Origin of the sequence: Myroides odoratus, from assembly GCF_965118575.1 — a bacterium.
In the GTDB taxonomy this organism is placed as follows: Bacteria; Bacteroidota; Bacteroidia; order Flavobacteriales; family Flavobacteriaceae; genus Flavobacterium; species Flavobacterium odoratum_B.
Genome location: NZ_CBCPHW010000006.1, coordinates 57,672 through 115,342 on the forward strand (window position 1 = coordinate 57,672; position 57,671 = coordinate 115,342).

The 57,671-nt window shown below is 34.1% G+C and carries 57 protein-coding genes, 1 tRNA gene and 2 pseudogenes (2 of these 60 cut by a window edge); 41 read left to right on the forward strand and 19 right to left on the reverse strand.

Translation table 11 applies throughout. The features are described from left to right. Both ACMHJ2_RS06620 and ACMHJ2_RS06625 read left to right on the forward strand, forming a co-directional pair. A protein-coding gene (locus ACMHJ2_RS06620; RefSeq protein ID WP_413512163.1) for an FG-GAP-like repeat-containing protein crosses the window boundary here: on the forward strand, positions 1-2,606 show its 3' portion. Its footprint begins 3,637 nt before the window's first position; the window shows 2,606 of its 6,243 coding nt (coding positions 3,638-6,243); its start codon lies beyond the left edge, outside the window; it ends in the stop codon at positions 2,604-2,606. A 1-nt stretch (position 2,607) separates the two neighbouring features. Continuing rightward, complete coding sequence (locus ACMHJ2_RS06625) at positions 2,608-3,432, forward strand: hypothetical protein (RefSeq protein WP_413512164.1); 825 nt, start codon at positions 2,608-2,610, stop codon at positions 3,430-3,432. 180 nt (positions 3,433-3,612) lie between these two features. Here the strand turns inward: ACMHJ2_RS06625 and ACMHJ2_RS06630 are convergent, their stop codons facing one another. Continuing rightward, a complete protein-coding gene (locus ACMHJ2_RS06630; protein ID WP_413512165.1) occupies positions 3,613-4,050 on the reverse strand; it encodes a carboxymuconolactone decarboxylase family protein in 438 nt (145 codons plus the stop codon). Positions 4,051-4,110: 60 nt separating this feature from the next. Further along, a complete protein-coding gene (locus ACMHJ2_RS06635) occupies positions 4,111-4,695 on the reverse strand; it encodes a Crp/Fnr family transcriptional regulator (protein WP_413512166.1) in 585 nt (194 codons plus the stop codon). Positions 4,696-5,168: 473 nt separating this feature from the next. Here ACMHJ2_RS06635 and ACMHJ2_RS06640 point away from each other — a divergent pair, with 473 nt between their 5' ends. The 12 genes and pseudogenes from ACMHJ2_RS06640 (at position 5,169) to ACMHJ2_RS06695 (ending at position 23,791) form a co-directional block, all read left to right on the forward strand. Next, a complete protein-coding gene (locus tag ACMHJ2_RS06640) occupies positions 5,169-5,741 on the forward strand; it encodes a hypothetical protein (protein ID WP_413512167.1) in 573 nt (190 codons plus the stop codon). A gap of 117 nt (positions 5,742-5,858) precedes the next feature. Beyond that, on the forward strand, positions 5,859-6,959 hold the full coding sequence (locus tag ACMHJ2_RS06645) for a helix-turn-helix domain-containing protein (protein ID WP_413512168.1): 1,101 nt from the start codon (positions 5,859-5,861) through the stop codon (positions 6,957-6,959). A 363-nt stretch (positions 6,960-7,322) separates the two neighbouring features. Beyond that, a pseudogene (locus ACMHJ2_RS06650) lies at positions 7,323-7,988 on the forward strand (type IX secretion system membrane protein PorP/SprF); the annotation flags it as partial. An 11-nt stretch (positions 7,989-7,999) separates the two neighbouring features. Then, positions 8,000-9,052 (forward strand): OmpA family protein, encoded by a 1,053-nt coding sequence (locus ACMHJ2_RS06655; RefSeq protein WP_413512169.1) that lies wholly within the window; start codon positions 8,000-8,002, stop codon positions 9,050-9,052. 704 nt (positions 9,053-9,756) lie between these two features. Then, a complete protein-coding gene (locus ACMHJ2_RS06660; protein ID WP_413512170.1) occupies positions 9,757-12,780 on the forward strand; it encodes a hypothetical protein in 3,024 nt (1,007 codons plus the stop codon). Between the two features lie 6 nt (positions 12,781-12,786). After that, entirely contained in the window at positions 12,787-14,061 is a 1,275-nt protein-coding gene (locus ACMHJ2_RS06665) for a gliding motility-associated C-terminal domain-containing protein (RefSeq protein ID WP_413512171.1), read from the forward strand. Positions 14,062-14,087: 26 nt separating this feature from the next. Beyond that, positions 14,088-15,002: a type IX secretion system membrane protein PorP/SprF gene (locus ACMHJ2_RS06670; RefSeq protein WP_413512281.1), complete on the forward strand. Its 915-nt coding sequence runs from the start codon at positions 14,088-14,090 to the stop codon at positions 15,000-15,002. An 11-nt stretch (positions 15,003-15,013) separates the two neighbouring features. Further along, positions 15,014-16,975 (forward strand): OmpA family protein, encoded by a 1,962-nt coding sequence (locus ACMHJ2_RS06675; RefSeq protein WP_413512172.1) that lies wholly within the window; start codon positions 15,014-15,016, stop codon positions 16,973-16,975. Between the two features lie 425 nt (positions 16,976-17,400). Next, the gene (locus ACMHJ2_RS06680) at positions 17,401-18,522 is read left to right on the forward strand and encodes a helix-turn-helix domain-containing protein (RefSeq protein ID WP_413512173.1); all 1,122 of its coding nucleotides are present in this window, start codon (positions 17,401-17,403) and stop codon (positions 18,520-18,522) included. Between the two features lie 901 nt (positions 18,523-19,423). Beyond that, positions 19,424-20,353, forward strand: a complete 930-nt coding sequence (locus ACMHJ2_RS06685; RefSeq protein WP_413512174.1) for a type IX secretion system membrane protein PorP/SprF — start codon at positions 19,424-19,426, stop codon at positions 20,351-20,353. A 280-nt stretch (positions 20,354-20,633) separates the two neighbouring features. Beyond that, a complete protein-coding gene (locus ACMHJ2_RS06690) occupies positions 20,634-21,281 on the forward strand; it encodes a helix-turn-helix domain-containing protein (protein ID WP_413512175.1) in 648 nt (215 codons plus the stop codon). A 248-nt stretch (positions 21,282-21,529) separates the two neighbouring features. Next, positions 21,530-23,791, forward strand: coding sequence for an aconitate hydratase (locus ACMHJ2_RS06695; protein ID WP_413512176.1), 2,262 nt, complete (start codon positions 21,530-21,532; stop codon positions 23,789-23,791). Positions 23,792-23,838: 47 nt separating this feature from the next. On the opposite strand, the gene ACMHJ2_RS06700 is transcribed toward ACMHJ2_RS06695, so the two are convergent. Continuing rightward, the gene (locus ACMHJ2_RS06700) at positions 23,839-24,495 is read right to left on the reverse strand and encodes a hypothetical protein (protein WP_413512177.1); all 657 of its coding nucleotides are present in this window, start codon (positions 24,493-24,495) and stop codon (positions 23,839-23,841) included. 91 nt (positions 24,496-24,586) lie between these two features. Continuing rightward, positions 24,587-25,480, reverse strand: coding sequence for a LysR substrate-binding domain-containing protein (locus tag ACMHJ2_RS06705; protein ID WP_413512178.1), 894 nt, complete (start codon positions 25,478-25,480; stop codon positions 24,587-24,589). A 94-nt stretch (positions 25,481-25,574) separates the two neighbouring features. Between ACMHJ2_RS06705 and ACMHJ2_RS06710 the strand changes: the two genes are divergently transcribed. From ACMHJ2_RS06710 to ACMHJ2_RS06725, 4 genes are all read left to right on the forward strand, one after another. Then, positions 25,575-26,795, forward strand: a complete 1,221-nt coding sequence (locus tag ACMHJ2_RS06710; RefSeq protein WP_413512179.1) for an MFS transporter — start codon at positions 25,575-25,577, stop codon at positions 26,793-26,795. Between the two features lie 74 nt (positions 26,796-26,869). After that, the gene (locus ACMHJ2_RS06715) at positions 26,870-28,186 is read left to right on the forward strand and encodes a solute carrier family 23 protein (RefSeq protein ID WP_413512180.1); all 1,317 of its coding nucleotides are present in this window, start codon (positions 26,870-26,872) and stop codon (positions 28,184-28,186) included. Between the two features lie 113 nt (positions 28,187-28,299). Continuing rightward, positions 28,300-28,878, forward strand: a complete 579-nt coding sequence (locus ACMHJ2_RS06720; protein WP_413512181.1) for a TlpA family protein disulfide reductase — start codon at positions 28,300-28,302, stop codon at positions 28,876-28,878. A 101-nt stretch (positions 28,879-28,979) separates the two neighbouring features. Further along, positions 28,980-29,918 (forward strand): AraC family transcriptional regulator, encoded by a 939-nt coding sequence (locus ACMHJ2_RS06725; protein ID WP_413512182.1) that lies wholly within the window; start codon positions 28,980-28,982, stop codon positions 29,916-29,918. 72 nt (positions 29,919-29,990) lie between these two features. Here ACMHJ2_RS06725 and ACMHJ2_RS06730 read toward each other — a convergent pair whose 3' ends face one another. Beyond that, on the reverse strand, positions 29,991-30,629 hold the full coding sequence (locus tag ACMHJ2_RS06730; RefSeq protein ID WP_413512183.1) for a hypothetical protein: 639 nt from the start codon (positions 30,627-30,629) through the stop codon (positions 29,991-29,993). A 681-nt stretch (positions 30,630-31,310) separates the two neighbouring features. Between ACMHJ2_RS06730 and ACMHJ2_RS06735 the strand changes: the two genes are divergently transcribed. Further along, complete coding sequence (locus tag ACMHJ2_RS06735; RefSeq protein ID WP_413512184.1) at positions 31,311-31,889, forward strand: TetR/AcrR family transcriptional regulator; 579 nt, start codon at positions 31,311-31,313, stop codon at positions 31,887-31,889. Positions 31,890-31,940: 51 nt separating this feature from the next. Next, a complete protein-coding gene (locus ACMHJ2_RS06740) occupies positions 31,941-32,351 on the forward strand; it encodes a nuclear transport factor 2 family protein (RefSeq protein WP_413512185.1) in 411 nt (136 codons plus the stop codon). Between the two features lie 385 nt (positions 32,352-32,736). On the opposite strand, the gene ACMHJ2_RS06745 is transcribed toward ACMHJ2_RS06740, so the two are convergent. Next, a complete protein-coding gene (locus ACMHJ2_RS06745; RefSeq protein WP_413512186.1) occupies positions 32,737-33,093 on the reverse strand; it encodes a hypothetical protein in 357 nt (118 codons plus the stop codon). A 281-nt stretch (positions 33,094-33,374) separates the two neighbouring features. Between ACMHJ2_RS06745 and ACMHJ2_RS06750 the strand changes: the two genes are divergently transcribed. The 3 genes from ACMHJ2_RS06750 to ACMHJ2_RS06760 all read left to right on the forward strand — a co-directional run bounded on the left by ACMHJ2_RS06750 (position 33,375) and on the right by ACMHJ2_RS06760 (position 35,842). Further along, a complete protein-coding gene (locus tag ACMHJ2_RS06750) occupies positions 33,375-34,223 on the forward strand; it encodes a helix-turn-helix domain-containing protein (RefSeq protein ID WP_413512187.1) in 849 nt (282 codons plus the stop codon). A gap of 63 nt (positions 34,224-34,286) precedes the next feature. Next, positions 34,287-35,471, forward strand: a complete 1,185-nt coding sequence (locus ACMHJ2_RS06755; protein WP_413512188.1) for a multidrug effflux MFS transporter — start codon at positions 34,287-34,289, stop codon at positions 35,469-35,471. Positions 35,472-35,602: 131 nt separating this feature from the next. Next, positions 35,603-35,842, forward strand: coding sequence for a hypothetical protein (locus ACMHJ2_RS06760; protein ID WP_413512189.1), 240 nt, complete (start codon positions 35,603-35,605; stop codon positions 35,840-35,842). Between the two features lie 180 nt (positions 35,843-36,022). On the opposite strand, the gene ACMHJ2_RS06765 is transcribed toward ACMHJ2_RS06760, so the two are convergent. Beyond that, positions 36,023-36,880 carry an alpha/beta hydrolase gene (locus ACMHJ2_RS06765; protein ID WP_413512190.1) on the reverse strand — a complete coding sequence of 286 codons (858 nt, stop codon included), beginning with the start codon at positions 36,878-36,880 and terminating at the stop codon, positions 36,023-36,025. Positions 36,881-36,952: 72 nt separating this feature from the next. After that, positions 36,953-37,540: a Crp/Fnr family transcriptional regulator gene (locus tag ACMHJ2_RS06770; protein ID WP_413512191.1), complete on the reverse strand. Its 588-nt coding sequence runs from the start codon at positions 37,538-37,540 to the stop codon at positions 36,953-36,955. Positions 37,541-37,852: 312 nt separating this feature from the next. Here ACMHJ2_RS06770 and ACMHJ2_RS06775 point away from each other — a divergent pair, with 312 nt between their 5' ends. Continuing rightward, positions 37,853-38,188 carry a hypothetical protein gene (locus ACMHJ2_RS06775; RefSeq protein WP_413512192.1) on the forward strand — a complete coding sequence of 112 codons (336 nt, stop codon included), beginning with the start codon at positions 37,853-37,855 and terminating at the stop codon, positions 38,186-38,188. An 81-nt stretch (positions 38,189-38,269) separates the two neighbouring features. Here the strand turns inward: ACMHJ2_RS06775 and ACMHJ2_RS06780 are convergent. Next, positions 38,270-38,504: pseudogene (locus ACMHJ2_RS06780) on the reverse strand (nucleoid-associated protein); the annotation flags it as partial. 125 nt (positions 38,505-38,629) lie between these two features. Here ACMHJ2_RS06780 and ACMHJ2_RS06785 point away from each other — a divergent pair. Beyond that, the gene (locus tag ACMHJ2_RS06785; protein ID WP_413512193.1) at positions 38,630-38,854 is read left to right on the forward strand and encodes a CDGSH iron-sulfur domain-containing protein; all 225 of its coding nucleotides are present in this window, start codon (positions 38,630-38,632) and stop codon (positions 38,852-38,854) included. A gap of 493 nt (positions 38,855-39,347) precedes the next feature. After that, entirely contained in the window at positions 39,348-40,286 is a 939-nt protein-coding gene (locus tag ACMHJ2_RS06790; protein ID WP_413512194.1) for a hypothetical protein, read from the forward strand. A gap of 628 nt (positions 40,287-40,914) precedes the next feature. Here the strand turns inward: ACMHJ2_RS06790 and ACMHJ2_RS06795 are convergent. The 9 genes from ACMHJ2_RS06795 to ACMHJ2_RS06835 all read right to left on the reverse strand — a co-directional run bounded on the left by ACMHJ2_RS06795 (position 40,915) and on the right by ACMHJ2_RS06835 (position 44,181). Beyond that, the gene (locus ACMHJ2_RS06795) at positions 40,915-41,127 is read right to left on the reverse strand and encodes a helix-turn-helix domain-containing protein (RefSeq protein WP_413512195.1); all 213 of its coding nucleotides are present in this window, start codon (positions 41,125-41,127) and stop codon (positions 40,915-40,917) included. A 106-nt stretch (positions 41,128-41,233) separates the two neighbouring features. Further along, positions 41,234-41,593, reverse strand: a complete 360-nt coding sequence (locus ACMHJ2_RS06800; RefSeq protein ID WP_413512196.1) for a hypothetical protein — start codon at positions 41,591-41,593, stop codon at positions 41,234-41,236. Positions 41,594-41,597: 4 nt separating this feature from the next. Then, positions 41,598-41,807: a hypothetical protein gene (locus ACMHJ2_RS06805; RefSeq protein WP_413512197.1), complete on the reverse strand. Its 210-nt coding sequence runs from the start codon at positions 41,805-41,807 to the stop codon at positions 41,598-41,600. Positions 41,808-41,811: 4 nt separating this feature from the next. Then, the gene (locus tag ACMHJ2_RS06810) at positions 41,812-42,186 is read right to left on the reverse strand and encodes a hypothetical protein (RefSeq protein WP_413512198.1); all 375 of its coding nucleotides are present in this window, start codon (positions 42,184-42,186) and stop codon (positions 41,812-41,814) included. Between the two features lie 40 nt (positions 42,187-42,226). Further along, positions 42,227-42,868 (reverse strand): DUF3560 domain-containing protein, encoded by a 642-nt coding sequence (locus ACMHJ2_RS06815; RefSeq protein WP_413512199.1) that lies wholly within the window; start codon positions 42,866-42,868, stop codon positions 42,227-42,229. Positions 42,869-42,879: 11 nt separating this feature from the next. Beyond that, the gene (locus ACMHJ2_RS06820; RefSeq protein ID WP_413512200.1) at positions 42,880-43,080 is read right to left on the reverse strand and encodes a hypothetical protein; all 201 of its coding nucleotides are present in this window, start codon (positions 43,078-43,080) and stop codon (positions 42,880-42,882) included. 94 nt (positions 43,081-43,174) lie between these two features. After that, complete coding sequence (locus ACMHJ2_RS06825) at positions 43,175-43,402, reverse strand: hypothetical protein (protein WP_413512201.1); 228 nt, start codon at positions 43,400-43,402, stop codon at positions 43,175-43,177. Positions 43,403-43,468: 66 nt separating this feature from the next. Then, positions 43,469-43,672, reverse strand: a complete 204-nt coding sequence (locus ACMHJ2_RS06830; RefSeq protein WP_413512202.1) for a hypothetical protein — start codon at positions 43,670-43,672, stop codon at positions 43,469-43,471. Then, positions 43,672-44,181, reverse strand: coding sequence for a hypothetical protein (locus tag ACMHJ2_RS06835; RefSeq protein ID WP_413512203.1), 510 nt, complete (start codon positions 44,179-44,181; stop codon positions 43,672-43,674). The genes ACMHJ2_RS06830 and ACMHJ2_RS06835 overlap by 1 nt, the downstream gene beginning before the upstream one ends. A gap of 1,261 nt (positions 44,182-45,442) precedes the next feature. Here ACMHJ2_RS06835 and ACMHJ2_RS06840 point away from each other — a divergent pair. From ACMHJ2_RS06840 to ACMHJ2_RS06885, 10 genes are all read left to right on the forward strand, one after another. Further along, the gene (locus tag ACMHJ2_RS06840) at positions 45,443-45,748 is read left to right on the forward strand and encodes a hypothetical protein (protein ID WP_413512204.1); all 306 of its coding nucleotides are present in this window, start codon (positions 45,443-45,445) and stop codon (positions 45,746-45,748) included. A gap of 179 nt (positions 45,749-45,927) precedes the next feature. Beyond that, positions 45,928-46,003 (forward strand) — tRNA-Leu (locus ACMHJ2_RS06845). 538 nt (positions 46,004-46,541) lie between these two features. Further along, positions 46,542-46,724 carry a hypothetical protein gene (locus tag ACMHJ2_RS06850; RefSeq protein WP_413512205.1) on the forward strand — a complete coding sequence of 61 codons (183 nt, stop codon included), beginning with the start codon at positions 46,542-46,544 and terminating at the stop codon, positions 46,722-46,724. After that, positions 46,724-47,044, forward strand: coding sequence for a hypothetical protein (locus ACMHJ2_RS06855; RefSeq protein WP_413512206.1), 321 nt, complete (start codon positions 46,724-46,726; stop codon positions 47,042-47,044). The genes ACMHJ2_RS06850 and ACMHJ2_RS06855 overlap by 1 nt, the downstream gene beginning before the upstream one ends. Before the next feature lie 2 nt (positions 47,045-47,046). Beyond that, positions 47,047-47,790 (forward strand): hypothetical protein, encoded by a 744-nt coding sequence (locus ACMHJ2_RS06860; protein ID WP_413512207.1) that lies wholly within the window; start codon positions 47,047-47,049, stop codon positions 47,788-47,790. Between the two features lie 7 nt (positions 47,791-47,797). Beyond that, positions 47,798-48,031, forward strand: coding sequence for a hypothetical protein (locus ACMHJ2_RS06865; RefSeq protein ID WP_413512208.1), 234 nt, complete (start codon positions 47,798-47,800; stop codon positions 48,029-48,031). A gap of 64 nt (positions 48,032-48,095) precedes the next feature. Further along, positions 48,096-48,293, forward strand: coding sequence for a hypothetical protein (locus ACMHJ2_RS06870; RefSeq protein ID WP_413512209.1), 198 nt, complete (start codon positions 48,096-48,098; stop codon positions 48,291-48,293). 20 nt (positions 48,294-48,313) lie between these two features. Then, complete coding sequence (locus ACMHJ2_RS06875) at positions 48,314-48,580, forward strand: chaperonin (protein WP_413512210.1); 267 nt, start codon at positions 48,314-48,316, stop codon at positions 48,578-48,580. 91 nt (positions 48,581-48,671) lie between these two features. Further along, positions 48,672-49,967 carry a hypothetical protein gene (locus ACMHJ2_RS06880; RefSeq protein WP_413512211.1) on the forward strand — a complete coding sequence of 432 codons (1,296 nt, stop codon included), beginning with the start codon at positions 48,672-48,674 and terminating at the stop codon, positions 49,965-49,967. 259 nt (positions 49,968-50,226) lie between these two features. Beyond that, the gene (locus ACMHJ2_RS06885; protein ID WP_413512212.1) at positions 50,227-50,688 is read left to right on the forward strand and encodes a hypothetical protein; all 462 of its coding nucleotides are present in this window, start codon (positions 50,227-50,229) and stop codon (positions 50,686-50,688) included. A 59-nt stretch (positions 50,689-50,747) separates the two neighbouring features. Here ACMHJ2_RS06885 and ACMHJ2_RS06890 read toward each other — a convergent pair whose 3' ends face one another. Further along, on the reverse strand, positions 50,748-51,305 hold the full coding sequence (locus ACMHJ2_RS06890) for a hypothetical protein (RefSeq protein WP_413512213.1): 558 nt from the start codon (positions 51,303-51,305) through the stop codon (positions 50,748-50,750). Positions 51,306-51,426: 121 nt separating this feature from the next. On the opposite strand from ACMHJ2_RS06890, the gene ACMHJ2_RS06895 reads away from it, so the two are divergent. The 5 genes in view from ACMHJ2_RS06895 to ACMHJ2_RS06915 are tightly spaced (at most 12 nt apart) and all read left to right on the forward strand, a layout consistent with a single transcriptional unit that may run on beyond the window. Beyond that, the gene (locus ACMHJ2_RS06895; RefSeq protein ID WP_413512214.1) at positions 51,427-51,858 is read left to right on the forward strand and encodes a hypothetical protein; all 432 of its coding nucleotides are present in this window, start codon (positions 51,427-51,429) and stop codon (positions 51,856-51,858) included. A gap of 2 nt (positions 51,859-51,860) precedes the next feature. After that, entirely contained in the window at positions 51,861-53,063 is a 1,203-nt protein-coding gene (locus ACMHJ2_RS06900) for a hypothetical protein (protein WP_413512215.1), read from the forward strand. A gap of 2 nt (positions 53,064-53,065) precedes the next feature. Further along, the gene (locus tag ACMHJ2_RS06905) at positions 53,066-56,455 is read left to right on the forward strand and encodes a hypothetical protein (RefSeq protein ID WP_413512216.1); all 3,390 of its coding nucleotides are present in this window, start codon (positions 53,066-53,068) and stop codon (positions 56,453-56,455) included. A 12-nt stretch (positions 56,456-56,467) separates the two neighbouring features. Beyond that, positions 56,468-57,262 (forward strand): hypothetical protein, encoded by a 795-nt coding sequence (locus ACMHJ2_RS06910; protein WP_413512217.1) that lies wholly within the window; start codon positions 56,468-56,470, stop codon positions 57,260-57,262. Continuing rightward, a protein-coding gene (locus tag ACMHJ2_RS06915) for a hypothetical protein (RefSeq protein WP_413512218.1) crosses the window boundary here: on the forward strand, positions 57,231-57,671 show its 5' portion. The gene runs 480 nt beyond the window's last position; the window shows 441 of its 921 coding nt (coding positions 1-441); its start codon is at positions 57,231-57,233; its stop codon lies off the right edge, out of view. The genes ACMHJ2_RS06910 and ACMHJ2_RS06915 overlap by 32 nt, the downstream gene beginning before the upstream one ends.

The window sequence follows — 57,671 nt, forward strand, 5'->3', positions numbered from 1 at the left end:
AGCAAGTGCGCTTTACTTTACGAGTAAACCCAGCACCACTTACTCTTTTTGTATCGGATAAAACAAAAGTATATGACGGAAGAAGTGAGGAGAACTGGCTTATCTCTTATGATGGATTTGTATATGGAGAAAATGAAACCATTCTTTCTGGGAATTTACAGAAAGAAGGTACAGCAGTAGGAGCAAGGGACGTTGGAACCTATACCATGACGATCCATGGATATACCGCACTAAATTATGCGATTGCTTATAGAGAGGGAACGTTAACTATTGCAAAAGCAACGTTACCAACAATTGAATTTGAAGAACAAACGTTTGTATATGATGGCTCACCTAAATCAATTGTAATCACGCAAGAATTGCCTCAAGGCGTAGTTGTAACCTATGTAGGGAACGAACAAACTGAAGTTGGGAATTATCTAGTAAAGGCAATTGTAAATGGCGGAATAAATTATAAAAATATTGAAATAGAAGCCAGAATGCTAATTCGCAAGCAACTACCAAATCTTATTTTTGATGCTGCTACTTATACGTACGATAGTACAAGCAAGCGCATTGACATACAAAATATACCCGAAGGTATAACAGTTACCTATACCAATAATGAACAAACTGAAGTAGGTTCTTATACAGTAACCGCGTCAATTGATGGGGGGAATAGCTATGAGAGTGTTGTACTTACAGCTCTTTTAAAAATCGAAAAAGCAACGTTAAATCAGCTTGTAAGATTAGTAAATCAGAGTTTTGTTTATGACAGCCAAGTTAAATCACTGCATATTCAAGGTGAAATTCCAGCGGGTGTTCAGATAACCTATACGGGGAATGATCAGATAGAAGTAGGAAATTACGAGGTAAAAGCGCATTTAGTAGGAGGAAATAACTATGAAGATGCAGAACTTTCAGCCCTACTTTCTATTACAAAAGGAAGATTGACAGAACTTGCATTTGAAAATCAAACGCTATCCTACAATGGAACAGCTCAATCGATCGCTATTACAGGAACGTTACCGCAAGGAGTTCAGGTGGTTTATACGAATAATAGTCAAACTGAAATTGGCGTTTATCAAGTAATCGCTACACTAGATGGAGGAAGAAATTACGAAAATTTAGTTCTTACAGCTACTATGAAAATTGAAGTAGGAGTGATTAGCGGTATTACATTAGCATCAACCACTTTTGTGTATGATGGAACCGTGAAAAGCTTGTTAGTTTCAGGAGGACTTCCAGAAGGATTTACCGTAACCTATACCAATAATGCACACACCAATGCAGGAACTTATCCAGTAACAGCAACAATATCAGGTGGAGCACACTATGAAGATTTGGTAGTAAGTGCTACCTTAGTAATTACAAAAGCTACTCTAACAGGTATTCGTTTTGACAATCAAACTTTTGTTTACGATGGAACAAGTAAATCCATCTTCATTTCAGGATCCCTTCCTAATGGAGTGACGGTTGTACATGCAAATAACGGAAAAACAAATGTTGGGATTTATGAAGTAGAAGCTAAGGTTCAAGGCGGAACTAACTACCTAGATCAACGCCTGACAGCAACGATGACAATAGAAAAAGCTACGGCACAAATTATTTTTGATGAAATAGCTCCTTTACTGTTAGATGAAAGTGTAGATTTTCAACTTCAGGCAACCAGTACTTCTGGTTTACCTTTAACTTATTCATATACTTATGTAGGAGCTAATCCTGCAGCAGAAGTAAGTAGAACAGGTTGGGTAACGCTTAAAAAAGTAGGAGAAATTACAATCAAAGTATCCCAAGAGGGCAATCAAAACTACCATCAAGAAGCAGCGGTTAGCCGTGTATTGCGTATTGTAAATAACGATGCTACGATTCACGAAATTTCAATTGAAAATGAATCGTATACCACTCCTCAAAAAGAAATCTATCACTTGGTAAGTTGTGGTGATTTGAATACAGCAGTAAGCGTTACAATTTCGGTTGCTGAAGGTGCCAAAGTGACGCCAAGTAACACTTTTGTTATACAGGTGCCAAAACCAGGAATCTACAAGCAAAAAGTAACGGTTACTTCACAAAATGGAAAAGTAACGGAAGACTATGTAATTACAGTAGAAAAAGCTTTTGCTTTTAAAGAAATTGCGGAAGTTAAATTTAACAATACGCTGTTGATTAATAAGAATCCAAAAACCAATGGGGGGTATAATTTTGTTGCCTTTCAGTGGTTTAAAAATGGAAATCTAGTATCAGAACAACAAGTTTATTCTGTTGGCAATACTACCTTACTTGATAAAAAGGATGTCTACCATGCGATTGTTACAACAGCAGAGGGTGAAGAAATACACGTATGCCCAATGGAGCGTATTGAAAATGTGATTCGCGACATTCAGCTTTATCCAAATCCAGTTATTTTAGGGCAAAAAACAACGCTTTTAGTGAAAGTAGCAGGAATTAACCTTAAAGGCATACCCGTTCAGATTTACAATTTAAACGGGCAGCTGTTGCACACAATTAGTATGGAAGGGGAAAGTACAGCAATATATTTGCCACAAACTATGCCAAGTGGAATGTACCTTGCCGTTTTTGAATTAAACGGTCAAAGAGAGTCAATTAAATTTGCAGTAAAAAAATAAGATGAAAACAATAAAAATAACCGGATTGGTTTTCTGTATGCTCTTCGGATTTAATACAGCCAAGATGATGGGACAAGAAATAGAACTTTCAGTTTTGGGTGGGTTAACAGCAATGAAGCAACCTAGTACAAAATTGACAGAAGGACATACATTAGGCTTTTCAGCCTTATATAAATATCCGATAAAAGAAAACCTATCTTTCGGAATAGGAGTTGAACTTGGACAATATAGCCTTACCAAAGAGTTAACCAACTTTAAAGGGGAAAATTCAGCTATAGATCGGCAAGGAGATGCTTTTGAATTTCGCTATAACCTAGCGAAATTCTCCGAAGATTTGAAAGGGAATTATTTTGCAATTCCTTTAAAAGTAGAATATTTAGGTCCTACTTTGGGAAATGAAAAAATTCGTTTATACGCTTCAGCCGGTATCAAGTACCAAGTATATTCCAAAGTAAAATCGAATCAGTCTTTCGAGGGAATAAAAACCAGTGCATATTATGAACGATGGGATGCAGAACTCCATGGACCTCCTTTTGAAGGATTTGGAAATCTGGGAAATCGCCAAGAAAAAAACAAACTAAAGTTAGATAATGGCTTTTTTGTCGTAGGTGAAATTGGTGTGCAATACACCCTTCCTACAGCGCAAGCTCTTTATTTTGGAATTTATGGGGATTGTGATTTAGGTTCCTCAGGTCAAAGTAATCAAGGCGTGTTAACCTATAACAACAGAGAACAAACAAACAGTGTATTAAACGGTGAAAATCAGCGATACAAAATGCGGATGTTTTCTTTAGGAATAAAAGTGAAATACAGTTTTGGCCTTTAATAGGGGGGAAAATGAGATTTGTACGTCCCTGAATACGGTTGATTGTTTTTTAATATTCATTTTTCATGATTAGTTATAATTGGTTTGGAAAAAACACTTTTTCCAAACCAATTTTTTTATATTTCGTTGAGGTTTTAAAAAAGGTTTGCTTATTTTTTTACCCATTACCTTCACTCCATTTTACTTCGCCTTTAAATGAGTAGCCACGCCAATTCTATTCCAAGCATTAATGGTTACCATACACATAAGAAGTTGAGCTAAATAGGTTGCATCAAATAGTTGTTCCGCTTTTGCATAAAGCGCATCACTTATACCTCCCGAATGAATAAAAGTAACAGCTTCAGTCATTTCTAAAATAACCTGCTCTTCTACGGTAAATAAATCGGTTTCTCTCCAACCGGCTAAAACAAATAATCTTCGAGCAGATTCGCCATACTGTAAAGCATCTTTGCTATGCATATCTAAACAATAGCCACAGCCATTTAACTGAGAAGTTCTGATTTTAATTAATTCCTTGTGGGTTACGGTTAATTGGGATTCGTTGAGGTATTTTTCAAGTAAGAACATCCCTTCATACGCTTTAGGATCAACGTCATAAATTAATTTTCTGTTTGACATATTTCTTTATTTTTATAGGTCAAAACTACAATTTGAGCGAAAGAAAAAACTTCAACTGGTTTAAGAAAAGCGCTTCTTCTTGATTTCACTTAAATACTGGGGACTAAAACCAAGATAAGACGCCAATAAATATTGAGGAATACGCTGTATAAAGTCAGGAAAATTTTTCTCAAAATGAAAGTATAATTCTTCCCTACTAAATTCATATAGGAACTTTACTCTATATTGAGCAGCGGCATAGGCCCTTTGAAAAACACATCTAAAGTACTTTTCCATTCGAGGATGTTGGGTCAGGAGCAATTGGAAATCCAGTTTAGAAATACGTAAAAGCTGTGTTGTTTCAACGGCTTGGATGTAAAAATTGCTCACGCTTTCATATTCAAAAGCCATAAAATCAGTTAACCACCATTTTTCTATAGCAAAATCCAACGTTTGCTCTGTGCCTTTATCCTTGATATAATAGCTCCTTAAACAACCTTGAAGCACAAAAAATAGGCTGTCACAAGGTGTCCCCACTTCTAAAACACAAGTTTTTTTAGCGTTAGTCTGAACGTGAAAACAAGACAGAATGGTAGAGGTTTCTTCGCTGGATATAGGACCTGTAAATCGCTCTATATGCTGTATAAAAGAAGCTGTAGTAGTCATAAAGAAATAGTTTATAGCTTGGTATTGAAAGTAAAAATAAAAAACTTAATTCTTTTACTCCTGATTAAGTTGTGCGTGGATTGTTTTCATGTGTAAGGTGAGGTATTAGGGGTTCCCCTTTTTTTCTTAGGCAAAAAATAACTAAAATAGACTGAGGTTGATTTCTGTTAAAGTTGAATTAGATTCATTGTTTTTTTTACTTCTTAGAAGTTAAACGAGCTTTGTTTTTTTACATCCTGATGTGGTTTTGTAAGTTGTTTATTTATTTGTTTTTAATATTTTTATTTAATAAAGTATTGTTTTTTACATTTTTAAAAATGTATTTATTTGATTTTAACTTTATTGTTTAGATTTTTTAATGTGACTTTTTTTATGTTACAAGTCTTAATTCAAGAATGTGGTGACTAAATAAAGATACAGTTAAGTATTGTTTTTTTGTAGCATAAAAGAATAAATAATCGAAATAAAGTAAAATGAATAGTAAAGTAGAAAGTAGAATAGAAAATATTTTTTTTTCCCTTCTTTTCTTGCAAATTATCGCGTATGTGTTTTTCTTTAAAGCAATCGTTCTAACGGCGAATTTTAATTTCATCGTTATCTTAATCAATAGTATTCTCCTTGCAATTGTTCCAGAATTACCTAATAGAATCATGAAAAATGAAGTGTATAAGCTGATTATTATTGGGTTTAATTTTTTGTTTTTCGACATTTTATTTGATGAAAATAAATGGGTGGAAATTTTATTGTTTAATTTTTATAGCCTCATGTATAGCTTGTTATTTTATATCCATATCAGGCGGCTGGATTTTTTGAAAGGTATTTTATTAGGCTATTTTTATGTCATAAATAGTTTTTTGGTGTGCTATTTTTTAGTTTTAAATGCAGAGTTGATTGTTGAAACTTTTTTTTCAAATCACTACTTAGTTCAAATTCAATATATGAATATTGGAATAAAAGTAATTATCCTATTTATTTCCCTACTTACTTTCTTTCATTTTGTTATTGCACGTGTTAAGTGGATGCAGACCTCCAAAATAAAGGATTGAGAAAAAGTAAAAGAGGAAAAGGCCTTTTGATTGAGTTTCTTTATTTCTAAACTATTTTGAGATTATAATTGTGTAATGTGCTAAAACAAGATGTGTTTAAGCAAAATAAATTTTAGTATGCTAGTGCCTTTATGTATTATGTTGAGTTTTATAGGCTATGTAACACTCTATTATTCACAGCAAAGTAAAACCGTTGTGAGATCTACTGTTTTTTGGATGTGTAGCTTGTTAACCCTATGTGCTTTACTTGTTTTCGGAAGCTCACAAGTAGAAACGTTTAGTCCTATACCTATAGGAATGATTTGCAGTATCCTAATAGGTCCATTATTCTTGTTTTTATTAACTCCTGAGAAATTTAATACAACTACCTTTTTATATTTCGTTTTCGGTATTGGACTAATGGGGACTGGTCTTTGTGTGATTAGTTCATATCTCCCTACTCATTTAGAAGTACTTGAGCAAATTGTAATCGCAAGCCTTTTTGTAAATTGTATTGGTTTTGGCAGTTATGGTTATTTGAAATATATCAAGTATCCCAAGGATTTTATGAATCAGAAAACAATTGTATTATTCTATATTATACTATTGTTCTGTTGTGCTTTTTTGTTTAGTATGTTACTAATTGAAAAAGAAGCAAATATATTTGATGCTAACAGAATTTTCGGTTTATATAGCCTTGTTTTTATTTTATATGCTTTTTTAAATGAAGGGTTTGTTTTTTGTTTAGCAACAGATTTCAACTGGAGGGCAACTAAACTTTTAGAGAAAAATAAATGGAATGAAAAAGCTGCGGATAGCTATTTTTATTCTCTAACAACACAAGAAACCACGAAGAGCCTGAAGAAGAAGGAGCAGGAAAAAAGAGCGCATGAAAAGCAAATCAAAGATAGAATTGCTTTGAGCCACTTGTTGTATAAAGAAGTCATAGATACAAAGCTTTTTCTCCAATCAAATCTTACTTTAACGGATTTGTCTAATAAAATTAGGACAGATAAAGCTAAATTAATCCATTATTTTAAGCAATCAGCTTCTTTAAATTTCAAACAATACATCAATCGACTGAAAATTGAGTATGCTATCACGATTATTGGAGAAAGGGAAAAGGATATTACGGTAGAAGAATTAACCGTTATTTGTGGTTTTAATACAAGACTATCCTTTTATCGTGCTTTTGTTTATTTCTATGGATTTGCTCCTTCTGCCCTTTTAGAAGATTAAATAGGGAGGTTTATTTTGTTATTGGACGTGTTTATTTCAGTGTATGTAAAATTATAGTCTAAACCATAGCCTAATCAAGTACGTTAACCTTTAGTCGTTTTTATATTTTCATAAGGGTTGATTAAGGAATACCTATAAACCTAGAAGTGGGTGTCCCAAAGGGCACTTTCTTTTTATTTAAGCGATTTTATACTAGTACAAGTTGCTGAGAAGCAGAGGGAATCCTTAGAGAAAAAAATGAAATTCAATCGAATATAGTTTCCGTTTTATCTATCACTTGACAAGAACCCTTCTATTGTTTTATGAATATTCATATACGATGTGGTATTCAATTCGTAGGAACTTATCCTTTTTTAGTATAAAAATTTCACCAATGATCGCTTGGGCGCAATGGATGAAAATACGCTATCTGTGGATTTATCGTATGGGATTGATTTGAGTTACAACTACAAGTTGGCTTTTGGTTTGAAAGGATCTGGGAGTTTATTGGATGTGAATTACAGCAAATTGACTATCTACGACGGCACCGATCCTGTTGTTTCGGAGAATGTCAGCAATCAATTCACGCCGAATTTAGGTGCAGGTTTGTTTTTGTATTCGGATAAAGCGTATGTCGGAGTTTCCTTTCCCCATTTGTTTACGCGCTCGCGTTATGATGACAATGAATTTGCTACGCTTGAACAAACGCTACATTTGTATGTAACGGGAGGCTATGTTTTTGACTTGAATCAGAATTTACAATTCAAACCCGCCGCAATGGTCAAGATGGTAGAAGGTTCTCCGCTACAGGTGGATGTAAGTGCTAATTTTATGTTTATGGAAAAGTTCACTCTTGGAGTGGCTTACTGCTGGGATGCCTCAGTGAGTGGCTTAGTAGGTTTTCAAGTGACTAAGAATGTGCTTATTGGCTATAGTTACGATGCAGATACCAGTAAGTTGTCCCATTATAATTCGGGCTCCTACGAGGTTTTTCTTCGCTTTAATTTGTTTAACGGCTTTAAGCGCGTTGTAGCGCCGAGGTTCTTTTAAAAGAGAGAGAGATGATACATAAAATAGTACATATAGGATTGTTGAGCTTATTTATAAGTTTTGGCATCAGCAGTTATAGCCAGGTAAAGAAGGAGAAATTGGCCGCTCTCAATTTTGATCGCTTGGCGTATTCCGATGCGATAGATATCTATGAAACCTTAGCCACTAAAGGATATGTGAATACCTCGATATTGCAAAACTTAGCGGATGCTTATTATTTCAAAGGAGAATTTTCCGAAGCCAATCAGTGGTATAGTCGGCTCTTTGAAGGAGATTACAAAGACAAAGCCGTTCAAAAGTTAAGCTCCGAGTATTATTACTGGTATAGCCAGACGCTTAAATCGGATGATTTTAATACCGCACATCCTGCTTTAACTCCGGATGAGAATTGGTTGTACTTTTCCTCAGATCGCCAAGGCTCGGTAGGACAATCGGATTTATACCGAGTTGCTTTATACGAGAATGGGGGTTATGGCTCGGTGGAGAATCTGGGCAGGGAGATCAATACCGAAGGTAGGGAGAGTTTTGCTTTTATCTCTGTGGATCATCAGTTATATTTTAGTTCCGATGGTCATCCTGGTTTGGGTGGTTTCGATGTTTTTGTGTCTAAGATTTACCCCGATGGCCGTTTTGGTCCTGTGGTGAATCTGGGCAAACCGATAAACAGCAACGGCGATGACTTTGGTTTTTATATAGATTTCCAAGAAAACAAAGGCTTTGTTAGTTCAAATCGCGAGGGAGGCAAGGGCTCTGATGATATTTACTTTTTTGCAGAGAAACCGTGTGAGCAAACCCTTGAGGGTAAGATGTATGACAAGCGCACCAACGATGTTCGCTCCCATACGGATAGCAAAGGAAAAGATGCTTATAACTTGAGTTTATCTGATCGCAGAGCAAAATCGACGATTCAGTGGATAATTGGTCAAGGTATAGCCCCGAGTCGTTTAACGGGACGAGGGTATGGAGAGACTCAACTCTTGAATCTGTGTAGCAATGGCGTGCGTTGCAGTGAGGAACAACACCAGGAGAATAGACGCAGTGCGTTTATCATCTTAGAAAAATAAAACTATTTTTTGAATCATCGGGCTGTAGAAATGTAAAAATTACAGATAGAGTTTAGTTGTGAAAAAACTTGAGAAGTTTGAAAAGGTAAAGGGTGCCCCAAAAGGTACCCTTTACTGTTTAAGCACAACTCAAATGATAGAATTTCCTTTTGTTATTTAGTGAAAATAGATGTGTTTATAGAACTTTTTACTGATAGAAGTAAAAAAGACAAAAATAAACACAGATACTGTTACTAAAAATGCGAATTCTTGTCAGGAAAAGCTTGAAGTAAATGTTAAAAGCAAAATTAAATATTCGCCAAGAGCTAAATATGGAATTTTCTCTTTTAAAATGGCGAGGGTTTCAAATGCTACTTTAAAAGTAGGTTCTTGGTAGGATGAAACAATACAAAGTAGTTGACAAATAATAGCTTAAGGAGCTTACTTTTAAAAGTGTTGAATTGTTATCAGCGAACTTTTTAGAGCATCTAGTTGTCACTTTTTTTTAAAAAAAAGTTAAATGATGTTTCATTAGGGTTGTTTGATTTTTTAATGTTTTTAGTGATACTTTTTTTAACTTTTTAGCTTATTAACTTTGGTTTTATTAAATATTATCAAAAATAAGTGATTTAAATATAAGCTTTAGATTTTTGGGTTTATGATCTGATTAATAGAATATAAAATAAGAAGTTGATAAAATTAAGTAAAAAATTAAATTAATACATATGAAAAGAAAACTACTGTCAATCGCCACATTGCTTTTGGCTTCAGCTGTTAACGCTCAGGTAGGTATCGGAACAACGATACCTAATAAATCCGCAGAATTGACTGTACTGTCTAAAGATAAAGGATTGTTGATTCCCAACATCTCTTTAAAGAGTACTACAGATACAACAACCATAAGTAATGGAAATGTTGAAAGCTTATTGGTTTATGCGAATGTTAAACAAGGAGATATCGTCCCTGGATTTTACTACTGGAACAAAACAAGATGGGTACGTCTGGTACCTGATGTTGATATAGCAAGTGAAGTGATTAATAATTTTACTACAATTGTAAATAATGAAAATGTAATTCAGGAGCTAGAACAAATTTTTAATACAATTGGTGGAAATGTATATTACGATGGAACGAAGTTTGAATACACCGATGCGAGTGGAACTAAGCAGGAAATCAACATTGAGCAAATCGTCAAAGGCAATGAGACGCTCACTACTTTAGTTGACAACCACAACGGTACCTATACCTATACTTCAGAGAATGGTGCACAAACGACAATCAATGTTCCTCAATCGGTAATTGAAAATTTCGAGACAATCATCAATAATGAGACCGTTAAAAATGAGATTTTAGAGTTAATCACACAAGTAGGTGGCGGTAATGTGTATTACGATGGAACGAAGTTTGAGTATGTGGATGCGAGTGGAACTAAGCAGGAAATCAACATTGAGCAAATCGTCAAAGGCAATGAAACGCTCACTACTTTAGTTGACAACAACAACGGTACCTATACCTATACTTCAGAGAATGGTACAGAAACAATCATCAATGTACCTCAATCGGTAATTGAAAATTTCGAGACAATCATCAATAATGAGACCGTTAAAAATGAGATTTTAGAGTTAATCACACAAGTAGGTGGAGGTAATGTATATTACGATGGAACAACGTTTAAATATACGGATGCAAATGGTGCGACACAAGTCATCAATTTAGCTACCCTTGTCAAAGCCAATGAGACCATCACTACTTTAGTGAAAGACGCTTCTGGCAATGGAAAATACAGCTACAAGAATGAAGCCGGTGTAGTAGTCGTGATTGATGTTCCTGCGGATGTGATCAATAACTTTGAAGAAATTATCAACCAAACGGACGTACAAGAAATCTTAAATCAGTACATCACGGAAAATGGCGGTAATGTAAACTACGATGGAACTTCCTTTACCTACATCAATGAAAGTGGAGCTACTGTTCCGATCAACCTGTCTACCCTTATCAAAGCCAATGAGACCATTACTACGTTAGTAAACAACAACAATGGCACGTATACGTATACTTCAGAGAATGGGACACAAACGGTTATCAATGTACCCCAATCCGTAATTGAAAACTTTGAGACCATCATCAACAATGAGACGGTAAAAAATGAAATTTTAGAGTTAATTACTACTGTAGGTGGCGGGAATGTGTATTACGATGGAATAACGTTTAAATATACGGATTCAAATGGTGCGACACAAGTCATCAACTTAGCGACCCTTGTCAAAGCCAATGAAACGCTAACTACGTTAGTAAATAACAACAATGGCACGTATACTTATACTTCAGAGAATGGAACACAAACGGTTATCAATGTACCCCAATCCGTAATTGAAAACTTTGAGACCATCATCAACAATGAGACGGTAAAAAATGAAATCCTAGAGTTAATTACTACTGTAGGTGGAGGTAATGTATATTACGATGGAACAACGTTTAAATATACGGATGCAAATGGTGCGACTCAAGTCATTAACTTAGCTACCCTTGTCAAAGCCAATGAGACTATCACTACTTTAGTGAAAGACGCTTCTGGTAATGGGAAATACAGTTATACGAATGAAGCAGGAGTAGTAGTCGTGATTGATGTTCCTGCGGATGTGATCAATAATTTTGAAGAAATTATCAATCAAACGGATGTACAAGAAATCTTAAATCAGTACATCACGGAAAATGGCGGTAATGTAAACTACGATGGAACTTCGTTTACCTACATCAATGAAAGTGGAGCTATCGTTCCGATCAACCTGTCTACACTTATCAAAGCCAATGAAACGCTAACTACGTTAGTTGATAATGACTATGGCAGTTATACTTATACTTCTGAGAATGGTACAGAAGTAACTATTAATATTCCTGCAGCAGTTGTAGAAAATTTCGAAACGATTATCAACAATGAAACCGTGAAATATCAACTGGAACAATTAATCAATATCACAGGTGGTAATGTGTATTACGATGGAACAACCTTGGAATACATTGATGGTGATGGAAATAGACATGAAGTAAACTTAACTAATGTTGTTCGAAATAGAGAGACTGTTACCAAATTGGTAGATAATAACAATGGAACTTTTACATATTATAACGAAAGAGGAATTGATGTAGCAGGTATGCCTATTCCCAATACAGGAGTTACATTTAATATACCCAAAATAGATGTATATGATTTAACTCAAGTACTTGTAACGGGCACAAGAAGTACGCAATTCTGGTCTTATGATGCGATGGTTTATCGCGGATCATCAAGTACTTTTTATTATACAGATGCAGTGTATAGAACGGCTTTTACAGGCTATTTTAATGCAAATGATAAACCTGTCGCAAGTAAATATTTAAATATAGATTTAGTAGTAAATAGTTACATAAATACTAATGGGAATTTTGTTGGAAATGTCGCAGTTGACGCCTTGGTCGATGTAGCTGTTTATGTAAATAATGTTTTGGTAAAACAATTTATTTCTAAATATTATTCATTAGGAGGGTATACAAGGGGGGCTAATAGTTTTTCTCAAGATTATTCAGGAATAGCAAGTTTTCCAGCTAATTTAGTTTTAACGCCTACTAATAATAAATTAGAAATTAGAGTAAAACCTTTTAGTAGTGATTTTCAGAGAAATTTTGGATCTGCAGATGGGTCTTTCAGAAGAGGTGCAAATGCATTTAATCTTTCTGTAGAAACAATTTATGTACAACTTTTCGAAAAATAACAAGCTATGAAAAAGTACGTTCAAGTATTAGTGTTTTTTTTGGTAGGAGTCATGCCCATTCTTGGGCAGGCTCCGTATCAAAACAGCTTTGTAAATCAAGGCTCACTTACTATAAGTAAAGATGCTTTGGTAAGTACGAGCTATGATTTTGACAATCAAGTAGAAGGTGTGGTTCAGAGTGATGGCACTACCTATTACTACGGCAATTTCAACAACGATAATTTGTATTACCCCAGCGCCAATGCCAAGAGTGGCAAGGCAATATTTACTCTTTTAGAAGAGAGTCAAAGAGTTCAACATTTAACGGGTAGTCGACCTTCAGAGTTTTATGATGTCGTATTGAATAATCCTACGGGAGTCCTGGCTTTTGACTTGCAGCATGAGCTGAATGTCAAGGGGAGTTTGGATTTTCAAGACGGAATAATGGAAGTAGATTCACTTTCGGGTATGCTTAGTTTTCACACAGGCGCCAAAGCCTTGAATCCCAGTGATGAGAGTCACGCGCAAGGGTATGTCGAAAAGCTAGGCAAGGAATCGTTTACTTATCCCATTGGAGATAAAGGCTTTTATCGGTATGCGGGCATCTCAGCCCCAGCCAATGAAAAAGACGCTTATCAGAGTAAATACATCTTAGGAGATCACCAATTTTTCGCAACTCATCAAAAGACGAGTCCAGAATTGCGTTTACTCAATGACTTGGAATATTGGAAAGTAGAGAAGTCTACGTCCAGTAAAGGGGATATTTTGTTGACTTTAAGCTGGGATTCTCGCACGACCTTATCCAGTGTGTTGCTTGATCCGGAGACTAATTTACACATTGTACGCTGGGATGAAAATCAAGAATTGTGGGTTGATCAAGGAGGAGTTGTGGCGATGGATTTGCGGGAGATCACCACAGCAGTTCCCATCACGGGCTATGGATATTTTACCTTGGCTACGTTTGATATTACTGCTCAAGAAGTCGGTGAATTGAAGATATACAATTTAGTTACGGTTAATGGGGATAGCAAAAACGATTATTTTTTGATAGAAAATATCACGCAATACCCTAGTAATACGGTAGAGATTTACAACCGTTGGGGAGTGAAAGTCTATGAAACTAGGGGCTATGATAGTTCCGGAAATGTTTTCCGCGGATATTCCGAAGGTCGCAGCACCCTTAAAAAAGGGGACCCCCTACCTACGGGTACGTACTACTACATTGTCACGTATGATAAATCGGATAAAAATGGTTCGCGAACGATTAAGAAATCGGGCTATCTCCATTTAGAAACTAATTAATAGATACATCAGTGAAAAATAGAAAAATATATTTAGGGATAGGTCTAGTCTTACTAGGCTTTTTTCCCGGAGCGATTCATGCCCAACAAGATCCTCAGTATACGCATTATATGTACAATCACTCGAATATCAATCCGGCTTATGCCGGAAGTCGCGAGGGATTAAATATTTTTGGTTTGTATCGCACCCAGTGGGTTGGCCTTGATGGCGCTCCCCAAACTGGTAGCTTGTCATTGGACACGCCTTTGGGAAGTTCTGGCTTGGGCTTAGGGGTAAATTTTACCAATGATCGGTTGGGAGCCATGGATGAGAATACGCTCTCGGTAGATTTATCGTATGCGATTGATTTGAGTTACACCTATAAACTGGCTTTTGGCTTGAAAGGATCTGGGAGTTTATTGGATGTCAATTACAGTAAATTGACCATTTACGATGGCACGGATCCGATTGTGGCAGAGAATGTCAGCAATCAATTCACTCCGAATTTAGGCGCGGGTTTGTTTTTGTATTCCGATAAAGCGTATGTCGGGGTTTCTGCGCCTCATTTATTTACGCGCTCTCGCTATGATGACAATGAATTTACCACGCTTCGACAAAAGCTTCATTTGTATGTAACTGGAGGCTATGTTTTTGACTTGAATCCGAATTTACAATTTAAACCAGCGGCTATGGTCAAGATGGTTGAAGGTGCTCCGCTGCAGGTCGATGTAAGTGCTAATTTTATGTTTATGGAAAAGTTTACCCTTGGAGCGGCTTACCGCTGGGATGCCTCAGTGAGTGGGTTAGTAGGTTTTCAAGTGACTAAGAACATGCTTATTGGGTATAGTTACGATGCAGATACCAGCAAGTTATCTCATTATAATTCGGGCTCCCATGAGGTTTTTCTTCGCTTTAATTTGTTTAACGCCTTTAAGCGCGTCGAAGCGCCTAGGTTCTTTTAAAAGAGAGGGATATGAGACGAAAGACAGTACACCTAGTTTTCCTGAGCTTAATTTTAAGTGTGGGAATCAGCAGTTATAGCCAAGTAAAGAAGGAGAAATTGGCGGCTCAAAGTTTTGATCGCTTGGCGTATTCCAATGCGATAGATATCTATGAAACCTTAGCCACTAAGGGGTATGTGAATACCTCGATATTGCAAAACTTAGCGGATGCTTATTATTTCAATGGCCAATTGCCCGAAGCCAATCAGTGGTATAGTGAGCTTTTTGAAGGGGATTACAAAGACAAGGCGGTTCAAAAGTTAAGCTCGGAGTATTATTACCGGTATTCCCAGACGTTGAAATCGGTTGATGATTACAAGAAATCCCAAGAATTTATGGATCGTTTTGTGTCTTTAGAACAAGGGGATTCCCGGGGAGATTTATACCGCAAGAACCGCGACTATCTGAGCCATATTGAGAATCATTCAGATCAATATGAGATACGATCGTTGCCTTTGAATTCGGTTTATTCAGATTATGGAGGCCGTATGTTGGGACTGGATTTGGTTTTTACCTCTGCACGAGCTACGCAAAGCGAGAGTGGAGATCAGCTACACGGTTGGACCCATGAGAGTTATACGAGTTTATACCTATCTAGGTTGCAGGGAGGTAGTTTTGGCGAACCCGAGCGTTTAGCCTTAACGGTTGATACGAGTGTCAATGATGCGAGCGCGGTATTTAGCAAGGATGGCAAGACGATGTATTTTACGCGCAATAATTCCAAGAGCAATGGCAAGAGCAAGCAAAACAAGACACATAGTTCGCTTTTGAAGATCTACAAGTCCATAAAGCAAGTGGATGGGCAGTGGGGACAGGTAGAGGAATTACCGATCAATTCGGATGATTTTAATACCGCGCATCCTGCTTTAACTCCGGATGAGAATTGGTTGTATTTTTCTTCAGATCGCCAAGGATCGGTAGGACAATCGGATTTATACCGGGTTGCTTTATATGAGAATGGCGGCTATGGTTCGGTAGAGAACCTAGGCAAGGGCATCAATACCGAAGGGAGAGAGAGCTTTGCCTTTATCTCGGCGGATCAGCAGTTGTATTTTAGTTCCGATGGTCATCCTGGTTTAGGAGGTTTAGATGTTTTTGTATCTAAGATTTACCCCGATGGTAGTTTTGGACCTGTGGTGAATATAGGTAAACCGATTAACAGCAACCGCGATGACTTTGGTTTTTATATAGATTCCCAAGAAAACAAAGGCTTTGTAAGTTCGAATCGAGAAGGAGGCAAGGGCTCGGATGATATTTACTTTTTTGCAGAGAAACCGTGTAGGCAAACCCTTGAGGGTAAGGTGTATGACAAGCGCACCAACGATGTTCTAACCAATGCGGTAGTAATCATCTCCGATGCGTTGTATCAGCAATCCGATACGGTTCGCACCAATAGCCAAGGGTATTACAGCAGTACGGCCTTAGCTTGTGGTTATAAATACCGCATCAAAGCGCAGCGTGCGTCTTACAATACCGTAGAAGTAGTGTTTAATATCGATCATCAACCAGGAGTAAAAACGGTGAATATCGGATTAGAAGAAACCGAGATTGCTTTAGAGGTGAATGACGACTTGTTTAAGACGCTGAAACTAGCACCTATTTACTTTGATTTTGACAAATCGGACATCCGTTATGATGCTTCGATTGAGTTGATGAAGATTGTAGAAGTGATGAAGAAGCACCCAAGTTTAAAAATAGATGTTCGCTCCCATACGGATAGCAAGGGAAAAGACGCTTATAACTTGAGTTTATCTGATCGCAGAGCAAAATCGACGATTCAGTGGATGATTGGTCAAGGTATAACCCCGAGTCGTTTAACGGGACGAGGGTATGGAGAGACTCAACTCCTGAATCCGTGTAGCAATGGCGTGCGTTGCAGTGAGGAACAACACCAGGAGAATAGACGCAGTGCGTTTATCATCTTAGAAAAATAAAACTATTTTTTGAATCATCGGGCTGTAGAGATGTAAAAATTACAGATAGAGTTTAGAAAGCTCTTGCAAAAGAGCTTTCTTTTTTAAAAGAGAAACAAAACAAAAGAAACTAGTATACAAAAAAAAGATAAAGATAATTGTATTGCTTTTTAAGTGTTTTGGCATGAGATTTGGTTGTTTTGGTTGGTTATTTTTAAGAGAAATTTCAAACCAACCTGGGGAAGTGTTTTTTAGCTACTATTCTTTTGTTTTTCTCTCTTTTTTACAAAAATATATTCTGCTTTTAAATTTCAGAATCAAAGCAATACAAAATGGGGAAGGATGAAGAAAGAGTATTGCTTTCATTTTGAAATATTTAAAATTTTGAATATTAGCTATTTATTTTATTAAAGAGTAAGGTTTTGTTTTTTTTAATTGAGAGTATTATGCCCCTACAAAATTTATTTCTTATTTTATTAATGCCTATCGTTTTTTATGAAACGTTTACTGCTTATTATAAAATCGTACCTGATTCAAAGCGATTAGTTTATAAAACAATGACCTGGTTTAGTTTTTTTGTTCTCGTCCAATTAGTTTTAATAACGTATGAAGATCAAATACTAAATAAATCCTTTTATTTTCCAATTTGGGGATTGATGTTTTTATTTTATGGACCTTATTTTAGTTTGATTTTTTCAACTTACTATAAGGAACAACTGCTGTTGAAATACGATATCTATTTAGCCGATTTTTACAGTATGATTGGGGTTTTTATATGTGGGTTAGTTATTAACTTTATGGAAAGTAAGTTGCCTTATGTTTTTGAAATACCCCTTCTTGTTCTGGGGTTATCTCTCCTTTTTTATGCAGTGAGAATACAAATAAAAAAAAACAGAATAAAAGGCACGTTAGAAGTTTTAGACAGACAAAAAAATAGAGAAGGAAAAGGGCTTTTTTTAAGCTTTGGCTGTATTTTGATTGTGTTTTTCTTTCGTATCTCTCAGGATATTAAATTATCAGGATTTTTATTTCTATTGCTATTTTATGTGTATTTAGCTTTCCTTCGAAAAATGATGGAAAACAAAATAATCCATATGGATGAAGTGCAAAAAAATACGGCAAATACAACTAATGAGCCAGTCCATATAAAAGAATACTCCCTAAGTGAAAAACAAGAATTAAATCGATTGAAATACGGACAATCCAAGTTGAATGATATTGTTTTACAACGTTGTAATATCAAAGTAAATCAAATCATTGTTGAAAATAAAGCTTTTTTAGATGCCAATTTTAAAATGACTGATTTAGCAACGCAGACCAGAATATCAAGATATTATTTAGCGCAATATTTTAATGTCGTTCATCGTATGAATTTTAGGGAATACATCAATAAATTGAGAATTGATAGTATCGTTCAATATATTAATGCCAATAAATATAAAGAAGATATAAGCGTGAATGAGTTATTTCTAAAAAGCGCATTTAATTCTAAAACCTCTTTTTTTAAAAGCTTTAAACAGTTTCTTGGGTGTACACCTTTTGAATATTTAAAAAAAAATCAGCGTTAACTTCCTAAAAAGGAGTGCGAAGTTTTAGGGGTAATGTTCTTTGAATGATTGTATAGCCTTGGTTAATATATTTAGAGGCATTTATAAGTAGGAAGGCAGAGAAGTAATAATGAATAGCTTTCTATGAAGCGAAGTCAAAAAGAGGCAAGGGAAAAGAATAAAAAGAAACAATAGTATAGGTTTAAGAGGGAGAATTTTGCAGGTTTTTTTAAAATTTTCGTACACCTTTTCTCAGGTATATTTTTTTACAAAGTATGTGAATGTAAAAAGAGAATTTTGCGTTTGTTTTTTTTGCGTTTAATTCCTTTGTCTTTAAGGAATTATACTATTTGTTTTTTACTGTAAATGCGATTGTTTTTTTGTTATAATCAAATTGATCAATTTGTTTTACGGTTTTATTAATTTGTTTACTATTCTTTTTTTTATACACATTTTAGTACTGATTTTTTTTTTTGTTTCTAGAATTTTGTCAAGTAAAAAAATGAAACATACCACTTATTCACAACGTTATTCTCTCGTCTTACACCTAGTTTGTTGGATATGCTGAAATGAAGAGTCAAACGCGTAAAGGAGAGATAAGGAAGGTGAAAGTTTGACCTGCTTTTTGTTTTAGGTTGGCAATTTGAAGAAAGAGTGAGCGCGCAGGAATAATATGTGATGAGTTAATCTGTTGTTTCCAAGAAGTATGGCCCATTTAGATATGGGCAAACTTCTTTTGGTACAAGTAAATGACATGAAACAACGATAAAATTGGTAGACGATTCATAGAAAACTTACTGGATGAAAGTGTAGTAGATACTTGTAAATTTTCCTGAGCAGACATAACCCTAATTAGGTCTCGAAGACAAGATAACATCCGCTAGTAGTAGTTTGAATAGAAAAACAAATTAATATAAAATCCGTGAAGAAACGAATAACTATTCTAGGCGTGAGTCTTTTGAATTTAGGTAGTTGGTGCGTGCTTTATGCACAACAAGATCCAATGTATACACAATATATGTATAATGCTACAGTCATAAATCCTGCTTATGCAGCAAGTAAAGAAACGATGAGTTTTTTTGGCTTGTATCGCAATCAATGGATTGGAATTGAAGGGGCGCCTAAAACAGCGAATATTGGTTTTACTACACCTTTGCAAAATTCAAATTTAGGTTTGGGTGTAAATTTTGTAAATGACCATATAGGCGCTTTAGATGAAAATAGTATTTCTTTTGACTTAGCCTATACGCTCGAATTAAATGGACAATATAAATTAGCCTTAGGAGTAAAAGGAACAGCTAATTTATTGAGTCTTTCCTATTCTAAATTAAATATTTACGACCAAACAAGCGTCTACATGTATGAGGATATAAAAAATAGATTTAACCCCAATGTAGGAGCGGGTACTTATTTTTTCTCGGATGTAGCTTATCTGGGTTTGTCTGTTCCTAAAGTATTTAATACGGATTATTATGATGATATAAAAAGAACGATTGTACGTCAAAAACCTGTCTTTTATTTGATAGGAGGATATGTGTTTGACTTAGGTCAGGAATGGTTGGTTAAACCTGCTTTTTTATCTAAAATTGGCAAAGGAAAACCCTCATTAGATCTTACAGCAAACTTTTTGTTCCAAGAAAAATTCACAATCGGAACTGCCTATCGATGGAATGCATCTATTAGTGCACTTACAGGGGTTCAAATTAATTCCGAGTGGTTTATTGGCTATACCTATGATTTTGATACCTCAAAAATCAATCCCTATAACGCAGGGTCACATGAGATTTTTATGCGGTTTGACTGGGTTGGAAGTTTCCAAACTACTAGCAGAAAGAAAGCTAGATTTTTTTAATAAAAGCAAAACATAAATTTAAAATAGAAAATAGTAACGGTTGAAAATTTACTGCTTTTTTAGTGTAAAAAGGCAATATCAACACGCTATATGATTCTAGGAATCCAAGAATAGAATAAGATCTATTTGATTTTTTTTGTTTGAGTTAGCAGTAAAAAAGAGGCTGTTGACGCACTAGTTGAATTGGTAATACTAAAAGTAAAAGAATGCCTATATAAGGGACTTTACAAAAGAAATGATATGCCTTTGTTGAGTTCAGGTCTAACTATAAATTAAGAATATGATGAAAGAAGTATCTATACAAGAAAATAAAAGAATGGTAACTTCAACAGAAGTTTTGACCCGATTAAAAGTGTTATTAGGAGTACGTTCAGCTAAGGAACTAGCGCAAATATTTAAATTGAAACCCAATACAATTTCTTCCTGGAAAAAGCGAAATACGTTGTGCTATGCCAAAGTGATTGAAATTTGCAATCAGCATGAGATTGATCTTAATGAATTGTTTTGTGCTCAACGTCAAAATATTGCGGTGAATAAAAGCTATACACAAGTGCCAATTATTTACATCGATGATTATTTAGAGTATTATTTGAATTTGCAAAGAGAATCTAAAAAAGTGAAACAAATTTACTTGCCAAAAAGAGTGAATTTTGATATTGTAATCCAGTTATATAGCAATGTATTTGACCAAATGCAACAAGCCAAGCTGATGTATGCTTTTTGTAAAAAAGTAGATGCTTCTAGTTTATCTGTGGGGAATGATTATATTTTCTTAATTAAAAATAAAGGTTTTCAGAGACACACCGTGATAGCACATGATATTCAAAGTAATAGACTTCGTATTAGTGAAGAAAAAGAGGAAATGAGTTGGATAAATACGAAAGAAATTGCTGAATTATTCCAATGTATAAATTATGTACTATGTTAAAATAGTAGTTGAAATGAAGAATAAAACGCTCCTTGTTGTTCCTATACCAAAAATAACAGATTAAATACAAAAGTTGTTAGTTAGGTAAAAAAGTTAAGGTAATTTAAAAGATAAAAATACAACTCTTATTATTCATAAATAAAATAGAATCATTTTAAATATTTGTTTTTAACATTTCTATAAAATTTACAAGAGGTAAAAGGCTTAAATTGTAGTAGAAATCAAATAATTTAAAAATAATTGTTAGTATGGCTTTTGATATTGGAATGATAAAAAAAGTGTATGAAAAGATGCCAGATCACGTTGCAAAAGCACGGGAGTTAGTCGGACGACCTTTGACACTTACTGAGAAAATTTTATATACGCACTTATGGGAAGGAAAACCTTCTCAAACTTTTGAGAGAGGAAAGGATTATGTTGATTTTGCACCAGATCGCGTTGCTTGTCAAGATGCAACGGCGCAGATGGCACTCTTGCAGTTTATGCATGCGGGGAAAGAGCAAGTAGCTGTACCTACTACGGTACACTGCGATCACTTGATTCAAGCCAAAGTAGGGGCTGCTATAGATTTAAAAGTAGCAGAAATGCAATCGTCAGAAGTATTTAATTTTCTATCTTCCGTATCCAATAAATATGGTATTGGGTTCTGGAAACCTGGAGCGGGAATTATTCATCAAATTGTTTTAGAAAATTATGCTTTCCCTGGGGGATTGATGATTGGAACTGATTCACATACAGTAAATGCAGGTGGGTTAGGAATGTTAGCCATTGGTGTAGGAGGAGCAGATGCTGTAGACGTAATGTCTGGAATGGCTTGGGAGTTGAAATTTCCAAAGCTGATCGGTGTTAAATTAACAGGGAAATTAAACGGTTGGACCGCCCCAAAAGATGTTATTTTAAAAGTAGCAGATATTCTAACAGTAAAAGGAGGAACAGGTGCTATTGTTGAGTATTTTGGTGAAGGAGCGCTTTCAATGTCTTGTACTGGAAAGGGAACCATCTGTAATATGGGAGCTGAAATTGGGGCAACAACCTCTACCTTTGGGTATGATGATTCTATGCGCCGATATTTAGCTGCAACCGGACGTCAAGATGTAGTTGATGCGGCCGATAAAGTAGCGGAGCATTTAACGGCGGATGCCGAAGTTTATGCTAATCCAGCGCAGTATTTCGATCAATTAATTGAAATTAACCTATCGGAGTTAGAACCTCATATCAATGGTCCTTTTACACCAGATAGAGGAACACCTGTATCTAAAATGAGAGAAGATGCAGAGAAAAATGGCTGGCCACTAAAAGTAGAATGGGGCTTGATTGGATCTTGTACCAACTCTTCGTATGAAGATATGTCTAGAGCAGCTTCTATCGTAGAGCAAGCCGTAAAACACGGTATTACACCTAAAGCGGAATTTGGTATTAATCCAGGATCCGAACAAATTCGCTATACGATTGAAAGAGATGGTATTATCGAAACCTTTGAAAAAATGGGAACCAAAGTATTTACAAATGCTTGTGGACCATGCATTGGTCAATGGGATCGTGCAGGAGCAGATAAAGAAGAGAAAAATACAATTGTTCACTCGTTTAATCGTAACTTTTCTAAACGGGCGGATGGCAATCCCAATACCCATGCTTTTGTAACTTCACCAGAAATGGTGGCTGCATTGGCTATTGCAGGTGATTTAGGATTTAATCCAATTACAGATACCCTGATAAATGATGAAGGACAAGAAGTGAAATTGCTACCACCAACAGGTGATGAATTACCTAAAAAAGGATTTGCTGTAGAAGATCCTGGGTATCAGGCCCCTGCAAAAGAAGGGTCAAATATAGATGTAATCGTTTCACCAACGTCTAGTCGCCTTCAATTATTAGAACCTTTTAAACCTTGGGACGGTACCAATACGACAGGAGCTAAATTATTAATTAAAGCGTTTGGAAAATGTACGACGGATCATATTTCTATGGCAGGACCTTGGTTGCGCTTTCGCGGTCACTTAGATAATATCTCTGATAATATGTTGATTGGAGCTGAAAACGCATTCAACCACTTGACAAATAAAGTGAAAAATCAATTGACCGGGGAGTATGCGGCAGTACCCGCTGTACAAAGAGCGTATAAAGCAGCAGGAATCCCATCCATTGTAGTAGGTGATCAAAATTATGGAGAAGGATCCTCTCGCGAACATGCAGCGATGGAACCTCGCCATTTAGGGGTTATGGCCGTATTGGTGAAATCATTTGCCCGTATCCACGAAACAAATTTGAAAAAACAAGGAATGTTAGCCCTTACGTTTGCGAATGAAGTAGATTACGATAAAGTTCGAGAAGATGACACCATCAATTTCTTAGACTTAACGGCATTTGAACCAGGAAAACCATTGCACTTAGAGTTTGTTCATGCGGATGGATCAAAAGATGTAATTGCTACAAATCATACCTATAATGCAAGTCAAATTCAATGGTTTAAAGCGGGATCTGCCTTAAACTTAATTGCAGCAGGAAAATAATCCATAAGAAATAAAAAAAGCTTCTGAATACATTCAGAAGCTTTTTTTTAGAATTGACTATTAAAGTCCATTAAGGCCAATTTAACACTTGTTTCTAATGACTTGTTGAAGATAGCATAATTATTCGCTCGCCATTTTCCTTTAAGTTTTATTTTTTTAGTTTGGTTATACTGTTGTACGGTCGTTTGATTTTCTATATTAGTTATGATGGAGTTGATTGAAACAAATGTGTTTTTATCAGTTTCAATAAAACCATAGTAATCTATTGTGATACCATAGGTGCAAGTAATCTCTTGTATTTGTTCTACTTGATAAGTATCTTTAATGTATTGATAGTCGAGCACCTGTTTTTTATTTACTTCAATAGTTGGTAAATTTGCGATACTATCTAAGACAATATATTTTTTTCCTGTATATGCATAGATTTTTTCACATTCATCTTTTAAGGATTTTTGTATCGTAGAATCATAGGTCTTACTGAGGATTTTCATTCCTTCTTTGTATTTGGTTTGCGGTGTTACAGCTAGATCAAGTATACCTTGAGAGCCTGTTTTTCCAACAAAACTAGTAGGAGGATGTACAATAATAGCCACGCGATTCTGAGCGTGATACTCGGCTTTGTTAATTGAAATTTGTTTCGGTGTAGCACAAGAATTAAGCAATAAGAGTACCGAAAAAATAAGCATTGTTTGTATAAATTTCATGTTTGTTTATTTTGGCGCGAACTTATCTATTATATTTTGATTTAGCTAGGAGTAAGTCTTTGTTTTATTTTTTTTCTTATACTCAATTCTACTACAATTGATTGTATTCTTCTTTGTTTTCCGCTTTCAAAAGATCAATAAAGTAGGTGGTAGCCTTTTTTTGATAGCTGTCTTTTAAGCGAATGGTTACCGCCTCTCGTTTCATGTTTGTTCCGCGAATAGGAATTGCACATAATTCCTTTTCACCATGAACGGTTGCAAGTGTTAAGATGGTCTGAAAGGCTCCTGTGCGAATTAAATCAACAATGGTTGGGGTGTGATTTACTTCTATTGTAATTGTAGGATGTATTTTATATTTTTCGAATTGACGATCTAAAAAGTCGCGAGTACTAAACCCTTTTACAGGAAGTGCTAAGGTCAATTGCTCAATTTCTTTAAAAGTAACCCCTTTTTTAGTGGCTAAAGGACTCTCTTTGGATACGATAACGGCCATATCAGAAGTCATAATCGGTTCATAAACTAATTCATCACTGTGTTTTCCTTCATAAAAAGTCAAGGCAAAATCAATATCCTGTTTTACTAAGGCATCAATTAATTCCGTTGTAGTTCCAAAAGTTATCTGTAGTTTGATTTTTGGAAATTGGGCAATGAAATTGCTAACCGCATTAATAACAATTGATTTAAGTCCCCAAGTCAGCCCAATATTCAGCGTTCCTGTATTTACTTGTTTTAAATCTTGGAGGATTAATTTTCCATCGTTCGAGGCTTGAAGGCTTTTTTCGGCATACGTTGCAAAGAGTTTTCCTGCTTCTGTTATAGAAATGCGCTTTCCAATCCGATCAAACAAGGGAATACCTAGTTCTTCTTCCAGTTGTTTAATTTGTTGAGATAGAGTACTCTGTGTAATATACAGTTCTTTAGCTGCCTCAGTAAAGTTGAGAAGCTCTTTGGCTTTTAAAAAATATTTGAGTTGTCTTAGTTCCATTTTATAATCGGTTTTATCGATTGATGTTATAGAAAAATATCGTTTTACAAATTTAGAACTTAACCTTAACTTTACTTTAAATTAAAAGGAAAAAATGGCAACATCAACTTATATTGACTTTAGAGATACAGAAAAGGCGGTCAAAGGCAGTGTGAGATACAAAAGAATAAAATGGGGTATTTTTTTACTAGGCGTATCTGTTTTTGCACAACTTTATACTTATCAACCGCTGTTGTCAGAAATCACCCAATCTTTTGCTATAACACCCGCAGAAAGTAGTTATTTAGTATCAGCATCGACATTTGGAATGGCTTTAGGCTTACTACTATTTGCTTTTATTGCTGATCGTTATCCACGCAAAGACGTTATGCTTTTTTCTTTAATCACTTCAGCCATTTTGACGTTGATATCTGTATTTGCTTTTGATTTCTCGTTGTTGATTAATATTAATTTGATCAAAGGAATATGTCTCTCAGGCGTATCTGCAGTCACCTTAGCTTATTTGGCAGAAGAAATAGATGAAAAGTCGATTGGAACAGCCATTAGTTTTTATTTAGCAGGTAATACATTTGGCGGTATGTTTGGCCGTATAATAGCTGCTTTAGTCAGTGGTTGGTTCAATTGGCAAATTGCTGTTCTTACCATTGGTGTATTGGCCTTGGGTATTGCCCTTATCTTTTATTTTTTCTTTCCAGACTCTCATTTTTTTCAACCCCAAAAAACTAAATTCAATAAAAAAATACGCCAAATGCAACGTATTTTAAGGAATAAGCGGATTATAGCCATGTATATCGTTGGTATATGTTTGATGGGCAGTTTTGTCAGTATTTATAATTATTTAGGTTTTAAGTTAGAGGCTCCGCCCTATAATTTACCTCATTATTTGATTGCTTTAATTTTTTTGATGTATGCTTTTGGAATCGTTGGAAATTTAGTTGCAGGACGTTTATCAGATCGCTATTCGGTTAAAAAGATGCTATTTTTAGCCTTAACGCTACTTTTTATTGGATTGGGATTGATGTATGTAGCTAATCTTTTTGTTGTTTTAGTAGGCTTGACGATATTTACAATTGCTTTTTTTAGCGGACATACAATCGCCAGTAGAGTAGTTACCCAATTAGGAGGAAAAGCAAAAAGTTCGGCCACTGCTCTCTATTGGTTTTTTTACTATATGGGATCAACCTTAATAGGAAGTTCAACGGGCTTTTTTATTAATAAAGGACATTGGGGAGGTTTCTTTCTAACCTTACTGCTTTTGGTCTTTATTGCTTTTGTTGCTACTTATACAACAACAAGAGCTACAGCTTCTAAATAAAAAGTATCCTGACTATCGTTTTATTTTTGCGGGAAAATGGTCTATTTTCGCATTGGTTTTAAACACCTAATACAATGAGCGAAAGTATAGATCAAAAAGTGGTATTGGCAATTGATGAAAAGCCCAAAATGGGGCAGTGGTTATTACTGAGTATTCAGCATTTATTTGCCATGTTTGGCGCCACGGTTTTAGTACCAACCTTAACAGGAATGAATCCTGCAATCGCTTTGATATCTAGTGGAATCGGTACTTTGGTCTTTATTGCCATTACAAGAGGAAAAGTGCCTTCTTATTTAGGCTCATCCTTTGCGTTCATCAACCCAATTATTGCGATTAAAGCGATGGAACAAGTCACAACGAATGACGTGCCTGTTGGCAGTTTCTTAGTCGGTAGCTTCTTAGTGGGTGTGGTTTATTCTCTAGTAGCTCTTTTAATCGCTAAAGCAGGAACAAATTGGCTGATGAGATTATTACCTCCCATTGTTGTAGGGCCTGTAATTATGGTTATTGGACTTGGTTTGGCCGCTACAGCTGTAGGCATGATCACCAATAATTCAACTGGGGTGTATGACCTTACCTATGTCATTATTGGTTTAGTAACATTAGCCATTACCATTATTGCCGCTATCTTTACGAAAGGATTCTTAAGTGTAATTCCTATATTGGTAGGAATTATAGGAGGCTATCTTTTTTCAGCGAGTATGGGAGTGGTAAATTTTGCCCCCGTAATGGAAGCAGCTTGGTTTCAAATCCCCAATTTTACAATTCCTTTTGTCGACTATACCCCAAAAGTAACGCTATATGTTGTTTTAGTCATGTTGCCTGTTGCTATTGTGCCTATTGCAGAACATATTGGCCATCAATTGGTTTTGAGTAAGGTAGTTAATAAAGATTTAATTAAAGATCCAGGATTAGATCGCTCAATGTTAGGGGATGGGATTGCAACGATGCTTGCTTCTTTAATTGGAGGGCCACCTAATACTACCTATGGTGAAAATATTGGGGTTTTGGCCATTACACGTGCTTTCAGTATCTATGTGTTTATAGGAGCTGCTTGTTTCGCTATTTTATTTGGGTTTTGTGGGAAAATAACGGCTCTATTAGCAACAATTCCTTCTCCTGTGATGGGCGGAGTTTCTATTTTGTTGTTTGGAATTATTGCTTCAAGTGGCTTGCGTATGTTAGTAGAAAATAAGGTGGATTTTAAAGTGAAACGCAATTTAATTATTTCTTCTGTTATCTTAATCATTGGAATTGGCGGTGCAGCTATTCATATAGGTACGAGTATGTCAATTGAAGGTATGGCGTTGGCTTCCATTATTGGTATTGTTTTAAATGTTGTTTTGCCAGGAAGGAAAGAAATTACCTTTAATGATATGTTTAAGGAATAAAAATAGGATTATATTTTGTATAAAAAGTTAAAAAAAGTTAAAAATAAAATTAATTATTTTTATTTGGCATGATATGTGTAAAGTTTATATATTTAGGCTAAATAATTGTAGGTATGTTTAATAAAGGTGAAAAGAAGAGAAAAGGATGGATTGGCAATCTTATTTTTATCCTAATTCTTTGTGTATTGTTATTCACTCCACTAGGAACGACGTTTAAGGTATGGGTGAATCGACTAGTGGCCATGAGTCCTAGTTTAGAAAAACAAGAAGATGTTGAACAAGTGAGTTTAGATGGATGGACCTTATTAGATGAAGATGGACAGGTTTTGGATATGGCTAGTATCAAAGGTAGAGTAGTTGTACTTAATTTTTGGGCTACTTGGTGTCCGCCTTGTATTGCAGAAAAACCAAGTTTCCAAGCTTTATATGACGACTATAAAGATAAGGTTGTGTTTTTATTTGTTACCACGGATTCGTTAGATAAAGTACAAACGTTTAAAGAAAAAAACGGCTATACTTTGCCTACTTATTTTCAACAAGATGCACCACCTGCTTTATTGTATTCGAGCTCTTTGCCTGCTTCTTATGTTATAGATAAAAAAGGCAATATTGTAGTAAAGAAGTTTAGAGCAGCAGATTGGAATAGCTCTAAGTTTAGAGTAACATTAGATGAGTTAATTCAAGCGAAATAAATTAGAAAAGTCTTTGGGAAACCAAAGACTTTTTTTAGCAAGTTTAGTCAAGTCAATAGGGAAAGTTAGTTTTACTTTCGTTGTTTATTAATATCGAAAAAATGAAAGAACGTTCCAGTCAAAATCGCTATATTAAAGTGGTCAATGAGGTGATTGATTACATTAATGTCAAGTACCCAGAACCTTTATCCTTAGAAAGTATTGCCCATCATATTGGAATATCCTCTTTTCATTTCCACCGTATTTTTAGTCAGATTACGGGCGTAAGTTTGAATAAATTCATTACTCTCGTTCGCATTCACAAGGCTTCCTCTTTATTAAAGCATCAAGCGGATTTGAGTTGTACAGCTATAGCCTATTCCTGTGGTTTTTCCTCGTTATCTCTTTTTAGTAGAGTATTTGCTAAACATTATGGATTTAGTCCAACAGCCTTTCAATGTCAAAAGGTGGAAGAGGGAAATTGCGAATTAGAAAAAATAAATACACTGATTGCTCTTTATAGCAAGAATATGCAAAACGAAGATTTGAGTTTTCCAGAGATTTGTAAAATAATAATTAAATCTTTTACAAGTATGGAATTTAAAATCGAAGAAAAAGTATTGGAAGAGTTAACCGTAGCGTATGTTCGTCATATCGGAGACTATAGAGCCATTGGTCAATCCTATGAAAAATTATTTGCCTGGGCGATCCCAAATGGCGTATTGAATCAACCTGAAGTGAAAGTTTTAACCGCTTATCACGATGATCCAGCAATAGTGGGATTGGATCGGCTAAGACAAGATGTATGTATCAGTATTCCTCATGATAGGATTGTACAAGAGCCTTTAGGTAAAGTCCAGTTAGAAGGAGGAAAATACATCGTTGGGTGTTTTGAAATTAAATTAGAGGAATTTGCTCAAGCATGGGAAATTATGTGTTTGTATATTGTACAGCACAATTATAAGCTAAGGTTGGCCAAATCGTATGAATTTCACTTAAACAATTTTAGAGAACATCCAGAACAGAAAGTAAGGGTTGAATTGTGTTTACCTATTGATTAGAGATACACACTTAGGTCAAAGCATAAAAAAAAGTTGAGGTATAGAACGATATATCTCAACTTTTATATCAGGTTATAGAAAGAAGGATGTTAAGGATTCAATCTCCCTTTCGATATTTATTCTTGCCTGTTTTTCATATTTTTCTTTAAAATAAGTCGTTTTAAAGATGTCTTCAAAAGCTAAAAAGTGAATTAAGGCTTTTTTTCTTCCTAAATTATATAAGAAATCAGGGTAAATAGCGTATTCTTTTCTGATACATGTGCTATATTTTTCATAGGACTCCCATTCCTGTCCCAGTATACTTAAGTCTGCATCAAGGAAGTAATTCGTGTCTAAATCGGAAGATATGACATGTGTTTTTGTTGCCAATATCTGGTTGATCACTCGTGTTATTTTTGTTTCAGGTAATTGAATTCTGGCTAATCTTTTCTGTGCAAATGCAGCACTTTTTTCTTCATTATCATTGGCGGTAGATTGATAAACAATATCGTGGTAAAAGACAGAAAAAAGCAAAACATCCCAATCCATAACCTCTGTTTGTATGGATTTTAATTCTTTGATTACATGTTCTAGATGAATTAAATTGTGGTGATGACGATTTTTAGCCTTATAATGAAGCTCAATTTCAGTCCAATAGGAGGTTGAGAGAGACGTATCTTCCGAATAGCTAGAAAATAGATGCTGAAAGGTAGTTTGGATGGTATCAGACATAATTAACTCAGTTTTAGGATTGAATGAAGTAGGCTAAAATACACTTAAAAATACAAAAAAAATACAACATAGGTATAGATGAAGTAGGTTGAATTGTATTTTTACTGTCTAAAAAGTGTTGACTGCTTTGGTGCTTAGGCATTAGAAAGAGAGGAAATAGTAGTAAATCTAACTAAATAAGATTTGTCTGAGCTATTTTCTACAGCTGTTATTTTAAAATTGAAAGTAGAACTTAAATTGAAAGCTTGAATAGGGGGCTTCCAATCATCTGCATTTGCTACTTGTAAATGCAGCATTAGATTTTCTGCCAGTTCTTTATTGTAAAAAGGCTGTAAAAAACGAGTAGTACCAATACCTAATAAGCACAATTGCTCGTCTTGTCAAAGAATAGTAAAGTCCAATTGGCAGTAAAAAGCATGGAAATTTCAAACTTTGTGCAAGGAATAGAACCTTTAATTCAATACTAGTTCAATCGAGGACGGATGGATTCGTTTGAAATTAAAATGAATGTATGAAAATACGTTATTTCTTTTTCACAAGGCGCATTTGCTACTATAAACTTAACCAATGAAAAGGGAGTGAAAACGCTTGATGAGTCGAAGATATTTCTTTGAATTTTATAGATAAGTTAAAAATAAAAATAATTCTGAAACGAATGGTACAAAAAGGTATCTTTGAGGTATGGCAAGAAATAGAGCATTCGATTATGAAGAAAAGTTGGAAAAAGTCCGAGATCTTTTTTGGGAAAAAGGATATCAGGCAACTTCTATGCAAGATATTGTGAAGACACTTCAACTGAATAAGAGTAGTATTTACAATACCTATGGCAATAAGCAAACCTTGTTTCTTGCTTGTTTATCGGATTATGCTAAGATGAAAACAGCTCAATACAAAGCAGCTGCAACTCACAAAGATAAGGCATTTGCTGTATTATCTCATGTTGTTCACGATGTCATGAATCAAACCATTAAAGATCAAAAAAGTTGTCTTATTGTTCGTACAATATTTGAATTGGGGAATAGTGATGAAGCAGTCAGTACATTGATTAAGGGAAATGCTTGGGTTCTGGAAGGACTATTCAAAGATTTATTAGAAAAAGCTCAGGAATCAAAAGAAATAAAGCAAAGTATTGTCCCAGAGGTTGCGGCAAAGTATATTTTGTCTTCTTTTAGTGGATTTTATAAGTATTACATTTTATCAGGCAATAAAAAAGAAGTAAAAGAAATGATTGATTTTATGCTAGCGATGATGAAAGAATGAAAAATTTAATCTATTTTGAACTGATTGGTTCAGAATAAAAAATACAAGAAAATGGAAAAAAATAATGAAAAACAAACCCAGGTAATCGTAGAGGCATATTATGAGTATTTGAGTAAAAAAGAGTATGAAGCAATTGTGCAATTATTTGCTAATCAGATTGAATGGCGTATTCCAGGAGATGCCTCTCGGGCTGTTTGGACCAAGGATCGAAATAGCAAGGAGGAAGTTCTTGAATTTTTTAAAGAACTTTACGAAAATATCGAAGGTGTATCTTATGAAGTAACGGGAAAATTTTATTCAGGTAATCAAGCCGTTGTGACGGGGCATTTGGTTAGTCGAGTTTTAAAGACGAATAAATTGTTTGATAGCTATTTTTCTGTTCAGTTTCAGGTAGACGAGGGGCGCATTACTAAATATTTGTTTCTAGAAGATAGTCATGCTTTAATGGAATCTTTAAAGTAAGGAGAAATTGATAGGAGTTAAAAAGGCATTTATTTTTTGAGGAAACATGCTCCGTATACCCTTCAACTTTTGTACCAGATTTCTATGAGGTTTTTAGTTAGATACTACTAGTATGCGTGAATTAGTTGGAAAAAGGTTTAGGATTTCGTTTCGAGAACAACGCAACGGAAAAGTGAAATCCGTAAGCATAGACGAAAAGCGCATTGCACGCGATTTTCGGATAAACAATAACTCAATCGCTCTATTTTAGTGATGGCATACGGCACGTCAAAGTGCCTCATTCTCCTGTAGTAACAATAACAACGTAAATAAAAAAAGGTTCGAATTAACGAGCCTTTTTTTATGATTTATGAACTAATCCCAGTGCCGTTGTCGACTCTTTTACTTATGGGGTAATGGGATCGCCAATACCAATATAAGTAGAATATTCGATATCAAGTATTCTTACATTAGGGTAAAAGCGTTGAAGCTCTCCATATTGGCAAATTTGATCTGAAACTTGCTGAACAAGGGTATAGAGAATACCAGTAGGAGGTGTTCCATAAATGGTTTGGTATATTTCTACTGTAAACTTTTTGTACTTTGGATGCTTGCGATCTGTAATTTGCTGTCCATTACTATCACAAGTATAAAACTCATAGGTAAACCAGCCTTGTACATCTGCTGGAGGCGCTGCTTTGTCATATTGTGCAAAAGCACTAAAAGACAGAACCAAAGTCAAGATTAAAATTAAATTTTTCATAAACGTATAAATTAAAAATTGGTTACTGTTAAATTATAAAATATAAGTTAATTAATAGTGTAATTAGTTTATTATTAATTAATTGTATAGTTATTCTATATGTTTTGTTAATGTGTTTTTAAGGTAATGATACAGAAAAAAGAAAAGCAAACGTTCGAAAGACGTTCGATTCTAATGCGTTTTTTTGTTTTTTTAAGTGTTACATTTGTCTTTATTTCGTTTTATGAAGCAGTATTAAACCAATATCATGGTAAGGCATGATTTGCTAACTTAAAATACAGATGAAGACAAAGAGACAAGTCGTTCAAGTTCAGCAAAGCGATAAGAATATTCCCATTGAGTTTTTTAGAATTGAAGCTATTGTCAATCTCTTTGAGTTTGAAGGCCACTATCAATACGATTTTTATCAAATATATTGGTTTACGGATGTCTTAGAGCCACACAAGCATGAAATAGATTTTGTTTCTTATCCCATCAAGGCACATGAAATTTGGATTATTTATCCGGGACAAGTGCACCATCTCGATCCAAGATTTAGTAAAGGATATTGCTTGGCGATTGACAAAAACTATTTTAATAGTGTTTTGTTTAAAGAAGCCAAGCAACAAGCTTTTACGGGACATAGTCATTTGAAGTTTGCGGTTACATCAATTGACATTCAACGCTTTGAACATCTTCATCTTTTGATGGAAATCGAATTTAATTCCTATAAACGATCAACGGTGCTAGAGCACTATTTGCAATTGTATATTATTCATATACAGGATCTTCCGATGCTATCAGAAAAACACATTGCAATTGATGAGCGAATTCACAAACTATTGAGACTAATAGAAGAACATTATCTTACTGAGCGACAAAATGAGTTTTATGCAGATCGAGTTTCTCTTTCTACTAAACGAATGAATGAAATTTTAGTTCAAGCGATAGGAAAGAGTTTAAAACAACAATTACAAGAACGCTTGTTGCTTGAAGCGAAGCGATTGGTTGGGTACAGTGAAGACAATATTCAAACCATTGCAGATCAATTGAATTTTTCAGAAGTTTCTTATTTTAATCGATTTTTTAAAAAACTCACTCAGCAAACGCCTAAAGATTTTAGAGAACAAGTTAAAAAAGTCCAAGGATAAGTCTCTTTTAGATAAGTTTATATTTCTGATTGCTGATTAGTTTTGTGCCTTTAAAGAAATTATATGAGTAAATTAAAGAAAAATCAGTTTATCGTAGTATTTATCTTGGCCTTATTATCTGCTTTAGAGCCTTTTAGTATTGATTTGTATTTGCCTGGATTTCTAAAAATTTCACAGTATTACGAAACCGATCTAAAAGCGGTTCAATTTTCTATCTCTACGTTTTTAGCAGGATTTGCTGTAGGACAATTATTTTGGGGAATTATATCAGATACCTATGGACGTAAACTACCTACTATTATATCCTTACTGTTATTTATTGCTGCAACAATAGCTTGTATCTATGCTGTAAATATCGAACAGTTTTGGATTGCTCGTTTCTTTCAAGCCTTTGCAGGTTGTGCTGGAGTTGTCATTGCACGAGCGATTGTAAATGAGTATTTTGATCAAACAGATACGATGCACATTTTTTCGCTATTAGCCATTATTGCAGGAGTAGCACCCATTATAGGTCCCATTGCAGGAAATTTCTTAGTATCGCATTTTGATTGGCAATCAACCTTCGTTACACTCTTAATTTTAGGGGTTATTTCTTTGTTTTTAGTGCTGTTTTTTCTGCCCGAAACCAAGATAACAGCGACCGTTAAAAAGAGGAATTTAATACGAGAATTCAAAGAAGTACTGCAGGTTAAGACCTTTTTAAAGTACACGTTGATAGGTAGTGTGACCTATAGTATATTGATGATTTATTTAGCGAATGCACCTTATTTGATTATGGAATATGGGCAATTATCATCGGCTACTTTTAGTTATATCTTTGCTTTTAATGCAATTGGATTAATGCTGGGCGCTTGGATTTCTAATGCGATATTTACGCGTTGGTTATCTATTCGTCAAATTATAAAGTATACAACGATCGCTGGATTAGTATTTAGTATTATTTTCTTCGGGTTTTGTATTGTGAAACAACCCATCGAAGTACTTTTAATTCCTTTGTTTTTTATCGTTTTGACCTTGGGCATTTTATTTCCAGCCACTACAAAATTAGCATTAGAACCTTTTTACGAAAATAGCGGATCAGCATCTGCTTTGTTGGGATCCTTACAGCTGATGTTAACCTTCTTTATTTCAGCTCTCACCAATAGTATTCCTGCGGATCTATTGTTTTTAACAGGATTAGCCTTATTTCTTTGTCATGTACTTTATTTAGTTTGCTATTGGATTAAAGAACCAAAAATAACAAATTAAGGCTCTATAAAAGAAAATAAAAGCTTAACTTATTGTTTTTAAGTTAATTAAATTAGGTTATTCCTTAAATAGGGAGGAGGATTGCTTATTTATCCGTATCTTAGTAATTCTACAATTTTAATTTTTTTAGTATGACCTTAAATGAAGTTTTGGAGCTAGACAATTCTAGTGTTTGTGATTTAGTAGGGAAAAAGTTTATTATTTCTTACAAAGAGTTTTCTAATGGAAAGTTGGAACAGATGAAAAGAGAAAATAAATTGATTGCCTTAGACTATTGCGATTCTAAGAGTATTAAACATTATATTTTTAGCGACGGATTTAATCATATTAAAATAGCATCTGCTGATATGGTAGCAATGATTAAAATTTAAGCTTTTTAAGCTTATTTTTGGTCAATAGGAAAAAATGGTCTTTCTTTTAATAAAGACAAAGCAATTAAATCGATGTAATTCTAGATGAGATTGATGAATCGAAATAAGAGATAAAGAATAAAAAAAGTCGTGATCAGTATTTCTTCTGACCACGGCTTTTTTTATGAGGGTACTAATCTCCTATTTTTGAAAAAAGGCGTCAAATAACGCCAGTTGAATAGCTAAAGCTTTACTCCAATAGGCTGTATTGTGTTCTCCCTTATATTCAGTATAACTATGTTCAATATTTTTAGCTGTCAATTGACGGTGAAACGTGCGATTCATTTGAATCATTTGGGTATCTTCCGTTCCACAGTCAAGAATGTAGTATTGTCCCGTATTTTTCATTTGATCTTCATTGTCCAATAACTGGTACTTTAGAGGTACATCTTCCCGTTTTCCCAACACCTTGTCGATTTGATAATCAGCATACTCTTTTTCAAAAGCGACTAAGTTAATCGCTCCACAGGAACTTCCAACAATTGAAAAAGTAGTTGGATGGGCAATACCAATATGCAACGCTCCAAAACCCCCCATGCTCCAGCCTAAAATACCGCGGTTCTCTTTATTGGGTAAGGTTGGATAGTTTGCGTCTATAAAGGCTACAAGTTCTTCTCCAATAAAAGTTTGGTATTGGGAAGTAGCATCGATTGGACTATCGACATACCAAGAGTTGTAATTTCCATCAGCTAATACATAAATCGTTTGATACTTTTCCGCTTTTTTAACTAAATCTGGAAGGTCTTTTTGATAGGTTCTTTCTGCATTGCCGCTATAACCATGAAGAATATAGACCGTTTTGTAGTTTACTCCCGTTTCAAAAGGTGGTGAAATCACTACCACGTTTATATTTTTATCCATTTTTGTACTGTAAACGGTTTGACGTAGGATGTTTTGTGCAAATGATGAATGACTCATTAAGGCTAAAAGAAGACTAAGAATCATTTTAGTAATACTAGACGGTTGAAAGGTTCGGTTGATGCGTTTTATATTTTCCATTTTTATTTCTTTTAATGCAACAAAATTGGAACATAAAAAAGGAAAAAGGCTTTACATAGGTTGAGGGATAAATTATTTTATTCGTTTTCGGATTCTGCTTAATTGGGTAGGGGTGATCCCTAAATGAGAGGCAATATCCTGTAAAGGCACATATTTCTCAATCTCAGGTTGACTGTGCAATAACTTTTCATAGCGCGTTTGTGCATCGTCCATAACAAGCGAAACTTCTCTTTTCTCTTTGTCAATCACCCAATTTTTTTCGAGATAGTGAATGTAGAAGGCTTGGAGATCATCTGTTTGTGAAATTAATTCTCTCCATGCCTTATAAGGTAAACTTAATATGACGCAATCGGTTACTGCTTTCGCTGTGAATTGGGAGGGTTGTTGTAAAATAGCAGATACAAGTGAACTTACCCAGTCACTGGGAACAAATATATTTTTGTTGTAGGTTCGCCCTTCACTATCATTGATATAAGCGATCAGGTATCCCGAATATAAAAAACAAAATTGGCGACAAACAAATCCCTGCTCAATAAAGATTTCATTTTTCTTCAACCGACGAATCGTAGCAATATTGAGGAGTGCCTCAAAGGAAGCTTCTGAAATCGGGGAATAGGTGTTTATCTTTTCTCTGAATTTTTCTAATACGAATTGATCCATAGCTGCTAAAAACAACAAAGTTAAGTAAAAGGTACTATTTTAAAGGTAGAAATTGAAAAAGCAAAGGTATATAAGGAGTTTGCTTAGTATAAGCATAGAGGGGAGGTTTGAGTATGACAAGTTGGTGAAATAAAATTTTCACGCTGCTTCTGAAGACTTTAAAATCCTGAATTTATAATATTTTTTAAATATAATTTTTTGATAAAAAAAATATATTAATTTGTTTTTAATTAAAAATAATTAGTTTTTTACAGTTTTTTATTATATTTGATATGGTTAACCATTGTTTTTAATAATTTAAAATCAGAAACTATGAAGAATTTTATTATGTTATTTTTATTGGTATTTGGAGTAAATACCGCAATCCAAGCTCAAACTAGAGCACAATTTACTGACGTAAGAAGTGGGGCTATTCAAGAGTATCAATTTGAACGATCAATAAGTAAAGACGATGTTAAAGCTATTATGGCAGAAGGGCAAAGAATTTCGCCTTCTTCCTCAAATTATGGAGGTTCATTCACTCTTTATCTCGGTGTCTATGATAGAAATAGAGGTATGTGGGATATTTACGAAGGCATATATCACTACCCTATAAATTTCACTTTTGCAGATATTATTCGCGATCTTATAAATCGTTATCTCCGATAAGAAATATTTACATAAATAGATAAGGTGTAAGTACTAGTAATTATATAAACAAGAAAGCTCCTATTAAGGGGCTTTCTTTATTTATTTAGTTTTTTTGTAGTAGTAAAGAAGATATAAATATATCTGTTTTTCCTCATCCCTTTTCGATAAATTTATCTGTGCTTTCAGGGTTCACGAAATCAAGCTTCATTGTGATGTTTGTATTCAGGTTGATCCCGTTTTTAAATTACTTGCGCGCTCTAGTTACAGCCTTATGCAAAATACGGAAAGAACTATTATCTTCTATACTGTACTTTTCGCTTTTGTCTACTTTGTAAGCTTGATTGCGAGAGCAATAATTCCGAGCTATTGCTAAAAAGGAATGTTTCTAAATAGAAGTGCAAATACTAAGTACTCGTTTTATTGTTCTAGTTTTGTGCAAACAAAATAACTCAAATAGACATGACAAAAACAAAACTTACAATCAACAATAACGGATCGGTAAAGATAGAAGGTGATTTTGAAATCGTAGATAAAAATGGAAATGCTTACGGATTGCAAGGTAGAACGGTACTTTCAATTTGTCGCTGTGGGCTTTCAAAAAACAAACCTTTTTGCGATGGCGCACATAATGGTCATTTTGAACATGAAGCCGTTGCATTCGATCTTCCACCAAAGAAAGTATAAGCGCACGTAAGGGGATTTATGAAAGGTAAGGAAACCAAGACACTATTTTTTAGCAAAATGAGGTGTGCGATCTATTTTAACGTTTTCAAATAGTATGATTAAGAGGATTTTGAAAGGTTAGAATTCAATTCTTGGCATGTATAAAAGGATATAAGATAAGACTTTTTAGAAATCCATTTTTTTATTATATAGATTAGTGACTAGTTATACGTAAACACAACTTTTGGGATTGACCTGAGGTATTCATGGATAAAATTAAATGAGGGTGTCCCAAAAGGTCACCCTCATTTAGTTTGTAGTTTTAAATTATAAATTCTGTATCGCTATTTCGGGACTAGTCATCAAAGAAAGTAGAGAGAAATCAGTACAATTGGTGGGGTATTATAATACTTAGATTACTGTTTTTTTATTATGTTAAAAAAGCACACGATTATTTTTTTATATTAAAAATATATACTTAAGTTTAAGTTAATTTTAACTAAGTTGTTATTTTATGAAAAAAGTATTAATAGTATTAGTATTAGGGACTTTGATGTTTTCTTGTGCAAAAGAAGAAAGTGCAATTCCTAAAAGTGAAGAAAAAAGAGAAAATGCAATTGTGGATCCGGGGGATCCTGACATGAATAGAATAGTTAATGGTCAGTTAGTTGGTGGTGTATATGCTAACGCAGTATATCCATTTGGAAAGGGCTACTTAATGATTAATGAGACTAAACATACAATTAGAATGAATATGTATGCTTTACCTAAATTCACTTTCACTGCCAACACGTTAGACACAAGAATGGAAACAAGAGATAAGTTTTTCATTTTAGATTTTTTAATCACTCCAAATCAAGAACATCACGGACAAGTTGGAGGTGTATATGGACAATCAACGGCTTCACCTAGTATTAAAGGACCAATTGAAGTATGGGATCATATGTATCGTTCTCAATGGGATGTTAATACTAATTTAATTGGAGTATTACCCTCTATACCTAATTTTTATCTTTGGAATAAGTATCCAATATTTAGTAATCCATATGCTGCTGGATCTGAATTTAAAGTCGCTTTTATAGAGTTTTGGGTAATTAAAGATAATGAAGAAGGTGAACACCATTGGTTGGCTTTAGAAACACCTAATAGTTTTAATCAAATTTTATCAAATAACCCATATCCGAAATTTACTTCTGTACCCTTACCTTTTTCATTTCCTGTTAATGACATAGAGTTTTTTGGTATTAGGAATGAATTACCTTCATCTCCTCAACCACAGTGGGTAGTTTATTATCTGCAGAACAATGGAAACCCAATATCAAACACAGCTTATGATCCAAATTATCATGTAAATGGAACATTTAGATATATGCCATATGTTACCTCTCCAGGGTTTCCAGCAGAAAACCCTGATAATACACCAGGTTATATAATTAAGTTTGAAAATATGTAATAATTATAATTTAATTTCTTTAAGCCGACTAATTAAATAGTCGGTTTACTTTTTTTTAATAGTTTTATGAAAAGCTTAAAAACAGTACAACACCTTTACTTCAAATAGGTTGTACCGCTTTTCTAACAATAAGGATAGTTGCTTTAAATAGAATTCTAATGCAACTTTTCTTTCTTCTAATGTTCTGAATTGAAAGCCGTTAGGATATTTTTCCACGAACAAAGGATTGTGAAATTTAAATTGTACGTACCAATCAAGATCGAGGGACTTTTTTAGAATTCACCGTTTTTCCAATTTTTAGGACATACCCACATATCTGTGCATGAGCAGTCAAAGGGAAGATTTTTCGGCATTTGTAATTACTTTTTAAGGTTGCCATTTAGGTTGCCGTTTTTTTAAGTAATTATTAACCGTAAGATTATAAAAAAAAGCTTAAAAGTCGTGTTAGGATTGACTTTTAAGCTTCTGTGATCCAATCAGGATTCGATTAATATTTTTTAAGATACTGTTATTCAATAAAATGATTTTTTTTAAGTTGTGTTCTGCACAACAATTGCACAACAAATAAGGAGCTTATTTTTATGTATTTTATCAAACTAGATGCGATAAATAAAATGAATTTTTATAATCATTTGTTTTGTAAAGCAAGATTTAGTTGTAAAGCTGCTAAAAAAAGCTCTAAGGTATCAAGAGAAAAAGCTCTTTTTCCATTCTCATAGTTGGATATCTGACCACTCTTTTTAGGGTCACCCCAAACTAATATTGCAAGTTCCTCCATCGTTAGATTAAGCTCTAATCTTCGCGCTTTTAATTTTTGGGCAATTTCTTCTTTTAACGACATAATATTTAGTAATTTTGTAATTGCAAATTTTAATAGGGTTAAAATTAGCAGACATGTTTCCCGTTGGTGTGTGGTAACGCCAACGGGATTTTTTTATTGAGTAAATCTAAAGATTAATTTCTAATTCTTTTCCTGTAAGGGTGAAATAAAGGTTCTGGAGTTGGTGGAGGTATTTTATATTGCCAATAGTTGCGCCTTTGAATCCTGCATTAAAAAACACATCTCCAATATTACATAGACTAACAAAGCTACCTAATAATTCATAGAAACCATTACCAAGATGCTTAAACCCACACTTTAAAAGTATTTCTTCTGTTAGTTCGGTTGGTTTTAAATCTTCATATGCTATTAAAGCAGTTCTTTTTTTGTCTGTAGTATATTCTACTCGGAAAACAGTTTGTTTTAGTTCTATTATTTTGCCTTGTTCTGTACAGTTACCTATACGCACTTCACTTGCTTGTATCATAGTCCTATTTGTTTAAAAGTTTATTGTATCTAGATTCCAACACTAAGTTTAATTGTTTGGGCATTCTAGGTAAAGGAGATTTTTCACTTATTTTAAATAAGAAATCCTCTAGTAAATCATATTGTTCTTGCGTCAATCCTATTTGACTAATTGTGCCGTCTGCGTTCTTTTGAATGATCCCGAAACCATTTGGTTTTTCTGTCGCTAGTTTCATGATTTTATCGGTGTAATGGGAGTTTAGGTTCTTCCACTGGCTGCCACATTATTGCATCGCCAGGTATAAGAAAATCATCTTTTCCATAAAATTCAAGGTCTCCGCGTTGGTTTATAATCCAAAGATCTCCTTCGTATTCAGTTTCTATTTCAGTTCCGTTTAAAGAAATCCAACCGTTATTGTTTTCAAGGCCTTGAAGTGATTTTGGTCTAATACTCCATTTATTTTCGCTAAATCTTAGTACTTCTAATTCACTATATTTTGCTGAGTATTGAGATGGTTTAACTTTTATATATCCATTTTCAGAAATATTTGTGTTAGAAATATCTATACCTAATTCTTCCCACGCTTCTCGTATTACTTCTTCTTTTGTTTTCATAATAAATAGAGCAGTTTAGCGACGTGCTCCAGGTCTTTTGTTATTCCCAAAGTTTTTTTGCTGTTTCTAGCTTCTTAGTAAGTTCGTTTACATCTTTCTTAGCATATGTAAGAGAAAAGGAGTGCTCTCGTTTATACTTCCCGCTTTTGAGTCCCTCGTGCTTCTCTTTAGCTTCTTCTAGTTTATACTCGTAGTATTCTAAGCTTTCGGGTATTGAAAGATTAATTTCGTTTGCTTTGCTTTCCCAATACTCCGCTTTACTTAAGTGGTCATTGGCTTTGTCTGAAAATTCAACGCTTTTGCCCATTCTGTTCCAATTCCTTTCGATGAGTGCGCGGTGTCTTTTCTCGCTGTGGTGTCCTATTTTTATAGGCTCTGCTAATACTAGAAAATCTTTTCCCTCTTGGGATGCTTCGTAGTACTCGTTGCTTTTCTTTTCTGCGGAACCCGCCCAATTTTCATATCTAGCAGCTTTATTCTTTGCTCTTTCTTGGATATTGAAGCCGTCAGCGCGTACAAATGAGTAGAAGTAAAAACCATCTTTAGTATAAATTAGGTTATATATAATTACTTCGTTTTCTTTTCCGTATTTAGTTGTCAGATTTATAATGTCTCCTTTTTCGTGGCGTTCTTCTGTTTTTGCTAAAAACACGTTTGGTGCATATTTGCTATAAGTATTCATTTGTGTAAAATTTATATATGGTTTTTAAATAGTTTAATTACTTCTTCTGGAGCTTTTTCAATTCGGTAAGATTCATGCCATGAACTTCCAACTAAGAAGTATGGTGTTTCGCCGGTTATTTCTATTTCTAATATTTCACCAAATATGAAATAATCACCATCTAAAGGGTCTGTGGCTTTTACTATGTCGCTTATTTTATAAAGTTTATTCATAATCTAGTTTGTTAAGTGTTTTATAATCATTACTCCAAAGTAAGCGGTCGTTAAGGCTATCCAAATACAAGATAGTCGCTTGCTGTGTTTAGTATTACTCATTTCCTAGATAGATTATATTACCGTCGATTTCTTCGATAACGATTTTGGTTCCTGCAGACGGGAGTCCTTCAGGGTCATCATTCCAAATGAAGCGGTAGTATTGTTCGTTGGCTTCTTCTATTTTTTCGATTTGCTTAGTTATGCTATGGAAAGCCAAAATAGCAGATACAGTAAGTACCAAGCACACGCCCACAAGGGCAAGGATAAGATTGTCTTTCATTTTTTAATAGGGTTTACAACTGCCCTTACATTGAGTGGTAAGTGGCAAGGGCAGTTTGATTAGGTGTTATATGTATGGTCCGATTTCATTTATAGATTTTGGAGATTTTAATTTCTTAAATCTTTTTTCTATAAAAAATAAAGCGTCTTTCCAAAACTTAGAATTTGGCTGTTGTTCTGATGCGCTTTTAGTTGCGTAGTAGAATTTTTCTACTGCTTTGGTTGTTGTTAAAGTGCTTTTAAGATTCGAATTATTAAAGTCTATTTCCATTACATTGCTAGTTTAAAGTTTGACTTAGTTTGAAAATCAGTAGAGCCGAATAAATCTTTTAATTCGCTTAGGTCTTTATTAGACCTTCCTTTCTTCACATAATCACTAGGAGAGAAATACCAAGACTTCTTTTGTCCCGCCCAACGGGGAGCGTTATAATTTTCAATTGTAATAGTTTTGATTCTTTCTTTTTGTGAGTACATCGCCACAGGTGTTAAGTCTGTAAGCCATATAAAGGAACCGACAAAAGAAATATTGATTCCTTCTAAGCCTTCGAACATCTTTACGATATTATAGAATTGCTCAGCATTAAAAGAGTTGTTTGTATTTTCTTCTGCGTCAGAAGTATTGAAACGGTTTTCTAAGGATTTGAATGCCTTAAACATTTGTACGAATTCAAATTGTGAGTTATAACCGCTAGTGTCAGGGTGTAACTCAAAACAAAGCTTTTTTAATAAGTTCTTAGCTTCGTCCAGTGTTTTGCATGTTGTAAAATAGTTTGTATCCATTTTATAAATGTTAATAGGGTTATTTAATGTTTGTGGTAACGGCTTGCATAGTGGTAATTATCAAGCCTGATTCGCTTAGTTATAATCTTACGACCATAACAAAAGCATAAGAGAGAGCAGACAGTAAGTCAAAGAACGTCCCCGAGGGGGGGAGTGTAAAAAGAAGATGTTTTATTTCTTATTTTATACTACACAAATGTATAGTGAATATTTTACATAAAAAATCATTAATGAAAAAGTTTTGATACGTAATTTCTATGGTAAAACATAATTCAATAGATAAAGCTTATAATACCTTATTTTCCTTTGTTTTAAAGGCTTCAATTAAAATTTACGTATACAATTATTAAAGAGAGGAAATAATTGAACTGTGATGAAATATGATAGTAAATGAATCGTATTGATGTGAGTTGAGAGTGATGGAAAAACAAACACAAACGCGCTGTCGTTTAGCTTACTTGTGTCGCTGTAATATATTAAGGTATAAATCACAAAGATATTTGGTCTTGAATCGTGTATTTTTACTAATTTTGTTGTTATTTAAATATAGTATTATGATAGATGATCTAATCAATAAAGCAGAACTTACACGCGTATTAAAAGCTGGCGACAACATTAGTAGCAAACGAACACCAAAGAAGCACAAGGCTAAGATTCAAGAACTTAACGACCTTTTGGAGTACTGGAAGAAGCGACACGATTTATTGTAGTTGTGCAATGGTTGTGCAAGATTCATATAATCAAATCTCAAAGCGTTGTTTTACAGTGCTTTGTATTTTTTAGTTCGAATCCTAGTAGGATTACACTTTCCTTTTGCAGTAGTTTAGTTCCTATAAAATCAATAAAGCCAAAAGCTTAATCTTTAAATTAGTTGCTGCCTGAAATCAGTTCTGGATGACCGGATATAAAAAGCTAAAATGTTTTTGAACGCAAAAGCAAATGCACCCCCAATACCCTTTTATATCGCGTTTTCCTTTTGCGGTCCGTTCGCTCTGAAACATGTATACCATCCCAAACACACTACCATAGCTCAATTTTAATATTTAACCTCCTTTTCTTTACTTCTAAGAGGTTTTCTTCTTTCAAATAACCGAATACTCATTTTGATAATTCTAAGGCTTAAAACAGTCTCTTTTCTTATTTCCATTTTAGCATAAGTTGATTTATTTTATTGTGTAATTATTGTATGAAATATTTTATGCAATAATTATGTAATTGTATAAAGTCTTTTATATATTTGTCATGAATCAAAATTGAAATTATGAACAAGGATCTCTTTGTATTGGTAATTGAATCGATAAAAGAGCAAACGACACGAGATTATGAAATCTCAAACGGTTTGACTCAGTTGTATGGAACAACGGTACCTGTTTATGATAATTCATTTTTGTTGAAAGCGATTAAGGATATAATGCTTTTTCATTTTAACGGTCAAAAAGAAGTCTTGAGTGAAATTGATCACTATTGTTTCTTCTGCAATTTTGGGCGAATAGAAAAAGAGGATGATGTGTTAATTGAAACTGCTTCCGAATTATATGACCGATTGGCTTTGGAATATTTAAAATAGATCATTGACATTTTTGGCATTTGTGTATATAAAAATTAAACTACTTGTCGCTAACTAGATTAGCTGAGGTAATGACAGACCAACGTGGAATCGTAATAGCAGATTCGAGGGTGCTTTGAAGAGGCTTTTTGACACCCTTATTGCACGGCTGGCAGGTGGTTTTATTTAAATTAATAAATACCTATGTGGCGAAACAGGTAAACGCGCTCGATTTAGGATCGAGATATAGTGTGGGTTCGACTCCCTCCATAGGTACGAGATAAATAGGATGATGGCGGAATGGTAGACGCTAAATAGTCGATAAGAGTAGGCTTGTGCAAAGAGATTGTGTTGTAAAAGAAGTTAGGTAAATAGCTCAAAGACAATATAAGCCTTAAAGTAGATGAAAATAATAAGACATATCCCTATATGGTGCTAACTAACATCTACCATATGCTCGTGCAGGTTCGATTCCTGCTCATCCTACAATTTTATAGGTTTTGGTTAATAACCAGTTTGTTGCTTCTGTAAAAAGTAACGTTAAGTAGTGGCGAAAATGGTAGACGCAATTATCAACCTACCCAAAATGGTTCCGATAAGGGTTGCCGTGTTAATTTAAAATTAGCTTGACCCTGGGGTAAAAACGGCAGTTCAGGTTCGAGTCCTGACTACTTAGCAAAACATTATTTTTTTCATTAAAAACACTTCATTATTGATTAGATTCAGTATTGAAGTGTTTTTTTTTTAATATCTAATATATCATTCAGTAATTGGTTTATTTCTAATTAATGAATGGTATTTCAATCATTATTTTATGGCAAAACAAATCAAAACAACATTGCTTCCTGACAATACTCTTGTTGAAGTTGTAATGAGAAAGAAAATGACACTTGCCGAATATGAAAAAATGAAATCGATTAGTAAAAGTAAAGGTTGGAGTGTACAAGCTTATCAAGAGGGTGTGTATTCCGATGGATTAGGTAAAAAGGTTGAATAGTGATAACAGTTAATATCAAACCCCTTTCGGTAAATTCTGCGTGGCAAGGCAAACGTTTTAAGACTCCAGAATACAATTCTTACGAAAAAGCGGTTTTACTTATGCTGCCTAAGCGAATTGAAATACCTAATTCTCCTTTTTCAATCACTTTTGAATTTGGAGTTTCAAGCAAACTTTCTGATTGGGATAATCCTATAAAGCCTTTTCAAGATATACTATGTAAGAAGTACGGTATTGATGATAGGGATATTTACAGAGGAACTGTTTCAAAGGTCCTTGTAAAGAAAGGCGAAGAGTATGTGAAATTTAAAATTGAGTAGGTATGCGTGTATTAAGTGCTAATTTGCTAGTAGCAGATAAATTAAATGTAGGTAAATATGCTTGTAATCTAACAATGGATTATGATGTTTATTCACAATTGTTAGAATTCGGATTTAAACCAAAAGAATTTATCCAAAACAATAAAGTGAAAATTTTAATTGAATTAAGCGAAATGGCTGATGTTGATAAAATCACTTCTAATACTGAGATTAAAAAACAAATCGAGTTAATGGTGTCCGATGATCATTGTGATGATTTTGAAAGTAAGTTTATTGACACTTATGATAAATATCTATCTGACTTATTAGAATTCACAAATATTGAAATTTTTATTGAAAGAGATTTTACTGTAAAACTTACTCATAAAGAAACTGGTAGTAGTGGTTCTTATAGAACTATAGGAAAAAGACTAGAGGAAATGATTGTTGATTTCTATTGTTTTGTTAAGAAAATATCATGGTATGAATTTATGGAGTTATTTACTCAGTTTAGACTAGGTTCGGAGTTAGAAAAAGAAATTCGTTTAATAAAAATCAGAACCGGACGTAGTGGTTCTTTTATGGATAGACTTTTAGAAATGGCTAAAATAAAACCAATCCGCACTCAATCTGAATTAGACAACGAACGCCTAACTGAAATAGTAGATGCTATTGTTCGTCACAGAAAATCAGAAATGGCTGTTCCTACTGAATGGATTCAAGAATACAATACGATAATTGAGCGAATTAAAAATAACCCTAAATAAAATTGCTATGAAACAAGAAACTAAAGCTCCTGCTGTTTTTGATACAAGATCAAAAGGAGAACAAATTATAGGTCGTTTTAATAACGAGAGTAGAGAATCCGTGGATTTGATTAAACAAAAAGCTATTGAGTTAGTGAACTTGATTGAAGAACACGGAAAGGATCCAAGAAGAAAAGCTGCTGCAATCACGGATATCGAAAAAGGTACTATGATGGCTGTTAAATCACTTTTTGAATCGTAAGTAAGATTAGTTGTGTTGTTAAAGGCTGGTTTCTCGTAAGCCAGCTTTTTTATTTTGAAATATTATGAACGAGAAAGATTTAAAGAAAATAGAAAAACACTTTGCCAAGGCCAAAGCAATTCACTGTTTGAAATTGGACAAAGAAGTAAACGTAACCAACGTTCCTCGATTGCAGTATAATCCGGATGAAGATACAGTAACAAGTCCTTCAGGTATTATTTGCTTTTGGAAACAAGGCGAGTTTGCGCAAATTATTAAGTAACCTATTAAATTTAATATACGATGAAATTATTAGGAGATAGAATTTTATGCACTCGCATAGTAGAAGAAAAGCAAACAGAAAGTGGCTTAATCTTACCTATAAACTACCAAAGCGAAAACGAATACAAAGTAGTGGAAGTTGGTGTAAAAGTGAAGTATATTAAACCAGGTGATCGTATCCGAAAGTTTAAATACTCGGATGGTTTACAAATGGTTATTGATGGAATTGAGTATCTAGTTTTGAGTGAAAAGGGAGATGTTGATTTTTTTGTTGGAAAAGTATGTTAATTAATGCGTAATGCGTAATATATTAGTATTTACTTGCTTTTATCTTAAAGTATTGTATATTTGGATTTATTAACATAAAACCTTATTAATTATGAAAAAATTAAGACATTTCGAAAAGAGTAGCCAAATTGTCTCTAGAGTAAGTAGTGACAGATTATCTGAAAATAAATATGCAGAAACTTTCAAATCACTTGATTTAGAATCTTTACCTAAACCATTGAATCCTTCATTGATAAATTCAAGTGATGGTAAAATATCACGTATGCTTTTAACAATACCTAAGTACGCATTTGAGGGGGGAGAAAATCCTTACAAAAAAGTATATTCAGATCTTTTAATAAAACTTCCAAACTATACTAATTTTTTAATTTTAACACATAGTTCTATAATTGATTCTGTAACTGATTGGTTAGTTAAACTGAATGTAAATGAAAGAGTTATAATTAATTCTATTGATGATGATCTTCATTTCTCTGTCTGGGCAGAAGATGCGCATGCCATCACAAAAGATAATAGTGAGACTTATTTTGCCCAACCATTTGAATTCCCTAGATATGCAGATAGTATAGTGTCTAAAATTGCATCTAATGTTTCGGAATCAATTATATATCAAGCTCCATTGTATTTTCAAGGGGGAAATATTCTTATCGGTGATAATTTTTTTTTAATTGGAAAAGATTATGCAAATAATTCTTTAAAATATATAGATAAAGTAATTACTCCACAGCATAATGAAACAAAGGAACAATGTATAACGAGATTGTATAATAAATACTTAGATACAAATAAGAAACTGTACTATATAGGCAGTACGATTAAAGTTCCTCAACAAGAAACTTCATCTATTATTGTAGATAATGAAAAGTGGGAACAAATAGTTTTTTTCGGTAATAAAGAAGGAACTGTACAGCCTTTATTTCATATTGATATGTTTATGACTCTTGTTGGACGTAATGATCAGGGGAAATATCAAATAATGGTTGGAGATCCAAAATTAGCAGCAGAAATAATTGATTTACCAGAAAGTTTACTTTATTCTATGTCAGAAGTCTTAGATGATATTTCTAAACAACTATCTGAAATAGAAGAATTTGAAGTGATAAGAAATCCTCTGCCATTAGTTTATGTTGATGATCCAAATGAAAAAATAAGGGTATGGTATTTTGCTACTTCAAATAATTGTTTAGTAGAAAATACGAATGATACAAAAACTGTATGGTTGCCTACTTATGGATATGGAAATTGGAAAGAATTATCAAAAACAGATGAAGCAAATAAAATAATTTGGGAAAAACTAAACTTCAAAGTGATTTTTTTAGAGGATTTCCATCCATTCACAGAAAATTTAGGAGCTGTTCATTGTATAAAAAAGTATCTGAATAGATAATTCATATGAAAACAGTATAGAAGGAGTATAATGATGTTATACTCTTTATGTAAAATATTATCTCTTACGAGCCCAAAGCAATTTAACTGTTTTGGGCTTTTTATTTTCTATATTTTTAAGAAAAATTAACTATATTCGTTTTTCATTTTACGAAAGACATATATAGGTGTAGTTTTACGAAACTGTAGAGTATTTTGTTCCGTTAAAAACAATATTATAAGTGAATTTTTGGTGGCATTATCAATTAACAAAAAAATATATGATTCAATTTTTAGCAGACTTAGGAATTAATTTAGCAGCAAGTGCAATTTGGGACTTAGTAAAATCTATTACTACTAATCAGACAAATCAAAGTGATTTAGAGACAAAATTAGCAGATGAGTTAGAAAAGAATCAAGTTGACCTTCAAGGTGCCAAAATGAAGTCTAAAGAAATTATAAAGTTTCTAATAGAAAATGGCGCTTTAAAATTTAATGGTGCATCTATTTATTCTGACACAAGTATTGTCCAAAAAACAGAAGGAGGAGGAATTGGGTTTTCAAAAAATTCTGATTTTTCTACTCCAAATACTATTATAAGTATTAACGGAGACAAATCTTTTATGAAACAACAAGGTAATGTAGAAATAATCCAAGATCATAATGGAATATCTATAACTGTTAAGGGGACTAAAAATGATAAACCTGGAAGTAACAGTTTTTCTATACGTGTAGAACAATAAAACTGCTTAACACAAGAGCAACTGTTGCTCAACCTCTATTTTTCCATAAAACTAAAATATTACTTCACACGAGCCCAAAGCAATTTCACTGTTTTGTTTTTTTCTTTCTTATTGAGTTTCTCAATGATTTCCGCCTTTATCAAATCGCTTTTAGAAGCTTCTTTTGAGTTGTAAAGTTCTTGTGGAACAGGAATCTCTCCAGCTAACATTTCGTGCATTTCTTGGCAAATTTGACGTGCTTTTGCTGTTGCTGTGTAAAGGTGTTCGTTTTTATTTCCTCCCCTAGCTGCTCGAGATACATATCCCATTCGGATTAAGGTGTCAACTTTTTTATAGGTGTAGCGAATTTGGGTAATTTCTTTTAGATCATCTACCATAAAAAAGGTTTTCGGAACCAAGTATAGAATAGTTTCTAGTAGTGTAACGCTAATGTTATATTTTCTTTGCAAGGCGTGTCTTACATATCCAAAGTTTTCAAGCAAATCGTATCCTTTATAAATCCTAGCGAATTGCAATTTCGTGTAGGCTTCTTTTTCATTGCCTTTAAAGAACGCTTCAACGATTTTTGTCTTATCATTTTCCATCCTTTCTTTAGCTAATGGTGGAAGCTTTATCATTAAGTCTAGCCTTTTGCTCATTACGTTAATTTTATTTTTACATAAACAATACGTAACAAATATAGAACTAATACATAAATATTTTCTATCTTTGAGGTAAGAAGAATAGATTTTATTTATAATGGCAAAGATTAGTAATAAAGAAGTTTATCCTGAAGATCATAATGTTACTCTTGAGGATTATCTTATTGGTACTGATTCAGCGGATAAAAACGTTCTCCAAACCAAGACTTTTTCAGTTAAGAGTTTATCTGAAGTTATTAAACAAGAAGTAGAGGTTGATTTTGAAATACCAAAATCAACCTCAGATTTAATTAATGATGGAGAGAATGGAGTTGATAAGTTCGCTACAGTAAAAGATGTGGGGGGAAAAACGTATCAATTCAGCAACCTTTCTGAAGTTGTTATTCCTCATAATCTAGGGAGATATGTTGACCCAACAGTTATTATAGGAACAGAGAAAGTCCTAGCAGATATTCATTACGAAGAAGATTTAAATACAATTATTGTCAAGTTCGGAAGGCCTCAAACTGGAATTGTATTAATCAGGTAAGAATGAAAGTAGAAAACATTTTAGATCTAGATCAACACGCGATAATTAACGTGCCTCTTGATCCCCGCCCTCAACCGCCAGCTAGCCCAGTTGAGAGCCAAATATATTACAATACTACTGAAAAATCAGTTAAGTATTGGGATGGCACCAAGTGGTTAAAGCTAGGGACTTTAGACAAAGTAGAAAACACAGACGGAGGTTTAAGCGTTGCTCAAGCAGATGGAGTTGCAACAATAAACCTAAACTTAGATAACGCTAGTATTGAAATCGGTGCAGGTGTTGTTAGGCTTAAAGACTTAGGAGTAACTACTGCTAAATTAGCTAACAATGCGGTAACCACGGTTAAGATTACAGACAAAAATATCACATTTGCAAAGATAAATGATATTGCAACAATGACTGTAATTGGGCGAACTGCTGCAGGAACTGGAGTATCTTCTGCTATTCCAATTATCAATACAAATGATTTATCAGGGGCAAATGGAACTTCTCTTATCACAAGTGGGGCTGTAAAAGCTTATGTTGATGCTTCAATCGCCGGATTAGGTAAATTAATAGGCGGTTATGATGCAGCCACAAATACTAATTTCCCAGGAGGCTCAAATACCAAGAAAGCAGATTTTTGGTATGTCACCGTAGCAGGTACAATTCAAGGTAATCCTTTTCAAGTTGGTGATGTAATCGTGGCCAATAAAGACAATCCTAGTAATACCAATGCGAATGATTATATCTTTTTGCAGACTAATGCTGACCAAGCGACTACTACTATTTTGGGTATGGTCATGCTTGCGACTAATGCAGAAGTTCAAGCCGGCACAAATAATACTAAGGCAATAACACCAGCTGGATTATCTGCTCGAACTGCAACTGAAACTCGAACTGGTTTAGCAAAAATAGCAACTACTTCAGAAGCTTTAGCGGGTACGGATAATACAACAATTATGACTCCTGAAAAAGTTAAAGCAGTTGTTGATGCTTCGGTTAATCAAGGCTACACAGCTATTTTTGGGGATGCAACAAATACTAAATTCCCGATTACTCATGGAGCTAATACAAAGAATTTGATTGCTGAATTCTTTGAAATGCCTTCTGAACAAAAGATTCTAGTTGATTATTTACCTATAAGTAATACTCAAATTCAAGCTTCATTTGGACGTCCTCCAGGTTTAAATAAAGTAAAAGTAGTAATCATTACAATAGCATAATAATGAGAATAGAAGGAGATTTTATAATTCAAGGAACTGCTACTATTGAAACTTTGCCAATTTCTAATAGTAGTCTTTCAGCTATTGTACAAGCGGATGGAAATTTATTTAGACGTGACCTAGGTACAATTAGTACAGTTAGTAAAGAATCTTATATTCCTGGTTTATCAGTAGCATTCCCTTCTATATTTAATCTCAATACAGAAAGCTTAGATTATAATAATAGAAGTTTGGTTGTTTCTTTAAAAAATCAATTACAAGGTACTGCTTTTTTAGCTCCAGTTTCAATGAACGGGACGCCAGCATTTAGGCGAATAGTAAAATCAGATTTGACTGATGCCAATGTAGTTTTTACAGATGATAATACATTTGTAAAGAAAGCAGGAGATACTATGACTGGGACTTTAACAGGCCGTCAATTAGGTGGTTCATGGGCAAGTGGTATGTGGGATAGAGTAGGGATTAGATATGATAAACCTGGATCCAATGTTACATATAGTGGATGGTTAGCTCAGAAAACGTTTAATGGAGGTTCTTGGGGTTTAGGTAATTTAGGGGACAATTTTTACATCACACATATAACTCCTGCTAATTTAGAAGCAGGCAATAATGTAGTTAGTCAGATGTTAAGACTAACACCAGAAGGTAGATTAGATACGATAGGTCATATCTACGGAGTAGAACATCTATCATTGTGGTCAAACAGTACCTCTAATAACAGAGAAACTATTCTTGAAATGAAAAGAGGTGCAAGTAGAGATACTGCATACGGTACTAGTGCTTGGGCAGACATGCGAATGATTTTCAATAATGATTTAGTAATTGAAAGAAAGATTAATAATGTAACAAGTCAGTTGCTTAAAATTGATAATGCAGGACTCATTACATCCTTAAATCACGGTACATCTCTTCAGTGGAAACAAGCAGTTGATTGGGGTAATCATAGAGATTTTGGATATTGGAATGCAAATAATCTTAGAGCTTTAGCGATAGCGTCTGTTGATGCTAATGTATATTTTGATGATAAGTCTGGTGGATATGTAGCTTCTTATGGTAGTTCAGGATGGTTGACCAATGGTGCATTCTTTGGATACGGTGGATTAATACATTATCAAGGAAGTTCTATTAATATGGGATTACAAATGCAATACGACATCGGACATAATACAACAGCAGGTGGAAGATTAGCATTTAGAACAAAACATAACGGTGGTTATACTAATTGGAAAGAAGTTTTACATACTGGTAACTTTGATGTAAATGGATTTGTAAAGAAGACTGGTGATGTTATGTCTGGTTTATTAGATTTTTCAACTGCCACAGCAATGATATCTAGTGGTGGAGTTACATTTCTATCTAAAGGTCAACAAGGCACTATATTAGCAAATAATACTTTAGGTTCTTCAAGTACTGTAGGTGTTGCAATAAGACCTCTTGGATATAGTGTAGGTGCTAATCAAACTCTATTTTCAGGTGATGGTTTTATAAGAAGTTCAATTCATGGAGATTCATCACAATGGAAACAAGCCTACGACTGGGGAAATCCTGAAGGTAGGTATTTACGTACAGGAGATAATCGTGTATTCAATAGTAAATCTGTAGCAGCTGATTTAGATTTACAAAGAGATTCTGTAATATATGCGACTGGTGCAAATAGACCAAATAATACTAATTCTACTGTTTTAACTTTATCTGGTCTATCTGAGTATGGTTTTCAAATAGCAGGTAGAAATGCTAATATATGGTTTAGAGGTCTAGAAGCAGGTACATATAGAGACTGGTATTCATTCTGGCACAGTGGTAATTTAGTTAACCCTGCTACTCAATCTTGGGTTAACTCTCAAAATTTTAAACAAACTTTAGCATTAGGTACTCCTCATGGGGAAATATCTATTTCAGATGGAAATACTATAGTATTAAATTCATTAGCATCAAGAGCAAGACTAGATGCTAATATTAGAGAATTAGGACAGGCATTTACACCTTATCTAACATCAGGAGGTTTGAGTACTAACTACCCTGTTAATTCTTCTAACGGTACAGGTATTAGGATGGAAAGATATTCAGGACCTGCATCTCAATTAGGGTTTGATATATATAAAGCAGCTAATCAAGATTATTTATGGATTAAAACATTTGACGGGTCAAATACAGAAAATTCTTGGAAAATTTTAGCAGATAGAACTTGGGTTAATTCACAAGGTTTTTCTACTCAAACATTGATTGCGGGAACGAATGTTCAAATTAATGGTAGTACAATTTCAGCAATTAATACTACATATTCAGCTGGTACGCTCGCTTTATTGAATACTGGCACTGATACAGCAATTCGAGTATGGAGAACAATAGATATTTCTGATTTTGTTACAAATAAGTTAGCTCAAGGTGCAGATTCACTTTGGGAACACACCCCACAAGGAGGATTAAGAATCAGAAACTACAATTCACTTGCTACTAGAGATGGGGCAATTGCAATTACCAAAGGCGGTGGAGCAACAAAATATAATGCAATTGGAATTGGTACATCGGTTAATTCAGATGGGAATGATGGATTAGCTATTGGTCCGCTTAGTGCCAATCTTGGTGCTTATGGAACAGTAGTAGGACCTTATTCTACCAACACCCCAATGGAAGGTACTGTTGTGGGGGCTTTTTTGCTAAACAACCAAAGAGGTTGTACAGTTACAGGCCGTTACAACCATCCTATTTTGAATACAACAACCAATACAATAAACGATGATTCCCCACTATTTATAATTGGAAATGGGAAAGACGCATCTATTCGTAGTAATGCGTATGTAATGAAATCTAACGGTAAAGGGGAATTTGCCAATATTCAATTTTATAAAGAACAACATTCATTTGGTGATATGGATATTCCTAATTGGAAATTCATACGAGACAATATTAGTGGAGGTGGCACAGGAGCAGGTGCAGAAGATTATGTATCTGAGTATGGTTCAGGAATAAGTGTTTTTCATAAAGGCAAAGCCTCAGAAGAACTAGTTAATTCTCCTTATTCAGCAAGTGGAGAAATTCTGTCAAATCAAGATTTAAGAAATGTAACTAAACCAACACTAGTTTATCTAGGAACAGATGGAGCCTGGAGAAAGTGGAATGATACAAATGATGCAGAACAGTCGCGATTAAATTCAACTGCATTTTTAGGAATATCACTTCCAGATAATAAATCTGTTCTTTTGAAAGGTTACTACTTAGGACAAAACTCCGCAGAGTTAAGTTCATTAGTGGGTGAAATCGATAATGGAAATAGATTTCATAGCATTAACAAAGGTTCATTATTGGCTTATAATTCTACTGGAGGGGTGGAAAGAACTTTCGGTTATTCAATCAATAATAAAATAGCCTATTTCAATCCTTGGGCATTTTAATACAGCACAAATATGGCAGAACTTCAAATAATAGCGACAAACGATAATATTGCCCCTGAGCGAATCGGAAATGTTAGAATTAGGGTTGTCGTCGGGCAAACGGTAAATATTACTAGAGCTGATTTAACTAATTCAGTACCTAGTTATTCTCACGAATTTAATAGACCAATTGGCGGGGTTAAAATCCTCGGTTATGGTTTGAATATCAATAACATTTTACGTCCATCAGACACAGCTATAATTGCAACATTGACCAATAATGGTCAAGTTATGCGATACGTAAATAATGTTGTACAAAATGGTGAAGTTAACCGAGCTAATTTAGATGGTAATCTTTTCAAAGTAAAAGGCAACGCAATAGGTAGTGATTATGTAGAATATACAGCATCTGCATATAACTCCACTGCCAATACAATTTCTGATTATATAAATGAATCAGCTAAGCTTTTTATTGATGTTGTATCAGGAACTAATTTACCTCCTAATTCGGTTGGAAATAATACAATTGAATGTCCAATAGGAGTATTAGTGCCGTTGAACATCAATGCTTTTACTTTTGATACGATTCCCGCTTATGGAGATCCTGAAAATGATGTTCCATTAAAAGTAATTTTGAAAATTATAGGTCCTCCAGTAATTGTAACATTTAATGGAATCCTAGTTCAAAATAACCAAGAGTTTTTTGCAAATGACTTACTTATGGGTGAATTAAAAGCATTTTTCTCTTCTGGTACATCCGAAGGGACAATATCAACCATAAAATTCGACGTTGCAGATGTTGGAAGCGGTCAATATAGCGGTTTATAGCATGGCAGAATTAAGATTAATAGCAGTACAAGAGAGGTTGAGTTCTTCGATTCGCACAGGTAGTAATGTAATTACATGGGCCGATAAAGATATAGGTCATGATAACGAATTATCAAGTATTATAAATAATACTGCGAAGGGCTACAACCTTACTTTATTTGATGTAACAACAGATACTTTCCCTCCATATAAACCAAATCAAGGAAGGGAATTTAGGGCATTAAAAATTGTTGAAATAAACAATATGAATGTCAGAAGTAGTGATTTTGCAAGCCATCCTCATAGGGATTTAGTTGTTGGAGATATTATAAAAAGAATAAACCTTGAGAACAATCAAATAGGGTTTTCTTATGGTGGGGGCGCTGGAGATTATGAAACTAGATTAGGTACGGTTGATTTTCTATGGTCA

What these genes read in the sequence shown, in the direction of transcription:
- ACMHJ2_RS06625 (WP_413512164.1), top strand. Translation starts at nt 2,608, where the DNA reads ATGAAAACAATAAAAATAACCGGATTGGTTTTCTGTATGCTCTTCGGA.
- ACMHJ2_RS06630 (WP_413512165.1), bottom strand. Translation starts at nt 4,050, where the DNA reads ATGTCAAACAGAAAATTAATTTATGACGTTGATCCTAAAGCGTATGAA.
- ACMHJ2_RS06635 (WP_413512166.1), bottom strand. Translation starts at nt 4,695, where the DNA reads ATGACTACTACAGCTTCTTTTATACAGCATATAGAGCGATTTACAGGT.
- ACMHJ2_RS06640 (WP_413512167.1), top strand. Translation starts at nt 5,169, where the DNA reads ATGAATAGTAAAGTAGAAAGTAGAATAGAAAATATTTTTTTTTCCCTT.
- ACMHJ2_RS06645 (WP_413512168.1), top strand. Translation starts at nt 5,859, where the DNA reads ATGCTAGTGCCTTTATGTATTATGTTGAGTTTTATAGGCTATGTAACA.
- ACMHJ2_RS06655 (WP_413512169.1), top strand. Translation starts at nt 8,000, where the DNA reads ATGATACATAAAATAGTACATATAGGATTGTTGAGCTTATTTATAAGT.
- ACMHJ2_RS06660 (WP_413512170.1), top strand. Translation starts at nt 9,757, where the DNA reads ATGAAAAGAAAACTACTGTCAATCGCCACATTGCTTTTGGCTTCAGCT.
- ACMHJ2_RS06665 (WP_413512171.1), top strand. Translation starts at nt 12,787, where the DNA reads ATGAAAAAGTACGTTCAAGTATTAGTGTTTTTTTTGGTAGGAGTCATG.
- ACMHJ2_RS06675 (WP_413512172.1), top strand. Translation starts at nt 15,014, where the DNA reads ATGAGACGAAAGACAGTACACCTAGTTTTCCTGAGCTTAATTTTAAGT.
- ACMHJ2_RS06680 (WP_413512173.1), top strand. Translation starts at nt 17,401, where the DNA reads ATGCCCCTACAAAATTTATTTCTTATTTTATTAATGCCTATCGTTTTT.
- ACMHJ2_RS06690 (WP_413512175.1), top strand. Translation starts at nt 20,634, where the DNA reads ATGATGAAAGAAGTATCTATACAAGAAAATAAAAGAATGGTAACTTCA.
- ACMHJ2_RS06695 (WP_413512176.1), top strand. Translation starts at nt 21,530, where the DNA reads ATGGCTTTTGATATTGGAATGATAAAAAAAGTGTATGAAAAGATGCCA.
- ACMHJ2_RS06700 (WP_413512177.1), bottom strand. Translation starts at nt 24,495, where the DNA reads ATGAAATTTATACAAACAATGCTTATTTTTTCGGTACTCTTATTGCTT.
- ACMHJ2_RS06705 (WP_413512178.1), bottom strand. Translation starts at nt 25,480, where the DNA reads ATGGAACTAAGACAACTCAAATATTTTTTAAAAGCCAAAGAGCTTCTC.
- ACMHJ2_RS06710 (WP_413512179.1), top strand. Translation starts at nt 25,575, where the DNA reads ATGGCAACATCAACTTATATTGACTTTAGAGATACAGAAAAGGCGGTC.
- ACMHJ2_RS06715 (WP_413512180.1), top strand. Translation starts at nt 26,870, where the DNA reads ATGAGCGAAAGTATAGATCAAAAAGTGGTATTGGCAATTGATGAAAAG.
- ACMHJ2_RS06720 (WP_413512181.1), top strand. Translation starts at nt 28,300, where the DNA reads ATGTTTAATAAAGGTGAAAAGAAGAGAAAAGGATGGATTGGCAATCTT.
- ACMHJ2_RS06725 (WP_413512182.1), top strand. Translation starts at nt 28,980, where the DNA reads ATGAAAGAACGTTCCAGTCAAAATCGCTATATTAAAGTGGTCAATGAG.
- ACMHJ2_RS06730 (WP_413512183.1), bottom strand. Translation starts at nt 30,629, where the DNA reads ATGTCTGATACCATCCAAACTACCTTTCAGCATCTATTTTCTAGCTAT.
- ACMHJ2_RS06735 (WP_413512184.1), top strand. Translation starts at nt 31,311, where the DNA reads ATGGCAAGAAATAGAGCATTCGATTATGAAGAAAAGTTGGAAAAAGTC.
- ACMHJ2_RS06740 (WP_413512185.1), top strand. Translation starts at nt 31,941, where the DNA reads ATGGAAAAAAATAATGAAAAACAAACCCAGGTAATCGTAGAGGCATAT.
- ACMHJ2_RS06745 (WP_413512186.1), bottom strand. Translation starts at nt 33,093, where the DNA reads ATGAAAAATTTAATTTTAATCTTGACTTTGGTTCTGTCTTTTAGTGCT.
- ACMHJ2_RS06750 (WP_413512187.1), top strand. Translation starts at nt 33,375, where the DNA reads ATGAAGACAAAGAGACAAGTCGTTCAAGTTCAGCAAAGCGATAAGAAT.
- ACMHJ2_RS06755 (WP_413512188.1), top strand. Translation starts at nt 34,287, where the DNA reads ATGAGTAAATTAAAGAAAAATCAGTTTATCGTAGTATTTATCTTGGCC.
- ACMHJ2_RS06760 (WP_413512189.1), top strand. Translation starts at nt 35,603, where the DNA reads ATGACCTTAAATGAAGTTTTGGAGCTAGACAATTCTAGTGTTTGTGAT.
- ACMHJ2_RS06765 (WP_413512190.1), bottom strand. Translation starts at nt 36,880, where the DNA reads ATGGAAAATATAAAACGCATCAACCGAACCTTTCAACCGTCTAGTATT.
- ACMHJ2_RS06770 (WP_413512191.1), bottom strand. Translation starts at nt 37,540, where the DNA reads ATGGATCAATTCGTATTAGAAAAATTCAGAGAAAAGATAAACACCTAT.
- ACMHJ2_RS06775 (WP_413512192.1), top strand. Translation starts at nt 37,853, where the DNA reads ATGAAGAATTTTATTATGTTATTTTTATTGGTATTTGGAGTAAATACC.
- ACMHJ2_RS06785 (WP_413512193.1), top strand. Translation starts at nt 38,630, where the DNA reads ATGACAAAAACAAAACTTACAATCAACAATAACGGATCGGTAAAGATA.
- ACMHJ2_RS06790 (WP_413512194.1), top strand. Translation starts at nt 39,348, where the DNA reads ATGAAAAAAGTATTAATAGTATTAGTATTAGGGACTTTGATGTTTTCT.
- ACMHJ2_RS06795 (WP_413512195.1), bottom strand. Translation starts at nt 41,127, where the DNA reads ATGTCGTTAAAAGAAGAAATTGCCCAAAAATTAAAAGCGCGAAGATTA.
- ACMHJ2_RS06800 (WP_413512196.1), bottom strand. Translation starts at nt 41,593, where the DNA reads ATGATACAAGCAAGTGAAGTGCGTATAGGTAACTGTACAGAACAAGGC.
- ACMHJ2_RS06805 (WP_413512197.1), bottom strand. Translation starts at nt 41,807, where the DNA reads ATGAAACTAGCGACAGAAAAACCAAATGGTTTCGGGATCATTCAAAAG.
- ACMHJ2_RS06810 (WP_413512198.1), bottom strand. Translation starts at nt 42,186, where the DNA reads ATGAAAACAAAAGAAGAAGTAATACGAGAAGCGTGGGAAGAATTAGGT.
- ACMHJ2_RS06815 (WP_413512199.1), bottom strand. Translation starts at nt 42,868, where the DNA reads ATGAATACTTATAGCAAATATGCACCAAACGTGTTTTTAGCAAAAACA.
- ACMHJ2_RS06820 (WP_413512200.1), bottom strand. Translation starts at nt 43,080, where the DNA reads ATGAATAAACTTTATAAAATAAGCGACATAGTAAAAGCCACAGACCCT.
- ACMHJ2_RS06825 (WP_413512201.1), bottom strand. Translation starts at nt 43,402, where the DNA reads ATGAAAGACAATCTTATCCTTGCCCTTGTGGGCGTGTGCTTGGTACTT.
- ACMHJ2_RS06830 (WP_413512202.1), bottom strand. Translation starts at nt 43,672, where the DNA reads ATGGAAATAGACTTTAATAATTCGAATCTTAAAAGCACTTTAACAACA.
- ACMHJ2_RS06835 (WP_413512203.1), bottom strand. Translation starts at nt 44,181, where the DNA reads ATGGATACAAACTATTTTACAACATGCAAAACACTGGACGAAGCTAAG.
- ACMHJ2_RS06840 (WP_413512204.1), top strand. Translation starts at nt 45,443, where the DNA reads ATGAACAAGGATCTCTTTGTATTGGTAATTGAATCGATAAAAGAGCAA.
- ACMHJ2_RS06850 (WP_413512205.1), top strand. Translation starts at nt 46,542, where the DNA reads ATGGCAAAACAAATCAAAACAACATTGCTTCCTGACAATACTCTTGTT.
- ACMHJ2_RS06860 (WP_413512207.1), top strand. Translation starts at nt 47,047, where the DNA reads ATGCGTGTATTAAGTGCTAATTTGCTAGTAGCAGATAAATTAAATGTA.
- ACMHJ2_RS06865 (WP_413512208.1), top strand. Translation starts at nt 47,798, where the DNA reads ATGAAACAAGAAACTAAAGCTCCTGCTGTTTTTGATACAAGATCAAAA.
- ACMHJ2_RS06870 (WP_413512209.1), top strand. Translation starts at nt 48,096, where the DNA reads ATGAACGAGAAAGATTTAAAGAAAATAGAAAAACACTTTGCCAAGGCC.
- ACMHJ2_RS06875 (WP_413512210.1), top strand. Translation starts at nt 48,314, where the DNA reads ATGAAATTATTAGGAGATAGAATTTTATGCACTCGCATAGTAGAAGAA.
- ACMHJ2_RS06880 (WP_413512211.1), top strand. Translation starts at nt 48,672, where the DNA reads ATGAAAAAATTAAGACATTTCGAAAAGAGTAGCCAAATTGTCTCTAGA.
- ACMHJ2_RS06885 (WP_413512212.1), top strand. Translation starts at nt 50,227, where the DNA reads ATGATTCAATTTTTAGCAGACTTAGGAATTAATTTAGCAGCAAGTGCA.
- ACMHJ2_RS06890 (WP_413512213.1), bottom strand. Translation starts at nt 51,305, where the DNA reads ATGATAAAGCTTCCACCATTAGCTAAAGAAAGGATGGAAAATGATAAG.
- ACMHJ2_RS06895 (WP_413512214.1), top strand. Translation starts at nt 51,427, where the DNA reads ATGGCAAAGATTAGTAATAAAGAAGTTTATCCTGAAGATCATAATGTT.
- ACMHJ2_RS06900 (WP_413512215.1), top strand. Translation starts at nt 51,861, where the DNA reads ATGAAAGTAGAAAACATTTTAGATCTAGATCAACACGCGATAATTAAC.
- ACMHJ2_RS06905 (WP_413512216.1), top strand. Translation starts at nt 53,066, where the DNA reads ATGAGAATAGAAGGAGATTTTATAATTCAAGGAACTGCTACTATTGAA.
- ACMHJ2_RS06910 (WP_413512217.1), top strand. Translation starts at nt 56,468, where the DNA reads ATGGCAGAACTTCAAATAATAGCGACAAACGATAATATTGCCCCTGAG.